Source organism: Pantoea sp. Cy-639 (assembly GCF_011752525.1).
Classification (GTDB): Bacteria; Pseudomonadota; Gammaproteobacteria; order Pseudomonadales; family Pseudomonadaceae; genus Aquipseudomonas.
This window is the reverse complement of the sequence record NZ_VWXI01000005.1, coordinates 113577-169711: the sequence shown is the minus strand read 5'-3', so window position 1 is coordinate 169711 and position 56135 is coordinate 113577. Positions and strand designations below refer to the sequence as shown.

At 63.4% G+C, this 56135-nt stretch carries 48 protein-coding genes (1 of these 48 only partly in view); 22 read left to right on the top strand and 26 right to left on the bottom strand.

Translation table 11 applies throughout. From position 1 onward, the window contains the following. Positions 1-91, top strand: partial view of a GNAT family N-acetyltransferase gene (locus F3J43_RS08525; RefSeq protein WP_166884712.1) — the 3' end only. The gene continues 500 nt to the left of window position 1, outside the view; only the last 91 of its 591 coding nucleotides appear in the window; its start codon lies off the left edge, out of view; its stop codon occupies positions 89-91. Between the two features lie 153 nt (positions 92-244). Here the strand turns inward: F3J43_RS08525 and F3J43_RS08520 are convergent, their stop codons facing one another. The 4 genes from F3J43_RS08520 to F3J43_RS08505 form a co-directional block, all read right to left on the bottom strand. Then, positions 245-2713, bottom strand: a complete 2469-nt coding sequence (locus F3J43_RS08520) for an RHS repeat domain-containing protein (RefSeq protein ID WP_166884709.1) — start codon at positions 2711-2713, stop codon at positions 245-247. Further along, positions 2710-5298: an RHS repeat domain-containing protein gene (locus F3J43_RS08515; protein WP_166884707.1), complete on the bottom strand. Its 2589-nt coding sequence runs from the start codon at positions 5296-5298 to the stop codon at positions 2710-2712. Before F3J43_RS08515 ends, F3J43_RS08520 begins: the two co-directional genes overlap by 4 nt. A 64-nt stretch (positions 5299-5362) precedes the next feature. Continuing rightward, positions 5363-6322, bottom strand: coding sequence for a hypothetical protein (locus F3J43_RS08510; protein WP_166884705.1), 960 nt, complete (start codon positions 6320-6322; stop codon positions 5363-5365). Between the two features lie 344 nt (positions 6323-6666). Beyond that, positions 6667-8190 carry a fumarate hydratase gene (locus tag F3J43_RS08505; RefSeq protein ID WP_166884703.1) on the bottom strand — a complete coding sequence of 508 codons (1524 nt, stop codon included), beginning with the start codon at positions 8188-8190 and terminating at the stop codon, positions 6667-6669. A gap of 293 nt (positions 8191-8483) precedes the next feature. Here F3J43_RS08505 and F3J43_RS08500 point away from each other — a divergent pair, with 293 nt between their 5' ends. Beyond that, on the top strand, positions 8484-9404 hold the full coding sequence (locus tag F3J43_RS08500) for an iron-sulfur-binding ferredoxin reductase (protein ID WP_166884701.1): 921 nt from the start codon (positions 8484-8486) through the stop codon (positions 9402-9404). A gap of 85 nt (positions 9405-9489) precedes the next feature. Here the strand turns inward: F3J43_RS08500 and pyk are convergent, their stop codons facing one another. After that, complete coding sequence (gene pyk / locus F3J43_RS08495) at positions 9490-10944, bottom strand: pyruvate kinase (RefSeq protein WP_166884699.1); 1455 nt, start codon at positions 10942-10944, stop codon at positions 9490-9492. Between the two features lie 181 nt (positions 10945-11125). Here pyk and F3J43_RS08490 point away from each other — a divergent pair, with 181 nt between their 5' ends. From F3J43_RS08490 to sbcB, 3 genes are all read left to right on the top strand, one after another. Continuing rightward, a complete protein-coding gene (locus F3J43_RS08490; protein WP_166884697.1) occupies positions 11126-11512 on the top strand; it encodes a tol-pal system YbgF family protein in 387 nt (128 codons plus the stop codon). 123 nt (positions 11513-11635) lie between these two features. Continuing rightward, positions 11636-11995: a PilZ domain-containing protein gene (locus F3J43_RS08485; protein ID WP_166884694.1), complete on the top strand. Its 360-nt coding sequence runs from the start codon at positions 11636-11638 to the stop codon at positions 11993-11995. Positions 11996-12057: 62 nt separating this feature from the next. Then, positions 12058-13488, top strand: coding sequence for an exodeoxyribonuclease I (gene sbcB, locus F3J43_RS08480; RefSeq protein WP_166884692.1), 1431 nt, complete (start codon positions 12058-12060; stop codon positions 13486-13488). Positions 13489-13560: 72 nt separating this feature from the next. Here sbcB and mvaT read toward each other — a convergent pair whose 3' ends face one another. After that, entirely contained in the window at positions 13561-13938 is a 378-nt protein-coding gene (gene mvaT, locus F3J43_RS08475; protein ID WP_166884690.1) for a histone-like nucleoid-structuring protein MvaT, read from the bottom strand. Between the two features lie 301 nt (positions 13939-14239). Between mvaT and purU the strand changes: the two genes are divergently transcribed. Further along, positions 14240-15091, top strand: coding sequence for a formyltetrahydrofolate deformylase (purU, locus tag F3J43_RS08470; protein ID WP_166884688.1), 852 nt, complete (start codon positions 14240-14242; stop codon positions 15089-15091). Positions 15092-15245: 154 nt separating this feature from the next. Here purU and F3J43_RS23790 read toward each other — a convergent pair whose 3' ends face one another. Both F3J43_RS23790 and F3J43_RS08460 read right to left on the bottom strand, forming a co-directional pair. Further along, a complete protein-coding gene (locus tag F3J43_RS23790; protein WP_205297719.1) occupies positions 15246-15416 on the bottom strand; it encodes a hypothetical protein in 171 nt (56 codons plus the stop codon). A 163-nt stretch (positions 15417-15579) separates the two neighbouring features. Then, positions 15580-17454 carry a methyl-accepting chemotaxis protein gene (locus F3J43_RS08460; protein WP_166884685.1) on the bottom strand — a complete coding sequence of 625 codons (1875 nt, stop codon included), beginning with the start codon at positions 17452-17454 and terminating at the stop codon, positions 15580-15582. Positions 17455-17644: 190 nt separating this feature from the next. Between F3J43_RS08460 and F3J43_RS08455 the strand changes: the two genes are divergently transcribed. Continuing rightward, complete coding sequence (locus F3J43_RS08455) at positions 17645-19102, top strand: helicase HerA-like domain-containing protein (protein WP_353618211.1); 1458 nt, start codon at positions 17645-17647, stop codon at positions 19100-19102. 62 nt (positions 19103-19164) lie between these two features. Here the strand turns inward: F3J43_RS08455 and F3J43_RS08450 are convergent, their stop codons facing one another. Then, a complete protein-coding gene (locus tag F3J43_RS08450; RefSeq protein ID WP_166884679.1) occupies positions 19165-20637 on the bottom strand; it encodes an inorganic phosphate transporter in 1473 nt (490 codons plus the stop codon). A 310-nt stretch (positions 20638-20947) separates the two neighbouring features. After that, entirely contained in the window at positions 20948-21148 is a 201-nt protein-coding gene (locus tag F3J43_RS08445) for a hypothetical protein (protein ID WP_166884676.1), read from the bottom strand. A 566-nt stretch (positions 21149-21714) separates the two neighbouring features. On the opposite strand from F3J43_RS08445, the gene pcaR reads away from it, so the two are divergent. From pcaR to F3J43_RS08420, 5 genes are all read left to right on the top strand, one after another. Then, complete coding sequence (gene pcaR, locus F3J43_RS08440; protein ID WP_166884674.1) at positions 21715-22584, top strand: pca regulon transcriptional regulator PcaR; 870 nt, start codon at positions 21715-21717, stop codon at positions 22582-22584. Positions 22585-22755: 171 nt separating this feature from the next. Beyond that, positions 22756-23616, top strand: coding sequence for a CoA transferase subunit A (locus F3J43_RS08435; protein WP_166884670.1), 861 nt, complete (start codon positions 22756-22758; stop codon positions 23614-23616). Then, on the top strand, positions 23613-24392 hold the full coding sequence (locus tag F3J43_RS08430) for a CoA-transferase subunit beta (protein ID WP_166884666.1): 780 nt from the start codon (positions 23613-23615) through the stop codon (positions 24390-24392). Before F3J43_RS08435 ends, F3J43_RS08430 begins: the two co-directional genes overlap by 4 nt. Further along, the gene (gene pcaF / locus F3J43_RS08425; RefSeq protein ID WP_166884663.1) at positions 24392-25594 is read left to right on the top strand and encodes a 3-oxoadipyl-CoA thiolase; all 1203 of its coding nucleotides are present in this window, start codon (positions 24392-24394) and stop codon (positions 25592-25594) included. Before F3J43_RS08430 ends, pcaF begins: the two co-directional genes overlap by 1 nt. Before the next feature lie 102 nt (positions 25595-25696). Next, positions 25697-26986, top strand: coding sequence for an MFS family transporter (locus F3J43_RS08420; RefSeq protein ID WP_166884661.1), 1290 nt, complete (start codon positions 25697-25699; stop codon positions 26984-26986). Between the two features lie 59 nt (positions 26987-27045). On the opposite strand, the gene F3J43_RS08415 is transcribed toward F3J43_RS08420, so the two are convergent. Continuing rightward, positions 27046-27570 (bottom strand): Mpo1 family 2-hydroxy fatty acid dioxygenase, encoded by a 525-nt coding sequence (locus F3J43_RS08415; protein WP_166884658.1) that lies wholly within the window; start codon positions 27568-27570, stop codon positions 27046-27048. A gap of 92 nt (positions 27571-27662) precedes the next feature. Here F3J43_RS08415 and F3J43_RS08410 point away from each other — a divergent pair, with 92 nt between their 5' ends. Next, a complete protein-coding gene (locus tag F3J43_RS08410; RefSeq protein WP_166884656.1) occupies positions 27663-28349 on the top strand; it encodes a Crp/Fnr family transcriptional regulator in 687 nt (228 codons plus the stop codon). Here F3J43_RS08410 and F3J43_RS08405 read toward each other — a convergent pair. The 4 genes from F3J43_RS08405 to ttgA all read right to left on the bottom strand — a co-directional run bounded on the left by F3J43_RS08405 (position 28249) and on the right by ttgA (position 35174). Next, positions 28249-29232, bottom strand: a complete 984-nt coding sequence (locus tag F3J43_RS08405) for a LysR family transcriptional regulator (RefSeq protein ID WP_166884654.1) — start codon at positions 29230-29232, stop codon at positions 28249-28251. The two genes, F3J43_RS08410 and F3J43_RS08405, sit on opposite strands and share 101 nt — an antisense overlap. A 189-nt stretch (positions 29233-29421) precedes the next feature. Further along, positions 29422-30867: an AdeC/AdeK/OprM family multidrug efflux complex outer membrane factor gene (locus tag F3J43_RS08400; RefSeq protein ID WP_166884652.1), complete on the bottom strand. Its 1446-nt coding sequence runs from the start codon at positions 30865-30867 to the stop codon at positions 29422-29424. Beyond that, positions 30864-34016, bottom strand: a complete 3153-nt coding sequence (gene ttgB, locus F3J43_RS08395) for a multidrug efflux RND transporter permease subunit TtgB (RefSeq protein ID WP_166884650.1) — start codon at positions 34014-34016, stop codon at positions 30864-30866. The genes F3J43_RS08400 and ttgB overlap by 4 nt, the downstream gene beginning before the upstream one ends. 3 nt (positions 34017-34019) lie before the next feature. After that, positions 34020-35174 (bottom strand): toluene efflux RND transporter periplasmic adaptor subunit TtgA, encoded by a 1155-nt coding sequence (gene ttgA, locus F3J43_RS08390; protein ID WP_166884648.1) that lies wholly within the window; start codon positions 35172-35174, stop codon positions 34020-34022. 258 nt (positions 35175-35432) lie between these two features. Here ttgA and F3J43_RS08385 point away from each other — a divergent pair, with 258 nt between their 5' ends. Beyond that, positions 35433-36065, top strand: coding sequence for a TetR family transcriptional regulator (locus F3J43_RS08385; RefSeq protein ID WP_166884646.1), 633 nt, complete (start codon positions 35433-35435; stop codon positions 36063-36065). Positions 36066-36116: 51 nt separating this feature from the next. Here the strand turns inward: F3J43_RS08385 and F3J43_RS08380 are convergent, their stop codons facing one another. After that, positions 36117-37577 (bottom strand): MDR family MFS transporter, encoded by a 1461-nt coding sequence (locus F3J43_RS08380; protein WP_166884644.1) that lies wholly within the window; start codon positions 37575-37577, stop codon positions 36117-36119. A 400-nt stretch (positions 37578-37977) separates the two neighbouring features. On the opposite strand from F3J43_RS08380, the gene F3J43_RS08375 reads away from it, so the two are divergent. Further along, positions 37978-38847 carry an oxaloacetate decarboxylase gene (locus F3J43_RS08375; RefSeq protein WP_166884641.1) on the top strand — a complete coding sequence of 290 codons (870 nt, stop codon included), beginning with the start codon at positions 37978-37980 and terminating at the stop codon, positions 38845-38847. Positions 38848-38853: 6 nt separating this feature from the next. On the opposite strand, the gene F3J43_RS08370 is transcribed toward F3J43_RS08375, so the two are convergent. Together F3J43_RS08370 and F3J43_RS08365 are read right to left on the bottom strand one after the other, a co-directional pair. After that, entirely contained in the window at positions 38854-39027 is a 174-nt protein-coding gene (locus F3J43_RS08370; protein ID WP_166884640.1) for a hypothetical protein, read from the bottom strand. A gap of 118 nt (positions 39028-39145) precedes the next feature. Beyond that, positions 39146-40057, bottom strand: coding sequence for a LysR family transcriptional regulator (locus tag F3J43_RS08365; RefSeq protein ID WP_166884638.1), 912 nt, complete (start codon positions 40055-40057; stop codon positions 39146-39148). Positions 40058-40160: 103 nt separating this feature from the next. On the opposite strand from F3J43_RS08365, the gene F3J43_RS08360 reads away from it, so the two are divergent. After that, on the top strand, positions 40161-41036 hold the full coding sequence (locus F3J43_RS08360) for an MBL fold metallo-hydrolase (RefSeq protein WP_166884636.1): 876 nt from the start codon (positions 40161-40163) through the stop codon (positions 41034-41036). Between the two features lie 29 nt (positions 41037-41065). Beyond that, positions 41066-41680, top strand: coding sequence for an NAD(P)-dependent oxidoreductase (locus F3J43_RS08355; RefSeq protein ID WP_166884634.1), 615 nt, complete (start codon positions 41066-41068; stop codon positions 41678-41680). Here F3J43_RS08355 and F3J43_RS08350 read toward each other — a convergent pair. Then, positions 41674-42603, bottom strand: a complete 930-nt coding sequence (locus F3J43_RS08350; RefSeq protein ID WP_166884632.1) for a LysR substrate-binding domain-containing protein — start codon at positions 42601-42603, stop codon at positions 41674-41676. The genes F3J43_RS08355 and F3J43_RS08350 overlap by 7 nt on opposite strands. Before the next feature lie 112 nt (positions 42604-42715). On the opposite strand from F3J43_RS08350, the gene F3J43_RS08345 reads away from it, so the two are divergent. Beyond that, positions 42716-44353 (top strand): 5-guanidino-2-oxopentanoate decarboxylase, encoded by a 1638-nt coding sequence (locus tag F3J43_RS08345; protein ID WP_166884629.1) that lies wholly within the window; start codon positions 42716-42718, stop codon positions 44351-44353. A 76-nt stretch (positions 44354-44429) separates the two neighbouring features. Here the strand turns inward: F3J43_RS08345 and F3J43_RS08340 are convergent, their stop codons facing one another. After that, complete coding sequence (locus F3J43_RS08340; RefSeq protein ID WP_166884627.1) at positions 44430-45350, bottom strand: AraC family transcriptional regulator; 921 nt, start codon at positions 45348-45350, stop codon at positions 44430-44432. Positions 45351-45551: 201 nt separating this feature from the next. Between F3J43_RS08340 and F3J43_RS08335 the strand changes: the two genes are divergently transcribed. Together F3J43_RS08335 and F3J43_RS08330 are read left to right on the top strand one after the other, a co-directional pair. Continuing rightward, positions 45552-45845 carry a putative quinol monooxygenase gene (locus tag F3J43_RS08335; protein WP_166884625.1) on the top strand — a complete coding sequence of 98 codons (294 nt, stop codon included), beginning with the start codon at positions 45552-45554 and terminating at the stop codon, positions 45843-45845. A 41-nt stretch (positions 45846-45886) separates the two neighbouring features. Continuing rightward, a complete protein-coding gene (locus F3J43_RS08330) occupies positions 45887-46120 on the top strand; it encodes a hypothetical protein (RefSeq protein ID WP_205297718.1) in 234 nt (77 codons plus the stop codon). Here the strand turns inward: F3J43_RS08330 and F3J43_RS08325 are convergent, their stop codons facing one another. Both F3J43_RS08325 and F3J43_RS08320 read right to left on the bottom strand, forming a co-directional pair. Then, positions 46121-46726, bottom strand: coding sequence for a flavin reductase family protein (locus tag F3J43_RS08325; protein WP_166884621.1), 606 nt, complete (start codon positions 46724-46726; stop codon positions 46121-46123). It abuts the gene before it with no gap. Between the two features lie 119 nt (positions 46727-46845). After that, complete coding sequence (locus tag F3J43_RS08320) at positions 46846-47055, bottom strand: heme utilization protein (protein ID WP_166884619.1); 210 nt, start codon at positions 47053-47055, stop codon at positions 46846-46848. 343 nt (positions 47056-47398) lie between these two features. On the opposite strand from F3J43_RS08320, the gene F3J43_RS08315 reads away from it, so the two are divergent. After that, on the top strand, positions 47399-48151 hold the full coding sequence (locus F3J43_RS08315) for a COG4705 family protein (RefSeq protein WP_166884617.1): 753 nt from the start codon (positions 47399-47401) through the stop codon (positions 48149-48151). A 98-nt stretch (positions 48152-48249) separates the two neighbouring features. Here the strand turns inward: F3J43_RS08315 and F3J43_RS08310 are convergent, their stop codons facing one another. The 4 genes from F3J43_RS08310 to bglX form a co-directional block, all read right to left on the bottom strand. Continuing rightward, entirely contained in the window at positions 48250-49569 is a 1320-nt protein-coding gene (locus F3J43_RS08310; RefSeq protein ID WP_166884615.1) for an MFS transporter, read from the bottom strand. 258 nt (positions 49570-49827) lie between these two features. Further along, entirely contained in the window at positions 49828-51162 is a 1335-nt protein-coding gene (mifR, locus tag F3J43_RS08305; RefSeq protein ID WP_166884612.1) for a two-component system response regulator MifR, read from the bottom strand. Next, complete coding sequence (locus F3J43_RS08300; RefSeq protein ID WP_166884610.1) at positions 51156-52913, bottom strand: sensor histidine kinase; 1758 nt, start codon at positions 52911-52913, stop codon at positions 51156-51158. The genes mifR and F3J43_RS08300 overlap by 7 nt, the downstream gene beginning before the upstream one ends. A gap of 74 nt (positions 52914-52987) precedes the next feature. Next, complete coding sequence (bglX, locus tag F3J43_RS08295) at positions 52988-55279, bottom strand: beta-glucosidase BglX (RefSeq protein WP_166884609.1); 2292 nt, start codon at positions 55277-55279, stop codon at positions 52988-52990. Positions 55280-55477: 198 nt separating this feature from the next. Here bglX and F3J43_RS08290 point away from each other — a divergent pair, with 198 nt between their 5' ends. Further along, a complete protein-coding gene (locus F3J43_RS08290; protein ID WP_166884606.1) occupies positions 55478-56086 on the top strand; it encodes a TPM domain-containing protein in 609 nt (202 codons plus the stop codon). Positions 56087-56135 lie beyond the last annotated feature (49 nt).

The following is a 56135-nucleotide window of genomic DNA, read 5'->3' as shown; positions in this document are numbered from 1 at the left end:
GTTGCGCACGTCTTATCGTTGGCGTGATCGGGAGGAGCAGTCACCTTCGGACAAGATCATCTCGTTCTGGGTCAAGACGCTGCAGGTATGAGACCGGTAGTGTGCTGCCAGGATGTGGTGTCGCAGATGCAGCCAATGGTGGAGGCGAGGCTTTGGCTTGGCGTGGTGACACCGGAAGGCAAGGCCCCAGGCACATGCTCATCCGGCGTCAGTGGCCGCAGCTAAAAAGGTGCTGCGCCCTTGTTCAAGTTCCTCGGGGAAAATAGAACCGTCCTGTCGCGATCTCCCGCCCTTGGTAGTTTGGGCTGGAGAACGGGCCTTGATTCCCCAGCAGGCGACGCATGAAAGGAATTCTCTGCGTGGGCGCCGTAGTGTGGCTATTGGTCAGAAAGAGGCTTTGCACATTGCGCAGGTCGCCAACGCCAATCACGTTGTCATAGCCGTAAATCGGGCGTTGCAGATGGTTGGCCAGCTGCTGCGCCGCTCCGCTCCTCCCCCCTTCGCAGGCCAGCAGGAGCAGAGGCTCTCTCGTATCGATACCCTTGAGCCTCGGGGCGATTTCCTGAATGGCGACTCGCAGTGGGTCGACCATCTTCCCTTCAGCGTTCATCAGCAGGCCATCCGAGGAGCCGTGGGTCTCGAATGCCCTGTACTGGCCGAGGAACCGTTGGTGCCAGACCACATCGTGGCTGTACTGACCCGGCCCAAGCTTTCTTTCGTGAAGTGCCTGGCTTCCCCAAAACTGGCGAGTGGGTGTACTGGTCAGCGGTGACTGGATGGCGTTGCGCCGCCCCCCCTGGGCCACGCGGCTGGCCCGGCCTGGCATGCGCAAGCGTTGGCTCATTTGCCGTAATGTCCCTGCACCCATGCCAAGCATTGCGCTGGTCACCAGGCTCCCGGCGCCTGTACCGATGGATATCCATCCGAGGATGCTAGCGGCTTTCTCATCTTTGCCGCTGACGTGCATGGCCATGTCGGCCATCCCCGTCCCGAGTGAGACCATGTTCAAGGCGGCCGTGGCGACGGCCAGCGCACCGCTGGCCGTGAGGCTGCCGCTGGCCAGGAGGGCAGGCACGGCAGTGCCCATGCTGGCGACTGTGGCGATCAACCCGACGGCAACCCCAACGCCGGCCAGGACCCAGCTCTGCCAGCTGTGGCCGTCAGGGTCGGTGCGATTGATCGGGTCTCCCCCACAATACGCGTAGGGATTGATGCCGCCACGACCGAAAGGGCTTTCACTGTCAGGGGAGAGAAAGCACATCAGCAAGGGGTCGTAGGGGCGGTAGCCGGCCGGAATTATCCAGTCGGTCAGTGGTTCGCGCCGCTCGCCGCAGTAGCCGAAAGCATGTTGACCCTCTTGCTCGGGTTCTGTGCCATGGCTGCTGTAGCGGCGGCTGCGCAGGTCTTGACTGATCTCCAGGCGGACACTTCCCTGGCTATCGCAACCGAGCAGGGTGCCCTGGCGTACGCCACGGGTAACCTGGTTGACGGCAAAAAGCGTGGAGCCATCACCGACCAGTTCCATGCGTTGCCCCTCTCGTTGCTCGTGGGTCAGCTGCGCGCCACTGTGGAAGCTGCGGATGAGCTTGTCATCGACGATACGCTCGCACAACTGGCCACTGGGGTTGTAGTGGTAGTGGCAGGTGCTGCCTTGGTAGGTGACGTTGGTCAGTCGGTCGTGGCTGTTCCAGTCCATGCGACGACCGAGGCTGTCGCTGACCACACGGCCACAGGCGTCATAGGTCAGTTCGATCCTGGCCGGCCAGCTGGCATGGGTGTGGTTGATCGAGACGACCTGAGTGGGGTCGCTTTGCGCGTAGCGGAAGGTGGCGATGTCAGCACTGCCGTCAGTGAAGAGGCTGACAACTTCGCGCAGGCCATCGAATGCGTTGAAAGCAAAGCGCTGCTCGACGATGGCATTGCCGAACGGATCCTGCGGGGCCGCGTCGGCGTTGGCGGTGTAGTGCACCAGGCGCCCGCGCAGATCGTAGGCGAAATGCTCCTGCGCTTTCTTGCCAGGTTCTTCCCAGGTACGCGAGAGCACTTGATCGAGGTTGGAGTAAGTCTGCGTCTGGACAAAGGTGTGGCGCTGGCCAGTTTCGCTGACCGTGAAGGTGCAGCGGGTCTCACGGCCGAAGCTGTCGTAGTCCAGCTGCTTGCTCAGGGCCTTGCCACTGGCCTGGTCCTGGGTGGTGATGACCGAGGGGCGTGAAAAGGCATCGTAGATGAAGGTGGTGCAAACATCGCCGGCTTGCAGACGGCATACCCGGCCAAACGCATCATGCGTGCGCTGATGTTCCACTTCGGCACTGTCGGTGAAGCCAAGGAGCCGGCCGAGCAGAGAGTGGCGCCAGCGCGTGCTGTGAGTCTGGCCGTCGACCGTCCAGCTGTCGCGCGTCAGTTGGCCGGATGGGGAGAAGTGCCATTGTTGTTCATCACGCAGGCCAATGGCCCGGATGGGCCGGCACAGTTGGCTGTGGTAGGTCAGTCGTTCGCTGGATTTGCCATCGACCTGGGTGCAGAGCAGCGCATTGCCCAGTTGGGGTTCGTAGGTATACGCCATGCGCTTGCCGTCGGGCAGGGTGTTGGCGGTTGGGGGCAACTGACCCGGTTGGTAGTGATAGTGGGTGGTGCGGCCGGTCACGCAGACCGAGCGCTGGCGCCCCAGGCCGTCGAAGGTCTGGCGGCCCATTTCGATTGGCATGGCAGTCATGGCTGGTGCTCCTGTGCTGGGGTGACGCTGAGGGACTCGACATGCGCATCGTCGCTGTGGGCAGCGAATGTCCAGGACAGACGGGTGCCATCGGCCAGGGTCTGTTGGGTGACCCGCCCGTAGTGGTCATGCTCGGTGAAGGTGAGGATGGTGGGGCTGCCCACGGCCTCGATGCGTTCCTCGATGACCCTGCCCAGGCCGTCACGCACCTGCTTGTGGGTGCGGATCAGCTCGCCATCGGCTGTCAGGTGCTGCTGTTCGATGGGGTTGCCCGAGATATCGTGCACGACCACCAGCTTTGCGCCGGTCGCTGTACCCGCCGCTTGCCACTGCTCGCTGCGCAGGGTGACGGGATCGTTGTGCAAGTGGCTACTGATGCCTTCAGGGCTGGTGCTGAGGGCGGGTTGGCCCCAGTCGTCGTACGCGCTCGTGCTGGTCAAGGTGAGCTCGCAGTTGTCGTCCGTGCCGAGCCAGTCCCGCCGGGTTTGGCTGATCGGCCGGCCAAGGGCGTCGTAGACGGTGTGCAAGATTTCGCGGAAGGTGCCCGGGACATGATCGAGGTCCTCGCGCTCCTGTCTGACGACGCGGCCATCACCGTCGAGCCATTGGCGTTGCCGGCAGCCGGTGGAATCGGTCAGTTCGACCATGACCGGGTTGTCCTGTGGCTTGGCGCGGACTTCGCGAGCCACGGTGTCGTCCAGGTGGTAGCGAGCGGTCTGCTCTGTCTGGTAAGGAGTGCCCGCTGCATTGACGGTCCGCACGATACGGCCCAGGCCGTCGTGGTAGTAACGGCTGTAGCTGCCGGCACGGTCACGCATCCAGGTGGTCTGCCCGCTCAGAAGAGATTGGGCGAAGCTGTCGCTGGCACGATGCTCTTCGTCGTTCTCGAAGCCGGTGATCGTGGTTGTGCTGATCAACTCGTCGTTGCGGACTTCGTAGCGATAGCCGGTGGTGGTGAGCTTGCCGTTGAGTTCGGTGACGCTCTTGGCTTCACGACCGTAGGCGATGCCTGGGGTCCTGACGTAAGACTGGCGGGTTTCTTCCCGGACGCGGTCACTCTGTTCGTCGAGCAAGCGTTCACTGGCAACCAGAACATGCGCAGGCGCACCTTCGATCAGCGAAGGGAGCAACTCATAGGTAAAGACTGTACTCAGGGTTGGCGCATTGCCAGGGGCCTTTGCTGGACGGGTGATTTTTTTCTTGAGCCAGCGCACCATGCCCAGCGGATCCGGTGGGCAGCCTTCGTCACCCTCGGCAGGATAGTAGAGGTTGATTTCCTCGATGCCGCTCGGGTAGCTCACGTAGGTGATATTGCCGAAGTCGTCATAGCGGTAGGTCGTGGTTTCGGTACGGCTGGCGCCGCCTCGGGCGTGGTCGGTCCATGTGGTGGTGATCTGGTGAGGCAGTTGGCAACTGGCGGGTTGCTGTTCCCAGGCCAGCTCAGGGTCGACGCCATAGCGCGTGTTCTTGCAGGTCTCGCAGTTGCCCAGACGGCTCGTTTCGCTGACCAGCAGGTGAAAGCGGTCCCATACCCGTTCGATGCTGCCCAGGCCCTGGCCGCTGGCATCGGTGAGCGTTTCGAGGCATTGGTACTGATACTCGCGCTCGACCTGGTAAAGGTTGTCCCGTCCCGTCTGCCAGGAGAGGGCCTGCTGGCTGCCAAAACCCAGGTAATTGGTCGTGCCGAGCCATTGGTAGGCATGAATCCGTTCGTTACCAGGCGTGCCGCTGCCGTGGTTCCATGACAGAACTCGCGGCAAATAAGGGAACGGTGCATCGGCAGGCAGGTGGTGCCCGTGGCGACCGGTCGCCCAGGTGATGGTGTCATGCGCACCCAGCGGGCTGCGCACATCGCAGGGCAACAACAGTCGCGTGCCATCGACCAGAGGCTCTTCGTCGTAGTCGATGCTGATGGGGGAAGCGACATTGGGCAGGTGGATCTCGACAAGCCGGTCATTGCTCAGCACCAGGCGCAGCAGCGCCGCCTTGGCGGTTTGCGGATTGACGGTGAACTCTACTTCGTCCCCCAACTGCTCCACGCTCAGCAGCTCGCGCTGTTCATCGCGGATGCGCTGGAGAATGAAATGGCCGTGATTACCGTAGGGGGCCCAGTCGATGAACAGGCGATGGCCCTCGGTGGAATGCATTTCCTCGACCAGATAGCGACCACTGGTTTCCTGCTCACGCAGGATTTCGCGTGTTCCGGATTTCTTGTCAATCCGATAGTCGCCATCGGCTTGTGGGGTGACTCGCAGTGTCGCGAGCTTCTGGTCAATGAAGGTCTGCGGGGTCTCGGGCGCGAAGGTAGAGGCCTCCTGGTCGATGACGTACTGTTCGCCGGAGGCGAGCCTGAGAGTGTCCTGGTCGAGTTCGGACAGGCCCAGGCTCCAGCCCAGCCCGTAGCCTCTGTTGACGCGCGAGGCCAGCACACTGAAGGCCAGGGTGAGCGAAAGCGCGGGGCCGCTCAGTTGATTGGCGGGAGGAAGGGGTAGGGCGACCGCCAGGGTGAACTGGCCGGTACGGTTGTCCACGCCGGTTTTCATGAAGTCCAGGAAGTTACTGGCCTGGGTATGCAGGCTTGACATGGTGAGCGTCTCAGGAAAGCGAAGGGTCGAACGGAGCCGCGTTGCGGGGCTCCGACGCATTGGATCAGCCGTTGGCCTGGGTAAGGCGGAACTGGACGTGGCGACCTGACTCGGTGGCGACAAACTCGATACCGTAGGCGTTGCCATGCTTGTCCAGCACGGTCCAGCGGCTGGCGTGTTCGGCCCGATCACTGTAGTGGCGGCGATAGAACCGCTGGTGGTAGAGGCTCAGGGTCATGTGGTTGGGGCGGTTGGTAAAGAGCGGTTGCGCGCCGCCGGTGTAGCGTTCGAACGTTTCATTCACGCCGTAGGCGGTCACGTGGCAATACTGGCTGTAGTCGTTGGTACCGGTGAATGAAATCAGGACATGGTCCCAGTTGTGGCGCCAGTAGAAGGCTTCACCTGAGGGCGTGGCATGGGCGTGACTCTCGACGATCCTGTTCCGCGGGTCGCTGAAGCCGAAGTGGCCTACCTGGTACTCGAACTCATCGTCGTGAGTACCTTCGACGTTGTAGCTTTCGCTTTTTTTCTCCAGCTCGAGACTGAACATCGATGCATGCGGCTCAGGCGTGGCGATGGACTCGATCACTACCGATGACTGGAAGGGCGCGCGGTTGGTTTCGAAGTGGGTCTGCTCGTCCTTCCAGATGCCGGCATACAGCGTGCTCAGTGTGCCGCCCGCGTGGGTGGAACTGACGTAGAAGCGCCGGCGCAGGGTACGCGGGGATGACTGCATGAGAGCGCTTGGCATCGCACCGGAGGCGGCGTGGAAGGCAAATCGGCCGTCGCGCCGGTCGGTCACCTGCAGGTCGCCTTGCAAATCACGCGGGATGCCATCGTCGTCGATGACGATGAGCTGCAGGGTGGCGAGTTGTTCGGCGCTGATCTCCTGGCCTTTGCGTGGTTCGATGCTGATGGTGACTTCGACTTGCTGGCGACCATTGGCAAAGACGCGATTGGTGTTGGAGGTGATGGCGATTTCGAAGCGGCTTAGCCACTGATTAGCCTGTTGTGTGTAGTTCATGAGCAATGCCCGCTGTGGGAGAAGAGCCTCATTAAAGTGGGCACAGAGACGATGGCAGCGGTACATAGATCTCACCCGGGCGGGATTGAAGGTGAGCCGGGGTTTTGCGTTGTTGGCGCCAGCCCTTTCAAGGTGCTGATACATGGCGCTCGGCTTGGACTTGCCGGGGTCGCTTTGCGAGCCCTTCGCGACACAAGGCCGCTCCTACAGGAGACGGTGGGCTCTATGGGGTTGAAGCCGCCATTACCCATCAATCGAAAAGACCTTGAGAGTGCTGGTTGTCAGGGTGGACAGGCAAAAAAAAACCGCTCCAGAGGAGCGGTTTTTCGCGACCAGCGGTCTTGTTACTTCACTTCCACCGCCAGGCTTTCGGCGATCTTGCTCTGCCACAGCGCAGGGCCGGTGATGTGCACCGACTCGCCCTTGCTGTCCACCGCAACGGTGACCGGCATGTCTTTCACTTCGAACTCGTAGATCGCTTCCATGCCCAGCTCGGCGAAGGCCAGGACCTTCGACTTGCGGATGGCCTGGGCCACCAGGTAGGCGGCGCCGCCGACGGCCATCAGGTACACGGCCTTGTTGTCCTTGATCGCCTCGATGGCGGTCGGACCACGCTCGGACTTGCCGATCATGCCCAGCAGGCCGGTCTGCTCGAGGATCTGGCGGGTGAACTTGTCCATGCGGGTGGCGGTGGTCGGGCCGGCAGGGCCTACCACTTCGTCACCGACCGGATCGACCGGGCCGACGTAATAGATGAAGCGGCCTTTCAGGTCGACCGGCAGTTCTTCACCGCGGTTGAGCATCTCGACCATGCGCTTGTGCGCGGCGTCACGGCCGGTGAGCATCTTGCCGTTGAGCAGGATGGTCTCGCCCGGTTTCCAGCTGGCGACTTCTTCCGGGGTGATGTCGTCCAGGTTCACGCGGCGCGCGCTCGGGCCGGCTTCCCAGACGATTTCCGGGTAGGCGTCCAGCGACGGGGCTTCCAGCTCGGCAGGACCGGAACCGTCGAGCACGAAGTGGGCGTGACGGGTGGCGGCGCAGTTGGGAATCATGCACACCGGCAGCGAGGCGGCGTGGGTCGGGTAGTCCATGATCTTGACGTCGAGCACGGTGGTCAGGCCGCCCAGGCCCTGGGCGCCGATGCCCAGTTGGTTGACCTTGTCGAACAGCTCCAGGCGGATCTCTTCGATGCGGTTCTGCGGGCCACGAGCCTTGAGCTCATGGATGTCGATGGACTCCATCAACACTTCCTTGGCCATTACCGCGGCCTTTTCGGCGGTGCCGCCGATGCCGATGCCGAGCATGCCTGGTGGGCACCAGCCGGCGCCCATGGTCGGCACGGTCTTCAGGACCCAGTCGACGATCGAGTCGGACGGGTTGAGCATGGCCATCTTCGACTTGTTCTCCGAGCCGCCGCCCTTGGCCGCGACATCCACCTCGACCTTGTCGCCGGGCACGATGGAGTAGTGGATCACTGCCGGAGTGTTGTCCTTGGTGTTCTTGCGGGCACCGGCCGGGTCGGCCAGGATCGAGGCGCGCAGGACGTTCTCGGGCAGGTTGTAGGCGCGACGCACACCTTCGTTGATCATGTCGTCGACGCTCAGGGTGGCGCCGTCCCAGCGCACGTCCATGCCGACGCGGACGAACACGGTGACGATCCCGGTGTCCTGGCAGATCGGGCGGTGGCCGGTGGCGCACATGCGCGAGTTGATCAGGATCTGGGCGATCGAGTCACGCGCGGCAGGCGACTCTTCACGCAGGTAGGCTTCGTGCATCGCCTGGATGAAGTCGACGGGGTGGTAGTACGAGATGAATTGCAGGGCGTCGGCGACGCTCTGAATCAGGTCGTCTTGCTTGATCACGGTCATGCAGCGCGCTCCTCTTAAAGACGGGAACATTCGTAAAGGCATTCCGACAGTGCACACCTGTATGTCAGGAACGCCTGGCAAGGCGCCGGCTGGTCGGGCCGGCACAAAAAGGCGCGGCAGTATACCGCGCCTCTCGGTGTGAAACACCTGCACATGGTCTGGACCATGGTCGGCACGAGGCAGGCATCGTTCTTGCTGCTGGCGTAGGATGTCATCGTGCCCGTTCCCTGCAGACGCCGGCCTTGCCGGCGAACAGCCACGACACTGCCCCCAACCTGACGAGATACCCGACGATGCCCGAACTTTGCGTGGGCGAGCGCCAATGGACCGTGCCAAGCGACAGCAACCTGCTGGATGCCCTCAACGAGGCCGGCTTGAATGTGCCCTACAGCTGCCGGGCTGGCAGTTGTCACGCCTGCCTGGTGCGCTGCCTGGATGGCCTGCCCCTTGATGCGAAACCCGAGGCGCTGGAAGCGGGCAAGCGCGAGCAGGGTTGGCGTCTGGCATGCCAGTGCGCGATTTCCGGCGACTTGCGCGTGGCGCTGTTCGACCCACGACAGGACGGCGTACCGGCGAAGGTCAGCGAACTGGACTGGTTCGCCGACGTGCTGCGCCTGCGCCTGCTGCCTGAACGGCCATTGCGCTACCAGGCCGGACAACACCTGGTGCTGTGGAACGGCGAGATCGCGCGTCCGTATTCACTGGCGAGCCTGCCGGATGAGGACGTCTTCCTGGAGTTCCACATCGACTGTCGCCGTACCGGTGCTTTCTGCGACAGGGCCAGGCAATTGAAGGTGGGCGATGAGCTGAGGTTGGGCGAGTTGCGTGGTGGCGCATTGCATTACGACCCTGACTGGCAGGCGCGGCCATTGTGGCTGCTGGCGGCGGGCACCGGGTTGGCGCCGTTGTGGGGGATCCTGCGCGAGGCGCTGCGCCAGGGCCACCAGGGGGAGATCAAGGTGCTGCATGTGGCCCATGCCCCTGTCGGGCATTACCTGGGCGAGGCGTTGCAATCGTTGCCGGGGGTGACGGTGGAACTGGTGCTGGTCGACCAGCTGGAGGATGCGCTGAGTGGATTACGCCCGTCTGCGCGGCAGACGATGGTGCTGCTGTGCGGGGCGCCGGCGACGGTCGAGCGCCTTGCCCGGCGTTTGTTCATCGCCGGGGTGCCGCGCAACCAGGTCTTGGCCGATGTGTTCAGCGAACATGCCTGAGGCCTGAAACGCATCGCGGGGCAAGCCCGCTCCCACGTCGGTTGCGTGGGAGCGGGCTTGCCCCGCGATGACGACGGACGAAGAATCAGCCGACCAGCGGATCACCCACGTGCAGGATCTTCATGCCGTTGGTGCCACCGATGGTGTGGTAGCTGTCGCCCTTGGTCAGGATCACCCAGTCGCCCTGTTCCACCAGGCCACGCTTGAGCAACTCGTCCACGGCTGCCTGGCTGACCTTGTCGGCCGGCAGCGAGGCCGGGTCGAAGGCGATCGGGTAGACGCCGCGGAACATGTTGGCACGGGCCTGGGTGGCGCGGTGCGGCGACAGCGCGAAGATCGGCACGTGCGAACGCAGGCGCGACATGATCAGCGGGGTGTAGCCGCTCTCGGTCAGGGCAATGATCGCCTTCACCCCCGGGAAGTGGTTGGCGGTGTACATCGCCGCCAGGGCGATGCTTTCGTCGCAGCGCTCGAAGGTGGTATGCAGGCGGTGGCTGGACTTCTGGCTGGTCGGGTGCTTTTCGGCGCCCGAGCAGATACGGGCCATGGCCTGGACCGCCTCGATCGGATACGCACCGGCGGCACTCTCGGCCGACAGCATCACCGCGTCGGTGTTGTCGAGCACGGCGTTGGCCACGTCGGACACTTCGGCGCGGGTCGGCATCGGGTTCTGGATCATCGACTCCATCATCTGGGTCGCCACGATCACCGCCTTGTTGTTGCGGCGGGCGTGCTGGATGATCTTCTTCTGGATGGCGATCAGCTCGGCGTCGCCGATTTCCACGCCCAGGTCGCCACGGGCGACCATGACCGCGTCGGAGGCGAGGATCAGCTGGTCGAGGGTCTCGTCGTCGGCGACGGCTTCGGCGCGCTCGATCTTGGCCACCAGCCAGGCGCTGCCGCCGGCTTCGTCACGCAGCTTGCGGGCGTATTCCATGTCGCTGGCGTCACGCGGGAACGACACGGCCAGGTAGTCCAGGTCCATTTCCGCGGCCAGCTTGATGTCGGCCTTGTCTTTTTCGGTCAGGGCCGGCGCGGTCAGGCCGCCACCTTTGCGGTTGATGCCTTTGTGGTCCGACAGTGGGCCGCCGATGATCACCACGCAGTGCAGGGCATCCGCGGTGGCGGTCTCGACGCGCATGACCACGCGGCCATCGTCGAGCAGCAGTTCGTCACCGACGCCACAGTCCTTGACCAGGTCCGGGTAGTCGATGCCGACGATATCCTGGTTGCCTTGGGTCAGCGGGTGGGCGGTGGAGAAGGTGAACTTGTCACCGACTTTCAGTTCGATGCGCTTGTTGGCGAACTTGGCGATGCGGATCTTCGGACCCTGCAGGTCGCCCAGCAGCGCGACGTGTCGGCCGTTCTTGGCGGCGATGTCGCGGATCAGGCGGGCGCGGGCCTTGTGCTCGTCCGGGGTGCCGTGGGAGAAGTTCAGGCGTGCCACGTCCAGGCCGGCGAGGATCAGTTGTTCGATCACTTCCGGCGAGTTGCTGGCGGGGCCAAGGGTGGCGACGATTTTGGTACGGCGGATGGTCATGCACAGACTCCTATAGTGAAGCGCAGCGAGAGGCTACTCCTGAATCTCGCTGTAGTCATTGTTCCGTTGCACTACCTGTGGGTAAACCAAGGTAGCGTTTGAACGGCAAGGGTATGCTTGCAAAAGGCTGTGAAGATTTGCCGTGCAAGGCCGATACACTGCCCATCAAAGGAGATTTCCCATGCGCACCCTGATCGTTTTGACCATGGCGGCCAGTGTCGTCGGTTGCACCCGCTGGTCCATGGACCACCATCTGAACAATGCCTACCGCGCCTATGATCGCGGCGATTGCGCCCGTGTGATGCTGGAGCTGTCCCAGGTCGACCGCACCAGCCGTGCCCGGCCATTCATCCACCCCGAGGCGTCGTTGTTGCGTGGCCAGTGCCTGGAGCGCGAGAAGCTCTATGTCGATGCGGCGCAGACCTACCAGTACCTGATCCAGCAGTATCCGCGCAACGAGTATGCCTACCGTGCCCAGGCGCGCCTGCAGACCCTGGAGAAGCTCGGGCACCTGCGGGGCAGCGAGCCGGCGGTGGCCAATCCGGTGTCGACCACACCTTGGCGTTAATCCCAAGGTGTCGATGATTTCATGCTATCGGACAGGTGGGCTGGGCTAATCTGTTGACTGGATGTAACGTTGATCGCCAGTACCTTGTCTTCCTGGCACCGGGTACAGGACCGTATTGCGACCATGTTTATCGAACGCCATATCGAACGCCACCAGTTGCCTTGCGTACTCAAGGTCTTCAACCGTCTCACCGACCAACCAATCGGCTACCTGGGCAACGCCTCCGAAGACGGCCTGATGCTGATCAGTCAGTTGCCGCTGCTGGTGGGGCCGGAGTTCGAGCTGCAGTTGCGCGTGCCGCTGAGCGGTGGCGGCCTGCAGTTCATCAACCTCACCGCCAGTTGCCTGTGGTGCCGCGAAGACGAGACGCCGGGACACTTCGACGCAGGCTTCATGCTGCTGCAGACACCGTCCGAGTACGATGACTTCGTCCGTTCCCTGCGTGACTACTTCAGCTTCCGTCCGGTGAATGCCTCCGCCTGAGCGCTGGCCCCAGCCCGCTATCGCCCGCTAGACTCTGGTCGACCTTGTTACAGGAAGACCCCGTGAGCTCCAGCATCTTCTGGCACGACTACGAAACCACCGGCATCAATCCGCGCTGCGACCGCCCGTTGCAAATGGCCGGTGTGCGTACCGACCTCGATCTCAATGAAATCGAGGCTCCAATCAGCCTCTATTGCCGCCCGTCGGACGATATTCTGCCCCATCCGGCAGCCTGCCTGGTGACCGGTATCACGCCACAGCAGCTGACCAGTCAGGGCCTGGGCGAGGCCGAGTTCATGACCCGGGTGCATGAGCAACTGGCTCGCCCGGGGACGTGTGGCGTCGGCTACAACACCCTGCGCTTCGACGATGAAGTCACCCGCTACAGTCTCTATCGCAACTTCTTCGACCCCTATGCCCGCGAATGGCAAGGCGGTAACAGCCGCTGGGACCTGATCGACGTGGTGCGCACAGCCTATGCGCTGCGTCCCGAGGGCATCGTCTGGCCACAGCAGGATGGGCGTACCAGTCTGCGTCTCGAACTGCTCAGCAAGGCCAACGGCATCGACCATGGTCATGCCCACGAAGCGCTTTCCGACGTGCGGGCGACCATCGCCCTGGCGCGCTTGATTCGTGATCGGCAACCCAAGTTGTACGACTGGCTGTTCCAGTTGCGCAGCAAGCACAAAGTGATGGAGCAGGTTCGTCTGTTGCAGCCGCTGATACATGTCTCAGGACGTTTCTCGGCCGAACGTAACTATATTGGCGTGGTGTTGCCGTTGGCCTGGCACCCGCGCAACCGCAATGCGCTGATTGTCTGCGACCTTGGTCAGGACACTTCGCCGTTGATCGAGGAAAGTGCGCAAGCCCTGCGTCAGCGTTTGTACACGCGGCGTGAGGATATGGCCGATGGCGAACTACCGGTACCACTGAAGTTGGTCCACATCAATCGTTGTCCGGTACTGGCACCGTTATCGGTTATGCGTCCGGTCGATCAGCAACGGTTGGGCATCGATATCGCGGCACTGCAAGCCAGGGGTGAACAACTGGCCAATCAACAGGTGCACTGGCGTGACAAGCTGGAGGTTATCTTTGCCGAGGAAGGCTTCGCTGCCAGTGAAGATCCGGAACAACAGTTGTATGACGGATTCATCGGCGATCGCGACAAGCGCTTGTGTGAACAAGTACGTCAGGTCGATCCTGCTCAATTGGGACACGGGCATTGGATGTTCGATGACCCGCGCTTGCCGGAGCTATTGTTCAGATACCGGGCGCGCAACTTTCACGAAACGCTCGATGCCCAGGAGCAAGCACGCTGGCATGCCTTCTGCCGGCAGCGCCTGAGTGATCCGAGCCTGGGCGCACCGAATACCCTTGGCGACTTCGAGCAGGCGTTGCAGAGCAGTTTGGCAGGGACCGATGAGGCGGGGCGCAGGGTGCTGGACGCCTGGCAGAAGCATGTCGCCCAACTTCGGATACAATTCCAGTTGTGACGATCCTGGACAAACAAAAACGCCGGCAAGTGCCGGCGTTTTTGTTTTTAACCAATACGTGCAGTGCACGAATCAGTCCAGCAGGGTTGCCCAGCTTTCGACGACATCGCCGCCCCACTTGGCTTTCCATTCTTTCAGGGTCTTGTGGTTGCCACCCTTGGTCTCAATAACCTCGCCGTTGTGCGGGTTCTTGTATTGCTTGACCTTGCGAGCACGTTTGGTGCTGGTGGTCTTGACCGCGCCACGTGGCGCTTTGCTCAGCTTGCTTTCCGGATCGAGCAGGGCGATCACGTCACGCAGCGACTTGGAGTACTCACCCATCAGGGTGCGCAGTTTGCCTTCGAACTCCAGTTCTTTCTTCAGCTTGTCGTCTTGCGACAGGTTGGCCAGACGAGCCTGAAGTTCCTTGATAGCTTCTTCGGTAGCGCGGTATTCGTTGATCAGGGACATGGAGTGGTCCTTAATTTCAATTGCAAGGGATACAGTGTCGGCAATAATAGACAGGCGATACTCACAAGTAAACAAATAAAAAAGGGTGGGTCTATTAAATAGTGGGGATTGAACTCCTGGCTATCGGATTAAGAAATTTTTACATATTCCAGAAGCGCGGAAATCCCCTGTAGGACGAGGGGATATTTCTGGGCTGCGATTGCGCCATTGCCCTCAGGCCGCAACACCCTCGATCAATACTGCGTTTTTCCCGCCAGGTCGTTAGAATACGTGCCTTTGCGAAGTTCTGGAGCCCCTCTCAATGCGCACCTATCGACTGGTGATTGCCTGCCCCGACCGTGTCGGCATCGTGGCGAAAGTCAGTAATTTCCTGGCCCTCTACAATGGCTGGATCACCGAAGCCAGCCACCACTCCGACGAGCAGAGCGGTTGGTTCTTCATGCGCCATGAGATTCGCGCCGAATCCCTGCCGTTCGGTATCGAAGCCTTCCGCGAGGCCTTCGCGCCAATCGCCGAAGAGTTCTCCATGACCTGGCGCATCACCGATTCGGCACAGAAGAAGCGTGTGGTGCTGATGGCCAGCCGCGAGTCGCACTGCCTGGCCGACCTGCTGCATCGCTGGCACACCAACGAGCTGGATTGCGATATCCCTTGCGTGATCTCCAACCACGATGACCTGCGCAGCATGGTCGAGTGGCACGGTATCCCGTTCCACCATGTCCCGGTCGATCCCAAGGACAAGCAGCCGGCCTTCGCCGAAGTGTCGCGTCTGGTTGCCGAGTACGGTGCCGATGCCGTGGTGCTGGCGCGCTACATGCAGATCCTGCCACCGCAGCTGTGCCAGGCGTATGCCGAAAAGGTCATCAATATCCATCACAGCTTCCTGCCATCGTTCGTGGGCGCCAAGCCATACCACCAGGCGGCGCTGCGCGGCGTGAAGCTGATCGGTGCGACTTGCCACTACGTCACCGAAGAGCTGGATGCCGGCCCGATCATCGAGCAGGACGTGGTACGCGTCAGCCACGCCGACAGCATCGAAGACATGGTGCGTTTCGGCCGTGACGTGGAGAAGATGGTCCTGGCCCGCGGCCTGCGCTATCACCTCGAAGACCGCGTGCTGGTGCACGGCAACAAGACCGTGGTGTTCAACTGAGGCGAGGAGCGGGCCATGGCCGATCCGCGTGACAAGGCCGGCGCCGTGGCGCCGCCGACCTTGGGCGAGGGTTGCCTGGCCCGCTTCGACCCCGAGGCGTTGAGCGACGAGGACGGCACCGAGTTTCCCGGTGCCGCCGCACTCTGGGAAACGCTCAACCCGCCTGTCGACGCCAGCGTTCCAGCAGAGGACGCGCCAGCAGGGGCAGGTCGGAGTGATAGAAGCCGATCACCGGCAGGTCCAGCTTGCGCCGGACCTCGAGTGCGCCCCAGGCGATGAGGTAGGGATCGCCGACCTCGATGTCGGCGATGTGCACGATCAGCATCCCTCCGGGGGCGTCCTCGGGTGTGTCATCCGGCACCGAGGTGCCGAGGATGACTCGCCAGAGGGTTGACCTTGTAGAAGGATAGTTTGTTCGATCGTGTTTCGAGGGGGCACCCTGGCAGGCGCCAGCGAGGCTGGCGTCTACAGGGAGATTGGCAGCGGGGTCAGATGCGGAAGCTGCCGACCAGCTGTTTCAGGCGGCCGGCCTGTTGCTCCAGGTCGGAGCAGGCGCGCAGGGTGGCCTGCAGGTTCTCGACGCCTTCCTGGTTGAGCATGTTGATTTCGTTGATGTCCATGTTGATCGAATCGACCACGGCGGTCTGTTCCTCGGTGGCGGTGGCCACCGACTGGTTCATGCCGTCGATCTCGCCGATGCGCAGGGTGACGCTGCCCAGGCGCTCGCCGGCCTGGTTGGCGATCTCCATGCTGTCCTGGCTGTGGCGCTGGCTCTGGCCCATGGTGTCGACCGATTCGCGGGCGCCGACCTGCAGTTCCTCGATCATGGTCTGCACCTGCTGCGCCGATTCCTGGGTGCGGTGCGCGAGGTTGCGCACCTCGTCGGCGACCACCGCGAAGCCGCGCCCGGCCTCGCCGGCCCGGGCCGCCTCGATCGCGGCGTTGAGCGCCAGCAGGTTGGTCTGCTGGGAGATGCTGGTGATCACTTCGAGGATCTGACCGATGTTGACGGTCTTGTTGTTCAGGGTCTCGATGTGTTCGCTGGAGGTGACGATCAGGTCCGACAGGCGGTTCATCGCATCGATGTTGCGCTGCACCACCTGCTGGCCTTCCTCGGCCAGCAGGCGCGCCGAAGTGGCATGCTGCGAGGCCTGGGCGGCGTTGCCGGCGATCTCCTGGGCGGCGGCGCCAAGCTGGTTGATGGCGGCGGCGACACTGTTGGTGCGGTTGGACTGTTCGTCGGAGTTGGACATCGACGAGTTCGAGGCGCTGATCACACGCAAGGCCACTTCATTGACCTGTTCGGTGGCCGAGGACACTTCGCGGATCGAGCCGTGGATGCGTTCGACGAAACGGTTGAAGGCGGTGCCGAGGATGCCGAATTCGTCGTGGCTGTGGATCTCCAGGCGACGGGTCAGGTCGCCTTCACCTTCTGCGATGTTTTCCATGGCACGGGTCATGGTGTGCAGCGGCTGCATCAGCACGCGGATCAGCAGGCCGAGCAGGGCGATGATGATCACCACCGCGACCAGGGTGGCAATCACCGCCGAAGTACGGAAGGTGCTGAGCATCGAGAAGGCCTTGTCCTTGTCCACTGACAGGCCGATATACCAGTTGGCCGAGGGCAGGCCCTTGACCGGGGTGAAGGTGAGCAGGCGAGGCTGGCCGTTGAGCTCGACCTCGGTCAGCTCGCCGGAGAGTTTCGGCGTGTGCTGCGGGAACAGGTCCGACAGCGACTTCATCACCAGGTTCTTGTCCGGGTGCACGAGGATCTTGCCCTGGTCGTTGACCAGGAAGGCATAGCCCATGCCGCCGAAATTCAGCGAGTTGATGATTTCCACCAGGCCGTCGAGTGCCAGGTCGCCACCGACCACCCCGACCGAGCGTGAGGCGGCGCTGACGATCGAGATGACCATCTTGTTGGTGGTCATGTCGATGTAGGGTTCGGTAAGAATGGTCCCCCCGGCGTTCAGACCGTCCTTGTACCAGGGGCGTACGCGTGGGTCATAGCCATCCGGCATCTTCGAATCGGGGCGTACCGTGAAACTGCCGTCGGGCTGGCCCAGGTAGATGGTCAGGAAACTCGAGGTCAGGGCGTTCTGGCCGAGCAGGGTGCCGACATTCTGTGGATACTGGGCCAGGTTCTGGGCGACGTTCTCGACCAGCTTGATACGACCATCGAACAAGTTGCGAATATTGGTCGACGTCGAGTCGCCCATTTCAGCCAGGTAGTTCTCCAGGTCCTCGCGAATGGCATTACGCTGGAGGTAGTCGTTGTAGAGGGTGAACAGGCTGAAGGCGAGAATCACGATCAGTGATGCCGCCATGAGGATCTTGTGGCTGAAACGAAGGCTTTTGTTCATGACGTGAGGCGTCCGCTAAGGTTTTTTTATCGGGTCGTTCGCACAAAGCACGGCTGGAAAACAGTGCAACAATTCCCGTGGGTCCTTTTCGGGTTGTTACTGTCTTTCTGGGGAGAATCACTCCGAACTATCGGCCGTTATGTAACAAAACTTGAGCAGGGGAATGATCAAGATGTCGGATTCTTCGCAAATGATTGTAGGTGCCGGCCCTGATGGCCAGCCTGTGTCCCAGGCCATGCGCCTGGCTAATCGCCACGGCCTGGTAGCAGGGGCCACCGGCACCGGCAAGACCGTTACCCTGCAACATCTGGCTGAGTTGTTCAGCGACGCCGGCGTGGCCGTGTTCGCCGCGGACGTCAAGGGCGACCTGTGCGGCCTGGGCGCGGCGGGCGTGCCCCGGGGCAAGGTGGCCGAGCGGATTGCCGGGATGCCCTGGCTGAAGCACACGCCTCAGGCCTATCCGGTGACCTTGTGGGATATCGCCGGGCAGTCTGGTCATCCACTGCGTACTACCTTGAGCGAAATGGGGCCGCTGTTGCTGGGCAACCTGCTCGAGTTGACCGACAGCCAGCAGGCGGCGCTGTACGCTGCGTTCAAGGTGGCCGACCGCGAGGGATTGCTGCTGCTTGACCTCAAGGACCTGAAGGCCCTGCTCGGGCACCTGAGGGACAACCCGCAACTGCTTGGCGAAGACAGCGCGCTGATGACCAGTGCGTCCACCCAGGCCCTGCTGCGTCGCCTGGCCACCCTCGAACAGCAAGGTGCCGAGGCGCTGTTCGGCGAGCCGGCCTTGCAGCTTGAGGACCTGCTGCGCCTCGATGCCGACGGGCGCGGGCGCATTCACCTGCTTGACGCCAGTCGTCTGGTGCACGAAGCGCCCAAGGTCTATGCAACCTTCCTACTCTGGCTGCTGGCTGAACTGTTCGAGCAACTGCCTGAACGGGGTGATGCCGACAAGCCGCTGTTGGCGTTGTTCTTCGACGAAGCGCACCTGCTGTTCAATGGCACGCCCAAGGCCCTGCAGGACCGCCTCGAGCAAGTGGTGCGGCTGATCCGCTCCAAGGGTGTCGGGGTGTATTTCGTCACCCAGTCGCCGGGCGATCTGCCAGATGCCGTGCTGGCGCAATTGGGGTTGCGCATCCAGCATGGCCTGCGCGCGTTCACCGCCAAGGAGCAGAAGTCGCTACGCGCCGTGGCCGATGGTTTCCGCCCCAACCCTGCCTTCGACAGCCTGGCGGTGCTGACCGAACTGGGGATTGGCGAGGCGCTGGTGGGAACGCTGGAGGACAAGGGCACGCCGGCGATGGTCCAGCGCGTGCTGGTCGCGCCGCCGCAGTCGCGCATCGGGCCGTTGAGTGCTGCCGAGCGCAGCGCATTGATCGCCAGTTCGCCTTTGGCTGGGCGCTACGACAAGCCGTTCGACCGCGAATCGGCCTATGAAATACTCACCCAGCGCAAGGGCGAGGCGCTGGAGCCGGCGCCGCAATCGAAGGCTGGCGAAGACAGTTTCGTCGACAAGGCTGGGGAATTCCTGCAGAGCGCGGCGGGGCAGGCGATCAAGTCGGCGGTACGCCAGGCGGCGAACCAGTTCGGGCGCCAATTGGTGCGTGGGCTGATGGGGTCGTTGCTCGGAGGCAAGAAGCGCTAGGGAGCGTTGGCCTCCAGAACGAAAAAGGCGCCCGAAGGCGCCTTTTTCTACTGCGGTATCACTTAGCCAATGGCCTTGGATGCCAGCCAGAACAGGCCGGCCGCCAGGCCCATCGACGCCGGCAGGGTCAGGACCCAGGCCAGCAGGATGGTTTTCACGGTGCCACCTTGCAGGCCGCTCTTGTTGGCGACCATGGTACCGGCCACGCCCGAGGAGAGCACGTGGGTGGTGGACACCGGCAGGCTGAAGATATTGGCCATGCCGATGGCGCAGGCTGCGGTGATCTGCGCCGACATGCCCTGGGCATAGGTCATGCCCTGCTTGCCGATCTTCTCGCCGACGGTCAACACCACGCGTTTCCAGCCGACCATGGTGCCCAGGCCGAGGGCCAGGGCGACGGCGACGATCACCCAGAACGGGGCGTACTCGGTGGTGGCGGTCAGGTCCTTGCGCAGCTTCTCCAGGTCGGCCTTCTCGCGGGCCTCCAGGCCTGGCAGTTTGCCGACCTTCTTCGCGGTGTCGTCCAGGCACAGCAGGTAGCGGCGTACTTCGACGCGCTTGTCGGCGCTCAGGTCGCGGTAGTCGGTCACGCCAGCAAGCGAGGACTGCAGCGCGGCGATGGTCGGCTCGGTCTGCTGCGGGTTGCAGCTGAACTGCTCCGGCAGGTCGGTCGACTGGGCCTTGCCCAGCGCCAGGAACTCGCCCAGGGTCGCGGCATTGCGCTGGTAGAACTGGCTCATGTGCAGGGTGGCGTCGCGGGTGCGCTCGATCTGGTAGGTGGTGCTGTTCAGGTCGAGGACGAACTTGGCCGGAACGATGCCGATCAGCACCAGCATGATCAGGCCGATGCCTTTCTGGCCGTCGTTGGAGCCGTGCACGAAGCTCACGCCCATGGCGGAGATCACCAGCACCAGGCGGTTCCAGAAGGGTGGGTGCTTCTTGTCGTCGAGCTTGCGGCGCTGGTCCGGGGTCTTGTGCATCTTCGACAGCGGGCGCCACCACTTCAGGCCGATCAGCACCAGCGCGGCAACGGCGAAGCCGGCCATCGGCGAGACCACCAGCGACATGGCGATGTCGATCGCCTTCTGCCAGTTCACGCCGTCGCCCAGCGGGATGCCGTTGATCATGGCGTTGGCCAGGCCGACACCGAGAATCGAGCCGATCAGGGTGTGCGAACTGGACGCGGGAATGCCGAAGTACCAGGTGCCGAGGTTCCAGGTGATGGCCGCGGCCAGCAGCGAGAAGACCATGGCCAGGCCGTGGCCGGTGTTCACATTGATCAGCAGCTCGACCGGCAGCAGGTGGACGATGGCATAGGCCACGCCGACACCACCGAGCAGAACCCCGAGGAAGTTGAACACGCCGGAGAAGAACACGGCCAGGTGCGGTGGCATGGCTTTGGTATAGATGACAGTGGCTACCGCGTTAGCGGTGTCATGAAAGCCATTGATGAACTCGAATGCGAGTACGAAGGTCAGAGCGAGCATCAGGCTCACGACGACCCAGGCATCCAGTCCGCTGAATAAATCGATCATGAAGGTTGTCTGGCGGTCTTAGGGGGGGCGGATTATGCCAGAAAACCATGGCAATCGATGCACCTGCCGCAGACCGATGGCATGGCTGCGCCGGGCGGGAAGGTGCGTAAAAACCACAGGTGGCTCTGGGAAAATCTGTGAATTTTCGGCTAAAAATCAAGAAAAACAATGATTTGTAGCTTAAATACAAGTGCTTGCATCATTCAAACGCTTGTATGAAATTTGTGTAATTCCATTTCATTGATGGCGTTTCCGCCAGGATCGCCCGCGCCAAGGCTCAGCGCCGATGGCGCGAGGGCATCACCCAGGTTCAGTCGTCGTCGCTGCGCAATTCCTTTTCGATCTTCTCGATTTCCTGGGCAAAGGCCTGGTCGAGAATACTTGCCCGTTTGCGCCAGGGTTTGCGCTCGGGTTCGGGTTGTGCGGCATAGGTGGTGACTTCACCACCGTAAACATCCTTGTAACGTTCAGCCTGGCGCTCGAGTTCTGCGCGCAGTTCTTCTTTCGTCACAGTAATACCTGAATAGGTTGAAGTGTGGCGCCGACTTCGAAGTGCACAGTAGCTGTGACATGCCGTCAGCGCGGATGACCATCGTCGTGACACTACTCGTGGAGAACTGGAGGCAATCTTCGGTTGCAGCCAGGGTCCTGTGGCGGATGATCCGTGCCATGGCAGCAGGGTCGAGCAGCGATGGAAACTGGGATGTTGGATCCATCGTGCCGCCTGGATAACCAACGTGCTCGATTATAGCAATCGGCAAGTCGAAGACCACGGTTGTTTGTCGGCAATAACAAGCAGCCTGTGAAGTTGTTCACTCTTGGCCCGTGGATTTACCCACCCGACGTTGAGAAAGTTCAAGTCTGGCAAGCGACTAAGTTGCCGGGGGGCAGAAATGAAAACGGCCCCGCTGGAGGGCGAGGCCGTTGCCTGGGACTTCTACGGTGGGTACCTGACCAGTCTCTCCAAAGAAGCCACATGTGGCAGGGGAAAGGTATAAGCAAAAGTGTCAGCGGTCAATTGCGATTATCGGCCGTTCGTTCGATAATCGCACAAATCGACGATTTTTGAGGCAAGCCATGAGCGAAGACCGCAGCGGACCGGTTGCCAGTGAAAACACCCGCGCCAGCAGCCCGGCCATGGCGCCCCCAATCGTGGCTTCGCCAGCCAAACGCATTCAGGCGTTCACTGGCGATCCTGATTTCATGACCTCCCTGGCCCGTGGGCTGGCGGTGATCCAGGCCTTCCAGGAGCGCAAGCGGCACCTGACCATCGCTCAGATCAGCCATCGTACGGAGATCCCCCGCGCGGCGGTGCGCCGTTGCCTGCACACCTTGATCAAGCTGGGTTATGCGACCACCGATGGGCGTACCTACTCGTTGCTGCCCAAGGTATTGACCCTTGGCCATGCCTACCTGTCCTCGACGCCGCTGGCTGTCTCCGCGCAGCCCTACCTTGACCGGATCAGCGAACAACTGCACGAGGCGGCCAACATGGCGACCCTCGAAGGCGACGACATCCTTTATATAGCGCGTTCGGCCACGGTGGAGCGGCTGATCTCGGTGGACCTGTCGGTCGGCGGCCGCCTGCCTGCCTACTGCACCTCGATGGGACGGATCCTGTTGGCGGCGCTGGACGACGCGAGCCTGCACGAATACCTCGAGCGCGCCGACCTCAAGGCAAGGACCAGCCGTACCCTGCACGACAGCGAATCGTTGTTCGCCTGCATCCAGCAGGTGCGTGAGCAGGGCTGGTGCGTGGTCGACCAGGAGCTGGAGCAGGGGCTGCGCTCGATCGCCGTGCCGATCTACGATGCCTCCGGCCAGGTGTTGGCGGCCTTGAATGTCAGTACTCATGTCGGGCGGGTCAGCCGCGGCGAGCTGGAGCAACGCTTCCTGCCGATCCTGCTGGCGACCAGCCGCGACCTGTGCCACCAACTGTTTGGCTGAGCTTCGCCGCTGCTGTGGAGCGTGCCTGCGGGAGATGGATAGCAAGGTCACAAGTTGTTCGATAATCGCACGCAACTGCGGTTTTCGGATTGTAGGGGAGCTGCCAGCGTCCTTACTCTGGATTCACCGCAGCGTTGCATTGGCCCGCTGCCTACTGAATCGGAGTTTCCAATGGCAGCAGTCCTCTCGCTTCGCGAGGCCGTGAAGCAGTTCGTCCAGGATGGCGACAGCGTAGCCCTGGAGGGTTTCACCCATCTCATTCCCACTGCCGCCGGCCACGAGATCATTCGCCAGGGCAAGCGTGACCTGACCCTGGTGCGCATGACCCCCGACTTGATCTACGACCAGTTGATCGGTGCCGGCTGCGCCCGCAAGCTGATTTTCTCGTGGGGCGGCAACCCGGGCGTGGGCTCGCTGCATCGCCTGCGTGACGCCGTCGAGAAACAGTGGCCGCATGCCATCGAGCTCGAAGAGCACAGCCATGCCGATCTGGCCAATGCCTATGTCGCCGGCGCCTCGGGCTTGCCGTTCGCGGTGCTGCGCGCCTACGCCGGCTCCGACCTGCCCAAGGTCAACCCGCTGATCAAGACCGTCACCTGCCCGTTCAGTGGCGAAGTCCTGGCCGCGGTGCCCTCGGTGCGCCCGGATGTCACCGTGATTCATGCGCAGAAAGCCGACCGCAAGGGCAATGTGCTGCTGTGGGGCATTCTCGGCGTGCAGAAGGAAGCTGCGCTGGCGGCCCGGCGTTGCATCGTCACCGTCGAGGAGATCGTCGATGATCTCGAAGCTCCGATGAACGCCTGCGTGCTGCCGACCTGGGCACTCAGCGCGGTGTGCCTGGTGCCCGGTGGTGCTCATCCGTCCTATGCCCATGGCTACTACGAACGCGACAACCGTTTCTACCAGGACTGGGACCCGATCGCCCGCAACCGTGGAGCGTTCATTGCCTGGATCGACACTTTCATTCGCGGCACCGCCGACTTCAGCGAGTTTCAGGCCCGCCTGGCCAGCACCACGGAGGTCGCGCAATGAGCTACTCCACCGCCGAGATGATGACCGTCGCCGCCGCCCGCCGGCTGCGCAATGGTGCCGTGTGCTTCGTCGGCATCGGCTTGCCGTCCAAGGCCGCCAACCTGGCGCGGCTGACTTGCGCGCCAGATGTGGTGCTGATCTACGAGTCAGGCCCGATTGGCGCCAAACCCAGTGCGCTACCACTGTCCATCGGTGACGGCGAACTGGCCGAGACTGCCGACACCGTGGTATCGACCGGTGAGATCTTTCGTTACTGGCTGCAGGGCGGGCGTATCGATGTGGGCTTCCTTGGCGCTGCCCAGGTCGATCGCTTCGGCAATATCAACACCACGGTAGTGGGTGATTACCACGCGCCCAGGACCCGCCTGCCAGGTGCCGGCGGCGCGCCGGAAATCGCCGGCTCGGCCAAGCAGGTGCTGATCATCCTCAAGCAGTCGCCGCGGGCTTTCGTCGACAAGCTCGACTTCATCACCTCGGTCGGTCACGGCGAGGGCGGTGATGCCCGCAAGCGTCTGGGGCTGCCCGGCGAGGGGCCGGTGGGCATCATCACCGACTTGTGCATCATGGAGCCGGAGCAGGGCAGCCAAGAGTTCGTGGTCACGTCCATGCACCCTGGGGTGAGCCGTGAGCAGATCGCTGCCGCCACAGGCTGGGCGATCCGTTTTGCCGACAATGTCCAGCAAACCGCTGCCCCGAGTGCGCTGGAGCTGTCTGTCCTGCGCGACCTCGAGGCCCGCACCGCCGCAGCCCATGGCCAGACGGCAGGAGAGGCATGATGCGCGACGTGTTCATCTGCGATGGCATCCGTACCCCCATCGGCCGCTTTGGCGGCGCCTTGGCCGGTGTCCGTGCCGACGACCTGGCGGCGGCGCCGCTCAGGGCGTTGATCGCGCGTAATCCGGGTGTGCAATGGGAGCTGCTCGATGAAGTGTTCCTTGGCTGTGCCAACCAAGCGGGTGAGGACAACCGCAACGTGGCGCGCATGGCGTTGCTGCTGGCGGGCCTGCCCGAGCAGGTTCCCGGGGTGACCCTCAATCGCCTGTGCGCCTCGGGCATGGAGGCCATCGGCAGCGCGTTCCGCGCCATTGCCAGTGGCGAGATGGCGCTGGCAATCGCCGGGGGCGTCGAGTCGATGTCCCGTGCGCCGTTCGTCATGGGCAAGGCCGAGCATGGTTTTTCGCGCAGCATGACGCTCGAGGACACCACCATTGGCTGGCGCTTCATCAACCCCTTGATGAAAGCCCGGTACGGTGTCGATTCGATGCCCGAGACGGCTGACAATGTCGCCCATGACTATCAGGTGTCGCGGGCCGATCAGGACGCCTTTGCCCTGCGCAGCCAGCAAAAGGCCGCAGCGGCCTTGGCGGTAGGTTTTTTCGCTGACGAGATCGTGCCTGTGCGTATCCCCGGCAGGCAGGGGGAGACCGTGGTCGAGCGCGACGAGCACCTGCGTCCGGACACCACCCTGGAGGCCCTGGGCCGGCTCAAACCGCTCAATGGCCCGGACGGGACGGTCACTGCCGGCAACGCCTCGGGGGTGAACGATGGGGCCGCCGCACTGATCCTGGCCTCGGCCGAGGCAGTGCAGCGCCATGGCCTGAGGCCCCGTACGCGGGTGCTGGGCATGGCCAGTGCTGGCGTTGCGCCACGGGTGATGGGCATCGGCCCGGTGCCGGCGGTACGCAAGCTGACCGAGCGCCTGGGTTTGAGCGTGAGTGACTTCGATGTCATCGAGCTCAACGAGGCGTTCGCCAGCCAAGGCCTGGCGGTGTTGCGCGAACTGGGGCTGGCGGACGATGCGCCGCAGGTCAATCCCAATGGCGGTGCGATCGCATTGGGACACCCGCTGGGGATGAGCGGGGCGCGTCTGGTGCTGACGGCCTTGCACCAGTTGGAGAGCCGCGCCGGGCGCCTGGGCCTGGCCACGATGTGCGTCGGGGTTGGCCAGGGCGTGGCGTTGGCCATCGAGCGTGTGTGATGAGACTTGCCCCGTGATCAGGTCTTGTTCTATTGGAAGCGGAACGAGTTTGTTACTAGCTGTGTCTAGACTTAGCAGTGCCCCTCCAGGAGTTAGATCACCATGACTTCAAGCTATTACACCGGCGAAGAACGCAGTAAACGTATCTTTGCCATCGTCGGTGCCTCCTCCGGCAACCTGGTTGAATGGTTCGACTTCTACGTCTATGCCTTCTGCGCCATCTACTTCGCTCCGGCGTTCTTCCCCTCGGACGACCCCACGGTGCAGTTGCTCAACACAGCTGGTGTGTTCGCCGCAGGTTTTCTGATGCGGCCCATTGGTGGCTGGATCTTCGGTCGCCTGGCCGACCGCCATGGTCGCAAGAACTCACTGATGATCTCGGTGCTGATGATGTGCGGCGGCTCGCTGATCATCGCCTGCCTGCCGACCTACGCCAGCATCGGTACCTGGGCGCCGGCGCTGCTGTTGCTGGCGCGGCTGATCCAGGGGCTTTCGGTGGGCGGCGAATACGGCACCACCGCCACCTACATGAGTGAAGTGGCGTTGCGTGGCCAGCGTGGCTTCTTCGCCTCGTTCCAGTACGTCACCCTGATCGGTGGCCAGTTGCTGGCGGTGCTGGTACTGGTGCTGCTGCAGCAACTGCTCAGCGAGGAGGAGCTGCGCGCCTATGGCTGGCGTATTCCGTTCGTGGTCGGCGCCATCGCCGCGCTGATCTCGCTGATGCTGCGCCGTTCGCTGAAGGAGACCAGCAGCGCCGAGACCCGTCAGGACAAGGAGGCCGGTACCATCAGCGGGCTGTTCCGCAATCACGCCGCGGCCTTCGTCACCGTGCTTGGCTACACCGCCGGCGGCTCGCTGATCTTCTATACCTTCACCACCTACATGCAGAAGTACCTGGTCAATACCGCAGGGATGAACGCCAAGAGCGCCAGCTACGTGATGACCGGCGCGCTGTTCCTGTTCATGGTCTTGCAGCCGCTGTTCGGCATGCTCTCCGACCGCATCGGGCGACGTAACTCGATGCTGTTGTTCGGCGCCCTGGGCACACTGTTCACGGTTCCGCTGCTGATGGCGCTGAAGACCGTGACCAGCCCGTTCCTGGCCTTCGTGCTGGTGACCCTGGCGCTGTGCATCGTCAGTTTCTACACCTCGATCAGTGGCCTGGTGAAAGCCGAGATGTTTCCGCCGCAGGTACGCGCGCTGGGGGTCGGACTCGCCTATGCCGTGGCCAACGCGGTGTTCGGTGGCTCGGCCGAATACGTCGCCCTGGGCTTGAAGACCTTGGGGATGGAGAACACGTTCTACTGGTACGTGACCGCCATGATGGCAGTGGCCTTCCTGTTCAGCCTGCGCCTGCCGAAGCAGGCGGCGTACCTGCACCATGATCACTGAGAGGGCGTGATTCGCCCGATCGCCGGCATCGTTTCGGCGGGTTCCGGAGCGTCAGCCGGTCATGCCGTCGCTTTCTTGTGGCGCATGGCAACCGGCCCGGCCTTGGCCTCCACGGCTTTCTTCAGTTCACCACGCAGCCCGAGCATGAACGCCAGCTCCGCCACCACGAACAGCGGCCCGATGATCAATCCGCTGAGGTCGTCGACGAACGCCGGCTTGCGTCCCTCGTACCAATGGCCGATGAACTGGATGGCCCAGCCCACCACGAAAGTCCCGAGTCCTGCGCCCAGCCACAGCCCGGTGGGGCGTATCGCCAGCGCCTGGCCGGCCCACAGGCACAGGCCCAGCAGCAGCCCCATCAGCAGTCCGAAGCGCAGGTCCAGGCGCAGGTAGAACCACACCGACCCGCCTGCCAGCAGCAGCGCCGGTGACAGCCAGAGCCCGGCCAGGTCCCCGCCGGGCCGCGACAGCAAGATAGCCACTGCCAGCACGATCAGCGGTATACCGACGAAGTGCGTGGCGATATTGCGTGGGTCACGGTGGTAGGTCGCGTATTGACTCAGGTGCTCGACGAGGTTTTTCATTGTTGTTCCTCCATCAGGGATGAGCGCAGCTTGCCCCTGTTCATCCACCGTCGTCTGTCGCCTGGCCGACAGAGTCCGCCTGGCGAGGCCCCATGGACGATCCGCGTACTCTGTTGCTGCATGGCCAGTGGTTCCGCCAGTTGCCCTTCTCCGTTCAGGATAGTCTGCTGGCCCTGGGCCGTTCGCGAACGCTGGCGGCGGGTCAGTGCCTGTTCCAGCGCGGGGATGCGCCGTGCGGGCTGTATGCGGTGCTCGAAGGGGCGATGCGCGTCGGTGCGGTCAGCCCCGAGGGCAAGGAGGCCTTGCTGACGCTGGTGGAGTCGCCCCACTGGTTCGGCGAGATCAGCCTGTTCGACGGCCAGCCGCGTACCCATGATGCCTATGCGGAAGGGACGACGCGGTTGTTGTGGATCCCCCAGGCGCCTTTGCTCGATTGGCTGGCGCGTGAACCGGGGCACTGGCGCGACCTGGCCTTGTTGATGAGCCACAAGCTGCGTTGGGTGTTCGTCGCCCTGGAGCAGCAGAGCCTGCTGGCGGCCGCGCCACGGCTGGCCCACCGCTTGTTGCAGATTGCCGAGGGGTATGGCGAGCGCGATGTCGCCCAGTGGCACCTGCAGATCTCCCAGGAGCAACTGGCGTTGATGCTGTCGCTGTCGCGCCAGACCATCAACCAGATTCTCAGGAACCTCGAGCAGTCCGGCGTGGTACGCCTGGGTTATGGCGAGGTGGAGATTGTCGATGCGCCTCGCCTGCGGGCACTGGCTGCTCATCCAGGCTGACCAGGATGTCGATCATCGCCCGTGCCGCCGGTGATAGCCGATAGCCGCTACGACTGATCACCCCGCAACGTACGCTCAGCACTTCCAGGCCCGGTGGCAAGTTGCGCCAGTGTAGGCGTACCAGTCGACCGCTGGCCAGGTCCTCGGCCACGGCCTCTTCGCTGGCGCTGCCAATGGCATTGCTGCCCAGCACCACGTTGCGCAACACCGCCAGGTGCTCGGTCTGCAGATGCGGTGTGAAGTCGCTCCGTCCGCTGAGGTTGGCCAGACGTTTGCGCACGCCAGGGGCGAGCAGGGCGCAGGCCAACGGGTAGGCGAACAGGTCGTTGGTCGACAGACTGTCCTTGGCCAGCAGCGGATGCCCGGGGCGGCAGAAGAACAGGCCAGGACGTGGGCTGAGCGGCTCTGTGTGGAAGTTTGGGTCGGCCTCGAACGGGCGGATGTCGTCGACGAAGAATTCGATCTGCTCGCGGCGCAGGGCCTGGCCGAGGCGTTCGGCGTTGTCCACCTGCAGTGCGGTGCGAATTCCCGGGTGGCGCTCGATGAAGTGGCGCAGGGCCTCCGGCACCAGGCGCACGGCCAGGGACGGACCACTGCCGAAGTGCAGTTCGCCGGCGTCGAGCTTGGTCATCTGCAGTACGTCGTTGTTCAGTTGGGCGGCGCCTTGGACCAGGCGCCGGGCGTGTTGCAGCACCACCTGGCCTTCGGGGGTGGGGAGCAGGGCCTTGTGGCCGCGGTCGACGAGGATGCAGCCGAGGGTCTGTTCGAGGTTCTGGATGGCGCGACTGAACGCGGGTTGGGTGATGCCCATGGCCTCGGCAGCACGGACGAAACTGCGGTATTCGGTGAGGGCAATGAAATAGCGCAGTTGGCGAAGGTCCATGCTCGGTCTCGTGGGCGGTGGAGGCAGGACTCGTTTTTAGCCTTTGCCCTATATGTCGTCAATTATGGTTATTTCATTTGTTTAGTTCATTTGGTTATTTGAGTGATGCGATCCGTAGCGGGCAGCTTGTGGACACAGGGCAAAAAAAAGCCCACCGCGAGGGTGGGCTTGATGCCGTGGCTTCTATGATCAACCTTTCGGTTTTTCGATCGAAGCCTGCTGGTTGGTCTGCTCGTACCAGCCACCACCGAGGGCCTTGTACAGGTTCACCTCGCTGACCAACTGCGACAGGCGATCGCTGATCAGGGCCTGTTGGGCACTGAACAGGTTGCGCTGGGCGTCGAGGAAGGTCAGGTTGCTGTCGATACCGATGCGATAGCGGCGTTCGGCCAGGCGGTAGTAGTCCTGGTTGGCAGCCACCAGGTCGCGCTGTGCCTGCAACTGTTCTTCGAAGGTCTTGCGTGCGGCCAGGCCATCGGCGACTTCCTGGAAGGCTGTCTGGATGGTCTTTTCGTACTTGGCGACGTTGATGTCCTTCTGGATCTTCGAGTAGTCCAGGCTCGCCTTCAGGCTGCCGGCGTTGAAGATCGGCAGGTTGATCTGCGGCTGGAACAACCAGGTGCCCGAACCACCCTTGAACAGACCGCCCATGGTCGGGCTCAGGGTACCGGCATTGGCGGTCAGGCTGATGCTTGGGAAGAACGCCGCGCGGGCCGCGCCAATGTTGGCGTTGGCAGCCTTGAGCAGGTGCTCGGCTTCCTGGATGTCCGGGCGACGTTGCAGCAAGTCGGACGGCAAGCCGGCCGGTACATCGGCCAGTTGGTCGGCATTGAGCTCCAGCGGCTTGGGCAGGGTGCCCGGCACGCCAGCGCCGACCAGCACGGTCAGGCTGTTGAGGTCCTGGGCGACCAGGCGCTGATACTGCGACAGCTTGACCCGCGCGCCTTCGACGGCGGTGCGTGCCTGGCTCAGGTCCAGGGCCGAAGCCACGCCAACTTCATTGCTGCGGCGGGTCAGGTTGTAGCTCTCTTCGTACGTCTTGAGCGTTTCTTCGGTCAGCTTCAGCAGCGCCTGGTCGGCCTGCCAGGTGTAGTAGGCGTTGGCCACGCTGGCGACCAGGCTGATCTGCGTGGAGCGACGCGCCTGCTCGCTGGACAGGTAGGTTTCCAGGGCCTGCTCGGTCAGGCTGCGCACGCGGCCGAACAGGTCCAGCTCGTACGAGCTGACGCCCAGGGTCGCCGAGTACTGGCTGGTGATGTTCGCCTCGCCGGTCTGCGACAACTTGGCCGGCACCCGCTGGCGGCTGCCGCTGCCGTTGGCCGAAACCGCCGGGAACAGGTCGGCGCGCTGGATGCGGTACTGGGCGCGGTAGGCGTCGATGTTCAGCGCCGCGACACGCAGGTCACGGTTGTTCTCCAGGGCGACCTGCAGCAGTTGCTGCAGGGCCGGGTCGTGGAAGAACTGGCGCCAGCCTTGTTCGGCGGCGGCCACGTTGGCGGACTCGGTCGGCGAGTACGCAGGGCCTTGCGGCCACTGCGCGGCCACCGGCGCTTCCGGTTGCTGGTAGTCGGGGATCAGCGAGCAGCCGCCGAGAATGAAAGCGGTTACCGCCAGGGACAACAAAGACTTGGTCATTGCCCAGCCTCATAACGTGGAGTTTCAGGGGTGGCGTCTTTTTTCGGTTCTTTGCTGCCGAACAGCGACGACACTGCGACGAAGAATAGCGGTACCCAGAAGATCGCGAGCACGGTCGCACTGATCATGCCGCCGATCACCCCGGTGCCGATGGCGTGCTGGCTGCCGGCGCCGGCGCCGCTGGCGATGGTCAACGGTACCACGCCGAGGATGAACGCCAGGGAGGTCATGATGATCGGGCGCAGACGCATGCGGCACGCCTCGATGGCCGAGTCGTACAGGCTGCGGCCTTGCTCGTGCAGTTCCTTGGCGAACTCGACGATCAGGATCGCGTTCTTCGCCGCCAGGCCGATGGTGGTCAGCAGGCCGACCAGGAAGTACACGTCGTTGGACAGTCCGCGCAGGCTGGTGGCGATCAGCGCACCGATGATACCCAGGGGCACCACCAGGACCACGGCGATCGGGATCGACCAGCTTTCGTACAGCGCTGCCAGGCAGAGGAACACGAACAGTACCGAGAGGGCGAACAGCGCCGGCATCTGCGAGCCGGAGAGCTTTTCCTCGTAGGACATGCCGGTCCAGGAGTAGCCGATACCCGTCGGCAGCTCGCCGGCGATGCGCTCGACTTCGGCCATGGCTTCACCGGTACTGTAGCCCGGTGCCGGGGTACCGAGGATCTCGATCGCCTCCACACCGTTGTAGCGCGACAGCTTCGGCGAGCCATAGCTCCACTCGCCTTTGGCGAACGAGGAGAACGGCACCATTTCGCCGGCGCCATTGCGCACGTACCACTTCTGCAGGTCTTCCGGGCTCATCCGGGCGTTGGAGGCACCCTGGATGTACACCTTCTTGACCCGGCCACGGTCGATGAAGTCGTTGACGTAGCTGCCACCGAGCGCGATCGACAGGGTGTTGTTGATGTCGGCGATGGTCACGCCCAGGGCGCTGGCCCGCTCGTCATCGATGGTCAACTGGTACTGCGGCTCGTCGTTCAGGCCGTTCGGACGCACGGCGCTGAGGATCTTGCTCTGCGCGGCCTTGGCCAGGAACTGGTTGCGTGCCTCCATCAGTTTCTCGTGGCCGACACCGGCGCGGTCCTGCAGGAACACGTCGAAGCCGGTGGCGTTACCCAGTTCGAGCACCGCCGGCGGGGCGAAGGCGAACACCATCGCATCGCGGAAGCTGAAGAAGTGCATCTGCGCGCGCTGGGCGAGGGCGAACACGCTGTTCTCCTTCGAGCGCTCGCCCCACGGCTTGAGCATGATGAACGCCATGCCCGAGCTCTGGCCGCGACCGGCGAAGTTGAAGCCGTTGACGGTGAACACCGAGGACACGGTGTCGGCCTCGTCCTTGAGCAGGTACTCGCGCATCTGGTCGACCACCACCTGGGTGCGCTCGGCACTGGAGCCGGCCGGAGTCTGCACCTGGGCGAACAGCACGCCCTGGTCTTCTTCCGGAAGGAACGCGGTGGGAATACGGGCGAACAGCCAGATCATGCCGACCACGATCAGCGCGTAGGCCAGCAGGAACGGGATCTTGTTGCGCAGGATCGCGCCCACGCTACGCTCGTAGCCCACCACGCTGCGGTCGAAGTTGCGGTTGAACCAGCCGAAGAAACCACGCTTGGCCACATGGTGCTCGCCCTTTTTCAGCGGCTTGAGCATGGTGGCGCACAGGGCCGGGGTGAAGATCAGCGCGACCAGCACCGACAGGCCCATGGCCGAGACGATGGTGATCGAGAACTGACGATAGATCACACCGGTGGAGCCGCCGAAGAAGGCCATTGGAAGCAGTACCGCCGACAGCACCAGGGCGATACCCACAAGGGCGCCCTGGATCTGCTCCATGGAGCGCTTGGTCGCCTCCTTGGGCGGCAATCCTTCCTCGGACATCACCCGCTCGACGTTCTCCACCACGACGATGGCGTCGTCCACCAGCAAGCCGATGGCCAGGACCATGGCGAACATGGTCAGGGTGTTGATGCTGAAGCCCGCGGCGGCAAGGATGCCGAAGGTACCCAGCAACACCACCGGTACGGTCATGGTGGTGATGATGGTGGCGCGGAAGTTCTGCAGGAACAGATACATCACCAGGAACACCAGGACCACGGCCTCGACCAAGGTGTGGATCACACCGCTGATCGACTCGGTGACCACCGGGGTGGTGTCATACGGGAATACCGCCTTGACCCCTGGCGGGAAGAACGGTTCGAGCTCGGCGATGGTCTGGCGCAGCGCCTTGGCAGTGTCCAGGGCGTTGGCGCCGGTGGCCAGCTTGACCGCCAGGCCCGAGGCCGGGAAACCGTTGTATTGTGCGCTGATCGCGTAGTTCTCGCCGCCCAGGCCAACCTCGGCGACATCGCCCAGGCGTACCTGGGAGCCGTCGGCGTTGACCTTGAGCAGGATCTTCTGGAACTGCTCGGCGGTCTGCAGGCGGGTCTTGCCGATGATGGTGGCGTTGAGCTGGGTGCCAGGCGTGGCCGGCAGGCCACCGAGCTGACCGGAGGATACCTGCACGTTCTGTGCGGCAACCGCGGTACGCACGTCCACCGGCGTCAGCTGGAACTTGTTCAGCTTGGCCGGATCGAGCCAGATACGCATGGCGTACTGGGCGCCGAACACCTGGAAGTCACCTACACCGGCAGTACGCGAGATCGGGTCCTGCATGTTCGAGACGATGTAGTTGGACAGGTCGTCCTTGGTCATGCTGCCGTCTTCGGACACCAGGCCGATCACCAGCAGGAAGTTCTTCACTGCCTTGGTGACGCGGATACCTTGCTGCTGCACTTCCTGCGGCAACAGCGGCGTGGCCAGGTTCAGCTTGTTCTGGACCTGGACCTGCGCCGTGTCGGCGTTGGTGCCCTGCTCGAAGGTGGCGGTGATGGTCATGCTGCCGTCGGAGTTACTTTCCGACGACACATAGCGCAGGTTGTCGATACCGTTGAGCTGCTGCTCGATCACCTGCACCACGGTGTCCTGCACCGTCTGCGCCGAGGCGCCTGGATAGGTCACGGCGATGGCGATGGCCGGCGGGGCGATGCTCGGGTACTGGTTGATCGGCAGCTTCAGGATCGACAAGGCGCCGACCAGCATGATCACCAGGGCGATCACCCAGGCGAAGATCGGGCGATCGATAAAGAACTTCGACATGGTTTACTCCGCTTTGGCGTCTGCTTTCGTCGCGCTGGCCTGATCGGGGCTGCCCGGTTTCTTGACGTTGGTGGCTTCGCTGACCTTGACCTCGACACCAGGGCGAACGAACTGCAACCCTTCGGTGATCACCCGGTCTCCCGGATTGAGGCCTTCCTCGATCAGCCAGTCGCTGCCCAGGGTTCGGCTGGCCTTGAGCTGGCGCAGTTCGACCTTGTTCTCCTGGTTGACCACCAGCGCGGTCGGCGTGCCCTTCAGATCGCGGGTCACGCCCTGCTGCGGTGCCAGGATGGCGTTGGCGTTGACCCCGGCCTTGAGCCGCGCATGCACGAACATGCCCGGCAGCAGGGTGTGGTCGGGGTTGGGGAAGATCGCGCGCAGGGTCACGGAGCCGGTGGTCTCGTCGACCGCGACTTCGGAGAACTCCAGGCGGCCCTGCTGCTTGAACAGGCTGCCATCTTCCAGAACCAGCTGCACCTGGGCGGCATTGTCGCCGGCCTTCTGCAACTGGCCGCTTTCCAGGTCACGGCGCAGCTTGAGCAGTTCGGCAGTGGACTGGGTAACGTCGACGTAGATCGGGTCGAGCTGCTGGATAGTGGCCATGGCGTTGCTTTGGCCATTGCTCACCAATGCGCCTTCGGTCACCGAGGAGCGGCCGATGCGCCCGCTGATCGGGGACAGGACCTTGGTGTAGCGCAGGTCGATCTGGGCACTCTTGAGCGATGCTTCGGCCTGCAATCGTTTGGCGTTGGCATCGTCGTACTCCTGCTTGGAGACGGCCTGCTCGTCGATCAGTTGCCTGTAGCGCTCGGCCAGGGAGCGGGTAGCCTGCAGGTTGGCCTGGGCATTGGCCAGGGTGGCTTCGTAGACAGACGGGTCGATCTGGTAGAGCTGTTGCCCTTCCTTGACGTCGCTGCCTTCCTTGAACAGGCGCTTGAGAATGATGCCGTTGACCTGTGGCCGAACCTCGGCGACTCGATAGGCGCTGGTGCGCCCCGGCAGTTCCGAGGTGAGGGTGAAGGCTTGTGGCTGCACAGTGACGACACCGACCTGAGGAGCCTGCGGCGCTGGCGCTGCTTCCTCTTTCTTACAGCCACTGAGCAGGGTTGCCAGGGCCACGGCGGACACCAGGGCGGATAAGGCTGGCTTGAATTGCATGAGGATCCTCGGGTCGCAGGAGCAGGGAAGCTCAAGAATATAGTGGAAGATTCTTGTCAGAAAAATGCTATCTGGTGGATAAATAGCTTGCTAAGGAATATACTTACATTCATGGTTGTTTGTAAATAGCGCATATCCGCAGTGGATTACCACCGCGGATTGTTCACATTCATCCGGGAGTGCCCCTGAAACAGGCGGCTCCCGGCCTGATTCCCGAGCGCCCTCGGAGCGCGTGGGGCCCGATGAGGTTGTACTGCCATGGTCCGTCGAACCAAAGAAGAAGCCCAGGAAACCCGCGCCCAGATCATCGAGGCGGCGGAAAAGGCCTTCTACAAGCGCGGGGTTGCGCGTACCACCCTGGCCGACATCGCCGAGCTCGCGGGGGTGACCCGTGGCGCTATCTACTGGCATTTCAGCAACAAGGGCGAGCTGGTGCAGGCGTTGCTCGACAGCCTTCATGAAACCCATGATCACCTGGCCCGGGCCAGTGAAAGCGAGGATGAACTCGACCCGCTTGGCTGCATGCGCAAGTTGCTGCTGCAGGTGTTCAACGAGCTGGTGCTCGATGCGCGCACCCGGCGTATCAATGAAATTCTGCATCACAAGTGCGAGTTCACCGACGACATGTGTGAGATTCGCCAGCAGCGCCAGGGCGCCGTGCTGGATTGCCACGAGAGTGTTGCCCTGACCCTGGGCAACGCCGTGCGCCGTGGCCAGTTGCCGGCCGATCTCGATATCGAGCGGGCCGCCGTTGCGATGTTCGCCTATGTGGATGGCCTGATCGGGCGCTGGCTGCTGCTGCCGGACAGCTTCGACCTGCTGGGGGATGTCGAAAAATGGGTCGACACCGGGCTGGATATGCTGCGCTTGAGCCCTGGCCTGCGCAAATAACTCTTTGTGAAGGATTGTTAGGGAGTGTTTCTCCCGATGATTAAGGCGGGATTAATCGTGGGCGCGACCGCGCAGTTGCCTGTCCGGTAGCGCCAGCGCCGCCAGCAAGCCGATCAGCGAGGCACCGGCACTGACCAGCAGCAGATGCTGGAACGTTTCCAGCAGGCGGGCCTGGATCGATGGATCTGCCTCTCCCGCCTTGAGGCTGCCCAGCAAAGGGTTGCCCAGCATCTCGAAACCACCCTGGTGCAGCAGCGCCAGCAGCAGGCTGGACATGCACGCCACCCCCATCGCCCCGCCCAGCGAGCGGAACAGGTTGGTGGTGCTGGTCGCCACGCCAATATCCTTCATCTCCACGGCACTTTGCGTGCCCACCAGCGAAGTGGGGAACTGCAGGCCGCAGGCGATGCCCGTCAACAGCATGAACAAGGCGCTCAGCCAGCCGGCCTGCGGCGGTGTGAAGGCCATGGCAGCGATGGCCAGCGGCATCAGCAGGGCGCCGGCAAGAATCTGCGGTTTGTAGCGTCCGGTGCGGCTGGTCATGCGCCCGCCGGTGAAGGCGCCGATGGGCAGCCCCATCGCCAGTGGCAGCAAGTGCAGCGCGGCACTGTCGGCGCCAGCGCCGGTGATGCCCTGGTAGCGCAGGGGCATGAGCATGGTCAGTGAGATCGACTGGAAGCTGGCGAAGAAGATCACGCCCCAGCACAGCACTGCGACCCGGTTGCCGAACAGTGCCAGCGGCAGCAGTGGTTCGGCGCAACGGCGCTCATGCGCGACGAACACCAGCAGCCCGAGCAGTGCGCAGCCGAACAGCGCCAGTACCTGCGACGACAGCCAGGCGTGTCCCTGGCCGACCAGAGTGATGCCCAGCAGCAGGCTGCCCAGGCCGACGATCATCAGCAGCGCGCCAGGATAGTCCACCTGGGCCTCGCGCCGTTTCACCGAAAGACCGTCCAGCGCGCGGTGGATCGCCCACAGGGCGACCAGCCCCAGCGGCAGGTTGACCCAGAACACCCAGCGCCATGACAGGTATTCGGTCAGCCAACCGCCGAGCACCGGGCCGGCGACGCTGGCCAGGGCATACATGCCGCTGAAGTAGCCCTGGTAGCGGCCGCGTTCGCGCGGCGGCACGAAGTCGCCGATGATCGCCTGGCTCACCGAGACCATGCCACCGGCGCCGATGCCCTGGAGCACCCGCGCCATGACCAGTTGCGGCATGTCCTGGGCCAGGGCGCAGACGATCGAAGCCAAGGTGAACAAGGCAGTGCCGGTGAGGATCATGCGCCGGCGCCCGTACAGGTCGCCAAGCTTGCCGTAGATCGGTACGGCAACGGTCATCGCCACCATGTAGCCGGAAATCACCCAGGCCAGCAGGCCGACATCGTCGAACTGGGCGGAGATCGCCGGCATCGACACGGCAACGATGGTCTGGTCGAGGGCACCGAGAAAAATCGCCAGCATCAGGGCGGTCAAGACGGTGCGCAGGGTGGTCGGGGGCAGGGCGGCGGTCACGGAGGTACCTTGTGGTCATTTCGGGTGCCGAAGCAATGGACTTCAAGGGCGCGTCCACGCCATGGCCCCAGAATCTGGAAAGGGAAAGTGTAACCTGAGTTAGGTAGCTTCCTATGTACTACATGCATCCCCTATGCACGATCGGCATTGGCGCATTCATCCAGAGCTGCATGGCTGCATGCTATCGTGCCCGGAGCGCAGAGGCTGAAATCCGCGGCTTGCACCAGCGTGGTGCAACCATTTGCCGCAGGGTTTCGCGTCGCTGTTTTTCACACCTTCTATTCCTCTGCCTGCATGTCGAGCATGACCGCCCTGATGGCGACGGTTGGAACAGTCAGGTAGACCCGATACGGGGTCGGTTGTCAGCCGTTCACAATTTCTCATTACAAGCGGAGTGATCATGCCCAAGGCTTCCCACCACGATCTGCGTTTTGCTTTCCGCGAACTGCTCGCTTCGGGTTCGTGCTATCACACCGCATCGGTGTTCGACCCGATGTCCGCGCGTATTGCCGCCGACCTGGGCTTTGAAGTCGGTATTCTCGGCGGTTCGGTCGCCTCGTTGCAGGTCCTGGCCGCGCCGGACTTCGCCCTGATCACCCTCAGCGAGTTCGTCGAGCAGGCCACCCGCATCGGGCGTGTGGCCCAGTTGCCGGTGCTCGCCGATGCCGACCATGGCTATGGCAACGCTCTCAATGTGATGCGCACGGTGACCGAGCTCGAGCGCGCGGGTGTCGCCGCGCTGACCATCGAGGACACCCTGTTGCCGGCCCAGTTCGGTCGCAAGTCCACCGACCTGATTTCGGTGGACGAAGGCGTCGGCAAGATCCGCGCGGCGCTCGAGGCGCGAGTCGACTCGGCGCTGTCGATCATTGCCCGGACCAACGCCGGCGTACTGAGCACCGAGGAAATCATTTTCCGCACCCAGAGCTACCAAAGGGCGGGTGCCGATGGCATCTGCATGGTGGGGGTGAAGGACTTCGAGCAGTTGGAGCAAATCAGCGAGCACCTGAGTGTACCGCTGATGCTGGTCACCTACGGCAACCCGAATCTGCGCGACGATGAGCGTCTGGCACGTCTGGGCGTGCGTATCGTGGTCGATGGCCATGCCGCCTATTTCGCCGCGATCAAGGCCACCTACGACTGCCTGCGCCTGCAACGCGGGCAGCAGAACAAGTCGGAAAACCTCAACGCCACCGAGCTCTCGCACACCTACACCCAGCCCGAGGACTATATCCGTTGGGCCAAGGAGTACATGAGCGTCGAGGAGTGATGTCCGCTACCTGACAGCGCTCAACGATGCGGTGTGTGGAACGCAGTGCTGCTCGGGGCAGCTGCTGCTGGCGGTGGGCTGGTTGCGCAGCAGCTCGACCCGCCAGCAGGCCGAACCATAGACGCCCACCACCGCGAGCAGAGCGAACATGAGGGCGCAACGCCTGGACTTGATGTGCATGGTACCGACCTCCTGTTGCAGCAGCAGGTGACACCTTCAAGCATAGGCCACTTGTCAGCGTTGTAGGGGTGGTCTGCCGTGGCAGGTGCGCTATTTCGGCCACGACGAAGTCATGCGTTCATACCCCCAGGCCCTGGTCCCATGCCGGCTCGTCGGCAAACCGTTCGGCGAGAAAGTCCAGCATGCTGCGCAAGGTCGCCGGCATGTGCTTGCGCGAGGTATACACCGCATTGAGCGTCAGCTCCCGCGGCCTGGCCTCGGGCAGCAGGCGTACCAGCTCGCCGCTGCGCAAGGCTGGGGCGGCCTGGTAGGTCGGCAGCATGGCGATACCTGCTCCGGCCAGTGCCGCCTTCTGCAACGTCATCGCCTCGTTGGCGCTGATGTTTCCCGCCACCGGCACGCTGACCTGCTGCCCGGCAACCTTGAAGTGCCACAGGCTATGGCCAAAGTAGGCGTGGGTCAGGCAGTTGTGCTGGCTCAGGTCTTCGACCTGCTGTGGCATGCCGTGCTCGCGAAGATAGGCCGGTGACGCGCAGACCACCGAGCGGCATACGCTCAGACGTCGGGCGATCAGGTTGGGGTCGACATCGTTGCTGGTGCGAATTGCCAGGTCGATACGCTCGTCCACCAGGTTGACGGTGCGGTCGAGCATCTGCAGCTCCACTTTCACCCCGGGGTAGCGCTTGACGTAGGCGGCCAGCGCGTCCACCAGCTGGGCCTGGCCGAACGAGGTACTGACACTGATGCGCAGCTCGCCGCGTGGCGCGTCGTCTGGCTGGCGCACGGCATTCTGCAGATCGCCGGCCAGCTCCAGCATCTGGCGGCAACGCGGCAGGGTTTCCTGCCCGGCGGCCGTCAGGCTGAGCTTGCGCGTGGTGCGCTGCATCAGCCGGGCCCCGACCCAGTCCTCGAGTTCCGCCAGGTACCTCGAGACCACGGGCCTGGACAGCTCCAGGTGATCCGCCGCGGCTGACTGGCTGCCCAGGTCGACGACGGTGACGAAGACGCGCATGGCGTTGAGACGGTCCATGATTTGCCCGGTTTCAGAAACAAACTATGTCCTAGCATCGCATTTTTTGTATTGGATCGGGCAACTAAGCTTGCACCCATCAACCCGCTCACAGGATCTGCCGATGTCACTTTTCACTCCCCTGCGTGGCCTGCTGCTGGCCTGCGTCACCCTGGCCGGCCAGGCCATGGCTGGCGAACCACTCAAACTCGATGTCTACAACCCTGGCCATGACGCCATCTTCCCGGTCAGTTCGGTGATCGTCAGTGGCGCCCACGACGCCATCCTGGTCGATGCCCAGTTCGGCAAGGCCCAGGCCGAGCAGGTGGTCGAACGCCTGCGCGCCAGCGGCAAGCAACTGACCACCATCTATGTCAGCCATGGCGACCCGGACTACTACTTCGGCCTGGATACCATCACCCAGGCATTCCCCAAGGCACGGGTGGTCGCCTCGGCCGCCACCGTCGAGCACATCCGCAAGACCATGGACGCCAAGCTGGCCTACTGGGGACCGCAGATGGGCGCCGACAAGCCGGCCAAGCTGGTGGTCCCGCAGGTGCTTGCCGGCAATCACCTGGAACTGGAAGGCCAGGCCCTGGAAGTCGTTGGCCTGGATGGCCCGCAACCGGATCGCAGCTTCGTCTGGATTCCCTCGATCAAGGCAGTGGTCGGTGGCGTGGTGGTTTCCGAGCACATCCACGTGTGGATGGCCGATACCCAGACGGCCAAGTCCCATGCCGACTGGCTGAGCACGCTGGACAAGATCGAGCGTCTGGCGCCGCGCACGGTGGTGCCGGGTCACTATCTGGGCGACAGCAGCCGTTCGCTGGAGGCGGTGCGTTTCACTGCCCGGTACATTCTCGATTTCGACGCCGAAGCGGCCAAGGCGGTCAATGCCGACGCGCTGATCGCGGCGATGAAGAAGCGCTATCCAAACCTTGCCGAAGAAAGCTCCCTGGAACTGGGTGCCAAGGTCGCCAAGGGTGAAATGAAGTGGTAACCCCCTCTCAACCTGTTGGAGTGTTTTCCATGAGCAAGATCGCAATCATCGGCGCCACTGGGCGTGCAGGCAGTCAGTTGCTGGAAGAGGCCCTGCGCCGTGGCCATCAGGTCGTCGCCATCGCCCGGGATCCGGCCAAGCTGCAAGGGCGTGAAGGGGTCACGGTCAAGGCCCTCGACGCCAAGGACAGTGCGGCGTTGCAGGCTGCTGTGAACGGCTGCGACGCGGTGCTGAGCGCGGCGCATTTCGCTACCCTCGAGGCCGCAGAGGTCATCGAACCGGTCAAGCGTGCCGGGGTCAAGCGCCTGTTGGTGGTGGGTGGTGCCGGTAGCCTGCTGTTGCCTTCCGGGCAGCGGGTGATCGACAGCCCGGACTTTCCCGAGGCCTACAAGGCCGAGGCCAGTGCCGGGGCGCGTTTCCTCGAGGTGCTGCGCCAGGAACCAACCCTGGACTGGACCTTCCTGTCGCCATCGGCGGAGTTCGTCGAAGGTGAGCGCAAGGGGCACTACATCCTGGGCAAGGACCACCTGCTGATCGGTGCCGATGGCCGTAGCTGGATCAGCTTTGCCGACTACGCCATCGCCATGCTCGACGAGTTGGAACAACCGGCGCATTCACGCACACGCTTCACCGTCGGCTACTGACGTACCCGGCAGGTGCCAGCCGCGTTCGGCAACAAGGCTGGCGCCTGCGGATTGTCCGCCTGCAGGGCCAGCCAGTCGATCAATTCGGCCAGCCCTGCCGGCATCGTCTTCGCCGGGCTTACCAGGTAATAGCTTTTCCCGGTCATCACCTTCAGCTTGAACGGCATGCACAGACGGCCACTGCGCAAGTCGTCGCCAATCAAGGCCCAGTCGCCAATGGCGACTCCTGTCCCTTGCGATGCCATCGCCATCGCCATGTCCAATGTCTCGAAATGCTGTCTGGGGCCATGCGGCTCGAAATCGGCGGCGGCGGCCTGCAACCACAGCTGCCAGTCGTGCTCATCCCGCGAAGGATGTAGCAGCATGTGTCGAGACAGATCCTGCAACCGCTGCAGCGGTGTTGGCCCATCCAGCAGCGAGGGTGCGCAGACGGGGGTCAGTTGCTCGTCGAACAGCTTGCGCACCTGCAGGCCTTGGTTCGGCGCAGCACCGTAGATCACCGCAGCATCGAACGCTTCACGGCGAAAGTCGACGCCATGTTGCACCGTGGTGGTCAGCTCCACGGGGATATCGGGACGCAGCGCCTGCCATTCCATCAGCCGAGGCAGCAGCCAGCGCATGACGCAGGTCGGCGCCTTGAGCTGCAAGGTACTGCTGTGGCTGCCCACTTCGCGCACGCCCTGTTCGATCAGGGCGAAGACCTGCTGCACCCTGGGCAGCCAGTCCTGGCCTTCACGGGTCAGCGCCAGGCCTCTTGCCTGACGCTGGAACAATGCATAGCCCAGGTGTTCTTCCAACCCGGCGATCTGACGGCTGACGGCGCCCTGGGTGATATGCAGCTGCAGCGCCGCACGGGTGAAGTTGCAGTGCTGGGCGGTGACCAGGAAGGTGTGCAGGGCGGGGAGGGGCGGTAGGCGTTTCATTGCTGCAAGCCATGACATGAGAACATGGCAAGTATGTGTTTTTTTGCATTGTGGCGATAGCCAGCGCTTGCTTCCATGAACACCGATTTCAACAAGAATCAGGTATTCGAAGATGGCAACCTGTGGCGAAGTGCTGGTCAAACTCCTCGAAGGCTATGGCGTGGACCATGTCTTCGGTATTCCTGGCGTGCATACCGTGGAGCTCTACCGTGGTCTGGCGCGCTCCGCCATCCGCCATGTCACCCCGCGCCACGAGCAGGGCGCAGGTTTCATGGCCGACGGCTACGCCCGTACACGTGGCAAGCCAGGGGTGTGTTTCATCATCACAGGTCCAGGCATGACCAACATCACTACCGCCATGGGCCAGGCCTACGCCGATTCGATCCCGATGCTGGTGATTTCCAGCGTGCAGTCGCGCGATCAGCTCGGTGGTGGACGCGGCAAGTTGCACGAATTGCCCAACCAGGGGGCACTGGTGGCCGGCGTGGCGGCGTTCTCGCAGACACTGATGAGCGCCGACGACCTGCCGCAGGTGCTGGCGCGCGCCTTTGCCGTGTTCGACGGCGCGCGGCCGCGGCCGGTGCATATCGAGATCCCGCTGGATGTACTGGTGGAGCCGGCCGATCACCTGCTGCCAGGCCGACCGGTACGCAGCAGCCGTGCTGGCGCAGCCCCGCAGGCGGTGGCGGCGATGGCCGAGCGTCTGGCCAAGGCCCGCCGGCCGCTGATCCTGGCCGGTGGTGGCGCTTTGGCTGCCGGTGCGCCGTTGGCGCGACTGGCTGAGCATCTGCATGCGCCAGTGGCACTGACCATCAATGCCAAGGGCCTGCTGCCGGCCAGTCATCCACTGCAGATCGGCTCGACCCAGTCGCTGGTCGCTACCCGCGCCCTGGTGGCGGAGGCCGATGTGGTACTGGCGATCGGCACGGAACTGGCCGAGACCGATTACGACGTGACCTTCAAGGGTGGTTTCGAAATCCCGGGCAGCCTGCTGCGCATCGATATCGATCCGGACCAGACCGTGCGCAACTACCTGCCGGAGCTGGCACTGGTGGCCGATGCCGAGCTGGCGACCCTGGCGTTGCTCCAGGCCATGGACGCGTTGCCTGCGCCGTCGAGTGATGTCAGTTGGGGCGAGGCTCGCGTACAGCGTCTGCGTGACACCCTGGCGGCGGGCTGGGATCAACCGACCTTGAGCCAGACCCGCCTGCTGACCAGCATCTTGCAGTGCCTGCCCAATGCCGTGCTGGTGGGCGACTCGACCCAACCGGTATACACCGGCAACCTGACCCTCGACATGCATCAACCACGCCGCTGGTTCAACGCTTCGACCGGTTACGGAACCCTGGGGTATGCGCTACCGGCGGCGGTGGGCGCCTGGCTGGGCAGCGCCGAGCGCCCGGCCGAGCGTGTACCGGCAGTGTGCCTGATTGGCGATGGCGGGTTGCAGTTCACCCTGCCGGAGTTGGCCAGCGCGGTGGAGGCGCAGGTGCCAGTGATCGTGCTGCTGTGGAATAACCAGGGGTACGAGGAGATCAAGAAGTACATGGTCAATCGGGCCATCGAGCCGGTAGGCGTGGATATCCATACCCCGGACTTCATTGGCGTGGCGCGGGCCTTGGGGGCCGAGGCCGAGCAGGTTGGCGATGTGGCGCAGTTGCAGGCGGCGCTGGGGCGGGCCGTGGAGCGCAACGGCCCGACGTTGATCCAGGTGGATCAACAGCAATGGCAGGCCGCCGTGGCTGGATAGCGCGTCATTTACCTTCGCCGGGCAAGCCCGTTCCCACAAGGCCGCGTGGGGCGGGCCTGCCCGGCGCTGTCGTCACTCAGCCTGCGCAGGCGCGCAAGCGTGCCACATCGCGAATCGGCGGGGCGCCGTACAGACGACTGTATTCCCGGCTGAACTGCGACGGGCTTTCATAGCCAACCCGATACCCCGCCACCGCCGCCTCCAGCCCATCGTTGAGCATCAGTCGCCGTGCTTCCTGCAGACGCAACTGCTTCTGGTACTGCAAGGGGCTCATCGAGGTGACCGCCTTGAAACGGTGGTGCAGTGTAGAGGTGCTGAGGTTGACCTCGCGGGCCAGGTCCTCGATACGCAGTGGCTGCTGATAATGCTGGTTGAGCCAGGTGATGGCCTGGGACACCCGGTGGGTCTGGCTGTTGGCCAAGGCGATCTCGTACAGCCGATGCCCCTGGGGGCCGCGCAAGAGACGGTAGAAGATCTCGCGGCGGATAAGCGGTGCGAGGATCGGAATGTCGCGTGGTGCATCGAGTAACTGCACCAGCCGGATCAAGGCATCGAGCAATTGCGGATCGCTCTTTTCCACATACAGGCCGCGCCCCGAGGGACGGTTGGGCACCATCATCGGGCTGCTTTCGGCGATCAGCTGGCTCAACTGCGCCGGGTCGATATCCAGGCGCAGGGCGAGTGCCGGATGCTCCGGGCTGGCTTTGAGCAACGCGCCGCTGATCGGCAAGGTGACCGAGACCACCATGTAGTGCAAGGGATCATAGGCGTAATGTTCGTCGCCCAGGATCAGTGTCTTGCTGCCCTGGGCCAGGATGCACAATGCCGGTTGGGCAAGGGCGGGCATCCCGCGGATCTCTTCTTCGTAGCGCGCGAGATACAGGTCGTCGATGGCAGAGCCTGGGCCGTGAGGGCCGCTGGCATGGCGCTGGATCAGCGCCGCCAGCGCCTGGCGCTGCGGTTCGAGGGTCGGATCGAGTGGCAAAGACAGGGGCATGACGGGTTTCCTCTTGACCTGCGCAGCATAGGTTTGGGCAATGCCGGGCGCTAGTCGAAAGCTGCACGACGATTGCCTGATCCTGCCGCGTCGCAGGATCAGGCAATCGCGCGACAGTAATGGCCTAACGTCGCACGCGAGGCGGCCTCTAACCTTGGCAGCCTGGTTTGTCCCGTCCGAAGCGCTTCAAGGAGATCGTTCATGACCCAGCAAAAACCGGTCACACACCTGGCTTTCATCCGTGCCAGCAACGGTCGTTCGGTGGAACTCGGCATGCGCCTGCGCGACTTGCTAGAGCCTTCGCTGCGCACGCCAGGCTGCCTGAGCTTCAGCGTGCAGCGCTCGCAGGTCGACAGCGACCTGTGGCTGCTCAGTGGCAGCTGGAGCGACCAGCAGGCGATGAGTGGGTATTTCGCCTCGCCGACGCTGGAGGTGTTTGGCGAACTGGTGCAGGAGCAGGTGGTGAGCAGTCTGGACCTGCACACGTTCGCTTAATGTGTAGAATGCCGCCCCTCGATCAACAGGCGGAGTGCAGCATGGCACGTAGAGAATTCCCCCACTTCGAAGCGGTCTCGGCGATGGTCCCGGCGCAAGGCGGCGGCTATCACGCGGCGATCGCGGTCAAGGCGTTGAATCTGGGCGGCGCACCGCGTTTCCACAAGGTGCTCGACGGTCAGCTGTTCAAGAGCGCATTGGCGGCCGACGAGGCCGCCTGTGCCGAACTCGGGCGCCTGCAGGGCGTGTCCGAGGCCGGCGAGTTGCTGTTCTGATCAGACCTGTGGGCGGCTCATCTTGAACAGGTTGCCCAGCTCGAAATAGTCCGCCGGGCCTCCGCCGCGCAGGATCGGCTCGGCGGCAGCGGTGTCGTAGATGCCGTCCTTGAGCAGGTGTTCGGCGATGTGCACGGCCACCACTTCACCAAGGATCAACCAGCTGGGCACCAGTGCCTGGTCGGCACGCTTGAGCTGGACGATCTGGCTCACCTTGCACTCGAAACTCACCGGGCTCTCTCCGACCCGCGGTACCCCGACCACGCGCGAGGCGCTGGGGGTCAGACCGCTGAGCGCGAACTCGTCGATCTGCGCAGCCACGGCGGCGCAGCTCTGGTTCATCTGCTCGGCCAAGGGGCGGGTGGCCAGGTTCCAGACGAACTCGCCGGTCTGTTCGATGTTGTTCAGGCTGTCTTTGCGTCCGACGCTGCAGAAACCGATGATCGGCGGGATGTAGTTGAAAGCGTTGAAGAAACTGTAGGGCGCCAGGTTCAGGTGGCCTTCGCGGTCGTGGCTGGAAATCCAGCCGATGGGGCGGGGGCCGACGATGGCGTTGAATGGGTCGTGGGGCAGGCCGTGGCCTTTGTCGGGTTCGTAGTAGTACATCTGCGCAAGGCCGCTAGGCCCTTCCTGTTATTGGACTGGGCGCCTAGTGTGCCAAGGCTTTGGCTGGCTGCAAATCAATAGAGCCCGGCCTGGGCCGGGCTGGTGGCGCGCATCAGCAGTTAGCTGAGGCGCTGGGCGTTGGTGCGGTCGAAGCCGTCTTCGGCAAAACGCTGGGCGCCGGTACGGTCGAAACCGTCTTCTGCATAGTTGGCCGACTGGGTCTGTTCGGCTGCGAAGTTGTGGGCGTTGGTACGATCGAATCCATCTTCGGCGAAAGCACCCGTGGCGAGGGCCGAAAGGGCAAGGGCGAGGATCAGTTTGTTCTTCATGGTGATTGCTCCGTGAGGTTTGCAGGTTTCTGCTGCTGTGAAATGAATGCTACTCCGATAAAAATGATTAAAAAGCGCAAAATTAAGCGTTTATTAATCGTATTTATCGATTCGTTTGGGTGTAAATATCCCTTGCCGCAAGGTTTGCCTCGGTAATCACCAGCGGATGGGAATAACGCTTCGTGAGCGCCTTCGCGGCCAGTGAAGGATGTGTCCGACGGATTAATCAACCATTAAGAAGATCCGTTCAGGCTTGATGAACGGATTTTTCATACATCGCCAACTGATTTTTCAGACAAGCTCAATCAACATCCGCCGCACTCAATTCCGGAGCGGCACAACAATGAACAAACTTCCGCAAATCACCCTGGCCTTCTGGGTCATGAAGATCTGCGCCACCACCCTGGGCGAGACGGCGGGCGACTTGTTGTCGATGACCCTCGACATCGGCTACGCCATGAGCTCGTTGCTGCTGATCAGCGTGTTCCTGGTGACATTGGTCACCCAGCTGTATTCGCGACGTTATCATCCGGTGCTGTACTGGCTGGTGATTCTCTCCACCAGTACCGCTGGCACCACCATGTCCGATTTCATGGACCGTACCCTGGGCCTGGGCTATGCCACCGGCTCCGCGTTGCTGATCGGTATCCTGCTGCTGACCTTCGCCCTGTGGCGCCTGAGCGGCAATCCACTCGACGTCAATCGCATCAAGAGCCGTGGCGGCGAGTTGTTCTATTGGGTGGCGATCCTGTTCTCCAACACCTTGGGCACAGCCTTGGGCGATTACCTGGCCGACGACTCCGGGCTGGGCTTCGCGGGCGGCGCGCTGCTGATCGGTTCGGCGATCGCCGTGGTGGCGGCGGCGCGCTACTGGACGAAGATCTCGGGTGTGGTGCTGTTCTGGATCGCCTTCGTGCTGACCCGTCCGTTCGGCGCGACCCTCGGGGACGTGCTGACCAAGTCTCACGAGAAGGGCGGGCTGGACTTCGGCACCGTGGGTTCGTCGATGGTGCTGGGCGGGGTGTTGCTGGTGCTGGTGATGATGGCGAGCTATTACCAGCGCCGTGAGCCGCAACAGGTGGCGCAGACATCATGAGGGCGAGTGCGCGATAGGCGAGTGCCTGGCGCCGTCTTCAGCACATGAAAAAGGGGCGCTCCGTGTGGAGCGCCCCTTTTTCGTTCAGCGCGAAACCATCACTCGGTGGTGATGCGCGAATGCTGCTTGGTGTCCTTCATGGTCGCGTACACCAGCAGCGAACAGGCGATGCACGCGGTGACGTACCAGTAGAAACCGGTCTCCATGCCGATGCTCTTGAACCACAGGGCCACGTACTCGGCGGTGCCGCCGAAGATCGACACGGTCAGTGCGTAGGGCAGGCCCACGCCCAGGGCGCGGATTTCGGTGGGGAACAGTTCGGCCTTGACCACGGCGTTGATCGAGGTGTAGCCGCTGACGATGATCAGCGCCGCCATGATCAGGAAGAACGCGCCCCACCACGTCTGGATGGTGTGCAGGGTGCTGAGGATCGGCACGGTGAACAGGGTGCCCAGCACGCCGAAGGCGATCAGGATCGGACGCCGGCCGATCTTGTCGGACAGACCGCCGATCACCGGCTGCAGGCACATGAACAGGAACAGCGTGGCCGCCGAGATGGTGGTCGAATCGCTGATGCTCATGCCCACGGTGTTGACCAGGTACTTCTGCATGTAGGTGGTGTAGGTGTAGAAGGCCAGGGTACCGCCCATGGTCAGGCCGACCACGGTCATCAGTTCCTTGGGATGGCGCATCAGGGTGCGCATCAGGCTTTCCTTGGACTTTTCCTTCTTGGTGAAGGAGGCGGTCTCTTCCATGCCGCGACGCAGGTACAGCGCGACTACCGCGCACAGCGCGCCGATCACGAACGGTACGCGCCAGCCCCAGGCATACAGCTGCTCGGTGGTCAGGGTCTGCTGCAGGATGATCAGTACCGCCAGGGCGATGAGCTGGCCGGAGATCAGGGTCACGTACTGGAAGCTGGAGAAGAAGCCACGACGCTCCTTGCTCGCCATCTCGCTGAGGTAGGTGGCCGAGGTGCCGTATTCGCCGCCCACCGACAGGCCTTGCATCAGCCGGGCGATGACCAGCAGGACCGGCGCGGCGACGCCGATGGTCTCGTAGCCTGGCGTCAGGGCGATGACCAGGGAGCCGGCGCACATCAGCAGCACCGAGGCCATCAGCGCGGCCTTGCGGCCCTTGCGGTCGGCGTACAGGCCCATCAGCCAGCCACCGATCGGGCGCATCAAAAAGCCCACGGCGAAGATCGCGGCGGTGTTGAGCAGTTGTGCGGTGGTGTCGCCGGCAGGGAAGAAGGCCTTGGCGAAGTACAGCGAGAATGCGGCGTAGACGTACCAGTCGTACCATTCGACCATGTTGCCGATGGAACCACTGAAGATCGATTTGAGGCGGCTGGCGGTGGTTTTTTCCGCGGCGGGCGCAACGGCCGCCCCGGTGGGCAGAGTGCTGGCGTTATCCATCAGGGGATACCTTCTCGTTGTTTTTGTGGAGCGCGCTGGAGCGCAGCTTGAGAAGGGTTTTGCAGAAGCTGTGCCAAATGAGGGCGGAGCGATCCGTCTGAAGGTATGGCGGGGCGCGCCGGCTCCCGCGCAACCCCTATTCTGCCTGGGTTACAGGGGGGCGCGTGGGGGCATGGTTGTCCGGCGATAGGCCAGCAGGAGCATCACATGGTAGGCGGTTTTCCGCTTACTGCTCCTTGGCGATAGGCAAAAATCCGCTTATTCGCGCTCGAGAAAGTCCTCGCGTACCAGTCCATGGCGCTGCATTTTTTCGTTCAGCGTGCGCCGCGGCAGTTGCAGCGTTTCCATCACACCCTTGATCTCGCCCTTGTGCTGGCGCAGAGCGGCACGCAGGCACAAGGCCTCGAAGGCCTCCATCTGGCCGGCCAGCGACTGGGCATCGGACTCGGTGGCCAGGGTCGGCGAGTCCAGCCCCAGGGCATGGCGTTCGGCGGCGTTGGCCAGTTCCCGTACATTGCCGGGCCAGTCATGGGCCAGCAGCTGCGCCAGCTGTGCGCCGCTTACCAGCGGTGCCTTGCGCCCCAGGCGTTCGGCGCTGGCACGGGCGAAATGCTCGAACAGCAGGGGGATGTCCTCGCGCCGTTCGCGCAGCGGCGCCAGGCGCAGTTCGGCGACGTTCAGGCGATAGGCCAGGTCCTCGCGGAACCGTCCGGCGCGGGCCTCCTCGAGCAGATCGGGCTTGGTCGCGGCGACGATCCGCAAGTCGACACCGATGCTCTGGTTGGCCCCCAGGCGTTCCAGCTTGTGCTCCTGGATCACCCGCAGTAGCTTGGCCTGCTGGGCCAGCGGCATGCTTTCGATCTCATCGAGGAACAGGGTGCCACCGTTGGCATACTCCAGCTTGCCGATGCGCTTGCCCTGGGCACCGGTGAAGGCGCCGCTTTCATGGCCGAACAGCTCGGCCTCGAACAGGGCTTCGGGGATGGCGGCACAGTTGAGCGCGACGAACGGTTTGTCGGCACGCGGCCCAACGTCGTGCAGGCAGCGGGCGACGCGTTCCTTGCCACTGCCGGTCTCGCCGCGGATCAGCACGTTGACGGGCAAACCGGCGAGTTCCAGCACCTGCCGGCGCAGTTGCTGCAGGCCTTGGGACATGCCCAGCAGGGTGCTTTCCAGTTGTGCCTTGAGGTCGGCCTGCTCGTGCAGGCGGCGGTTCTCCAGGACCAACCGGCGTTTTTCCAGGGCCCGGCCAAGGCTGCCCATCAGGTGCTGGGGGGTGAATGGTTTTTCCAGGAAGTCGTAGGCGCCATTGCGCATCGCTTCCACTGCCATCGGCACGTCGCCGTGGCCGGTCAGCAGGATCACCGGCAGGTCGGGGTCTTCCTGTTGCAGGCGTTCGAGCAGTTGCATGCCCGACAGGCCAGGCATGCGTACGTCGCTGAGGATCACGCCGGGAAAGTCGCGGGGAAGCTGGGCCAGGCAATCCTCGCCGCGGGCGAACAGTTGCACGTTGAAACCCGACAGGCTCAACCACTGCTCCACCGCAGTGCGGATGCTGGCTTCGTCGTCGACGACGATCACTGAATTCAACATACAGGCTCCAGGTCGCGAGGCAGGGTCAGGCTGAAGCGCGCGCCACCGGGCAGGTTCTCGACCTGCAGGCGGCCGCCGGCATCGACGACGATTCCGTAGGAGATCGCCAGGCCCAGGCCCAGCCCTTCGCCCACCGGCTTGGTGGTGAAGAATGGATCGAACACCTTGGCCAGGTCGCTGTCGAGGATGCCGCCACCGGAGTCGAGCACGCTCAGGCGCCACTGGCTGTCGTCCGCTTCGATACGGATCTCCAGGCGTTTGTAACGCTTGCCGGCCATGGCGTCGAGGGCGTTGCGCAACAGGTTGATCAGCACCTGTTCCAGGCGGATCGCATCACCGCGTACCCAAGCCGGACGTGCCAGGTACAGGGCAATATCGACGTCTTCGTTGCGAATGCGGGTTTCGAGCAGGTGCAGGGCCTGGTCGACCACGGTGGCCAGGTCGAGGCGTTCGCGCAGGCCGCCAGGGCTGTTGCGGGCAAAGGACTTGAGGTGACCGGTCAGCGCGGCCATGCGTGTGAGCATCTGCTCCAGCGGCTCGAGTGCCTGGCGCGCCTGGTCGTGACGGCCATGGTCGAGCAGCAGGCGCAGGGTCTCCAGTTGCATGCGCTGGGTGGTCAGCGGCTGGTTGATCTCATGGGCCAGGGCCGCCGACATCTGCCCCAGTGCCGCCAGCTTGGCTGACTGCACCAGGCCTTCCTGGGCAGTGCGCAGTTCACGGGTCCGTTCCTCCACCTGGCGTTTGAGTTCTTCGCGGCTGCGCCTACGCAGGCGGGCCAGGCGCAGGCGCTGGCTGACGAAGAGCGAGGCGAACACCAGGCTCAGCCAGATCGCCGCCGCCGCCAAGGCGGCATTGCGACCATCCTCGGCGACCTGCGGCTTGCGCAGCAGGTGCAGGGTCCAGCCTTCGGCTTCCAGTGGCAGGCTTTCCCAGAGGTACTCGGCGCTGCCGTCCGGCCCTTGCACGCGAGCCAGGCGGCTGTTGGCGGTGAAGCGGGTCAGGGTCTGGTGCTGCAAGGGCACCAGGGGCTGCTTGTCGTATTGCCGGGTTTCGGCCAGCTCGGCGCGATCCGCACCGTCCAGCGGCTGCAGCTCGCGGTAGCGCCAGCCGTCCTGATTGGCGATGAAGGTGATGCCGCGGGCGTCGCTGACCAACAGGATGTCGCTGCCCTGGCGCCATTCGCGTTCGAGTTCGGGAAACTCCAGCTTGACCACCATGGCACCGAGGAAACGGCCATGCTCGTCGTTCACCGCGCTGGACAGGAAATAGCCGGGTACACCGCTGGTCACGCCCACCGCATAGAAGCGGCCACTGCCTTGGCTGCGGGTCTGCTTGAAATAGGGGCGGAAGCCGTAGTTGGAACCGACGTAGGTGGTCGGCAGACGCCAGTTGCTGGCGGCGATGGCCAGGCCGGTGCGGTCGAGCAGCTCCAGGGTCGAGGAATTGGCGGCACCGTTGATGCGTTCGAGCTTGTGGTTCAGGGCGTCCTGCAGGGCAGGTGTGACCGGGCCGCGCAGGGCACCGATCAACTCAGGGTCCAGCGCCAGCACCGCGGGCAGGGCACGGTAGCGCTCGATCAAGGTGTGCAGGGCATTGGCATACAGGCTCAGTTGCTCACTGGCCCGTCGCGCGTCGGTTTCCATTGCCTGGCGCTTGGCCTGGTGCATGGCCCAGCCGGCGCTGAGGGTGGTGCCGACCAGGACCAGCAGGATGATCAGGCCCAGGCGCAGGGCACGGAGGGATGAAGGCATGGGGCGGATCCGAGGACTCGATTGTCTGTGCCGGCCTTCTCGCGGAGCAGGCCCGCGAGAAGGCCGGATGTGGCTTACAGCAGCTCGAAGCTCTGTTGTTGCACCGCCTCGGAATCCAGGCCGATCTGGACATTGAACTGGCCGGGCTCGGCAACGTGCTGCAGCTGGCCATTGTAGAACTTCAGGTCGGCCTCGCTGATGTCGAAGGTCAAGGTTCGCGATTCGCCGGCCTTGAGCATCAGTTTCTGGAAGTTCTTCAGCTCCTTCACCGGACGGCTCATCGAGGCGCTCTGGTCCTGGATGTACAACTGGACCACGGTCTCGCCATCACGCTTGCCGGTGTTCTTCACCGTCACCTTGGCCTGCAGCTTGCCGCCAGGCTTGAGCTGGGAGGCGGAGAGCGACAGCCCGGACAGGGCGAAGTCGGTGTAGCTCAGGCCGTAGCCGAACGGGTACAGCGGGCCGTTCGGCTCCTCGAAGTACTGCGAGGTGTAGTTGCCCGGCTTGCCTGGGGTGAACGGGCGGCCGATGCGCAGGTGGTTGTAGTACATCGGGATCTGCCCGACCGAGCGCGGGAAAGTGATCGCCAGACGGCCGGACGGATTGTAGTCGCCGAACAGTACGTCGGCGATGGCGTTACCGCCTTCGGTACCGCTGAACCAGGTTTCCAGGAGAGCATCGGCCTGCTCGCGCTCCCAGGCGAGCGACAGTGGGCGGCCGTTCATCAACACCAGCACCAGAGGCTTGCCGGTGGCCTTGAGCGCCTTGATCAGGTCGCGCTGCACGGCCGGGATCTCCAGGGTGGTACGGCTCGATGACTCGTGGGACATGCCGCGGGACTCGCCGACCACGGCGACCACCACATCCGATTGCTTCGCGGCCTTGACGGCCTCGTCGATCAAGACTGCGGCCGGACGCGGGTCGTCGACGATTTCCGGGGCGTCGAAGTTGAGGAAGTTCAGGTAGTCGAGGATCGCCTTGTCACCGGTGACATTCGATCCCTTGGCGTAGACCACCTTGGCTTTGCCTTCGAGGGCGCGGCGCAGGCCTTCGCGCACGGTGACCGAATGCTGCGGTTTGCCGTCGGCGGCCCAGCTGCCCATCATGTCGATCGGCGCGTCGGCCAGTGGGCCGACCAGGGCGATGGTGCCGGCCTTCTTCAGGGGCAGGGTCTGTTCGCGGTTCTCCAGCAGCACCAGGCTGCGGCGCGCCACGTCGCGGGCGGCGTCGCGGTGCAGGCGGTCATCGGCGTAGTAGTCCTTCAGGTCGGTCTCGGGCTTGGGAATCCGTACGTACGGATCCTTGAACAGACCCATGTCGTACTTAGCGCCGAGCACCTCGCGCACCGCCTGGTCCAGCTCGGCCTGGGAGACTTCGCCGGACTTGAGCAGCCCCGGCAGCTCCTGGCCGTACAGGGTGTCGTTCATGCTCATGTCGATACCGGCCTTGATCGCCAGCTTGGCGGCTTCGCGGCCGTCGCGGGCGACGCCGTGGCGAATCAGCTCCTGGATCGCGCCGTGGTCGCTGATGGTCACGCCCTTGAAGCCCCACTCCTTGCGCAGCAGGTCGTTCATCAACCAGGTGTTGGAGGTGGCCGGCACGCCGTTGATCGAGTTCAGCGCGACCATCACTCCGCCGGCACCGGCGTCGAGCGCGGCTCGGTAGGGCGGCAGGTAGTCGTTGTACATCTTCGGCAGGCTCATATCGACCGTGTTGTAGTCGCGCCCCCCTTCCACCGCGCCGTACAGGGCGAAGTGCTTGACGATGGCCATCACGCTGTCGGCGTTGGCCGGGCTCGAGCCCTGGAATGAACGGACCATCACCTGGCCGATCCTGGCGGTCAGGTAGGTGTCCTCGCCGAAGCCTTCGCTGGTACGCCCCCAGCGTGGGTCGCGGGCAATGTCGACCATTGGCGCGAAGGTCATGTCCAGCGAGTCGGCGGCGGCTTCGATGGCGGCAGTACGGCCTACCTTGGCGATGGCCTCCATGTCCCAGCTCGCGGCCAGGCCCAGGCCAATCGGGAAGATGGTGCGCTCGCCATGGATGGTGTCGTAGGCGAAGAACATCGGGATCTTCAGGCGGCTGCGCATGGCCGCGTCCTGCATCGGCCGGTTCTCGGGGGCCGTGCGCGAGTTGAAGGTACCGCCGATACGACCTGCGGCGATTTCCTCGCGGATTTTGTCACGGGGCATTTCCGGACCGATGCTGATCAGGCGCAGTTGGCCGATTTTCTCGGCTTCGGTCATCTGGCTGACCAGATGTTCGATGAACGCCTGCTTGTCTTGCAGGGGCGGGGCGGTAGGGGCAGCAAGCGCCGCCTGGGTGGCAAGGCCCATGGCCAGGCCCAGCAAAGACAGTTTCATCATCAATTCCATTGTCGAGTGAGCAGCGGCCGAGGACTTTTCGCAAGCCTGTTGTTGTAACGTCCGCTGGTGGTGGCGCCGATCGTTCGGCAGGATCCGTGGCAGTCGCGGATTATGCCTTATATGAGGCGTCTGTTGAGATACACTCCTGCCCACCCGATGCCGGGATAACAACGATAAGAACGCTCGAGAGACGATGGCATGACCGAATACGAACAGCGCCAGATCGCCGAGGCGATCGCCCGCGCCGAGCAGCGTACCGACGCCGAGTTGGTGACCGTGCTGGCCCGACGCGCGGATGACTTTCCCTACCTGCCATTGCTCTGGGCCGCGTTGCTGGCATTGCTGGTGCCTGGGGCATTGCACCTGTGGTTGGGCTGGATCGGGGTGAATGGCCTGTTGCTGGTGCAGATGCTCACATTCATCGGCCTGTGCCTGCTGTTGCGCCATCCGCGCCTGTCGAGCTGGGTGGTGCCCACGAAATGGCGTCGCTGGCGAGCCTCCGGGCTGGCCCGGCAGCAGTTCCTCGAACTCAACCTGCAGCGTACGGCGGGCGCTACTGGTGTACTGATCTTCGTCAGCGAGGCCGAGCGGCATGTCGAGATCCTGGTCGACGAGGGCATTGCCCGGCACTTGCCGCCACAAGCGCGCGAGGCCATCGTCAGCCGTTTTGTCGAACAGGTGGGCGAAGGCGAAACCCTGCAGGGGTTCATCGAGTGCATCGAGGCTTGCGGCGAGCTGCTCAGCATGCATGTGCCGCCAACCCAGGCGCGCAACGAACTGCCCAATCGCCTGGTCATCCTCGACTGACGGCAGTTCGCACGGGACAGGTGGTCGGCAACCCTTCGCGACAGGCCGT

What these genes read in the sequence shown, in the direction of transcription:
- F3J43_RS08375 (WP_166884641.1), top strand. Translation starts at nt 37,978, where the DNA reads ATGCCCAAGGCTTCCCACCACGATCTGCGTTTTGCTTTCCGCGAACTG.
- F3J43_RS08340 (WP_166884627.1), bottom strand. Translation starts at nt 45,350, where the DNA reads ATGCCCCTGTCTTTGCCACTCGATCCGACCCTCGAACCGCAGCGCCAG.
- F3J43_RS08490 (WP_166884697.1), top strand. Translation starts at nt 11,126, where the DNA reads ATGCGCACCCTGATCGTTTTGACCATGGCGGCCAGTGTCGTCGGTTGC.
- purU (WP_166884688.1), top strand. Translation starts at nt 14,240, where the DNA reads ATGCGCACCTATCGACTGGTGATTGCCTGCCCCGACCGTGTCGGCATC.
- F3J43_RS08420 (WP_166884661.1), top strand. Translation starts at nt 25,697, where the DNA reads ATGACTTCAAGCTATTACACCGGCGAAGAACGCAGTAAACGTATCTTT.
- F3J43_RS08325 (WP_166884621.1), bottom strand. Translation starts at nt 46,726, where the DNA reads ATGTACTACTACGAACCCGACAAAGGCCACGGCCTGCCCCACGACCCA.
- F3J43_RS08515 (WP_166884707.1), bottom strand. Translation starts at nt 5,298, where the DNA reads ATGTCAAGCCTGCATACCCAGGCCAGTAACTTCCTGGACTTCATGAAA.
- F3J43_RS08505 (WP_166884703.1), bottom strand. Translation starts at nt 8,190, where the DNA reads ATGACCGTGATCAAGCAAGACGACCTGATTCAGAGCGTCGCCGACGCC.
- F3J43_RS08335 (WP_166884625.1), top strand. Translation starts at nt 45,552, where the DNA reads ATGACCCAGCAAAAACCGGTCACACACCTGGCTTTCATCCGTGCCAGC.
- F3J43_RS08500 (WP_166884701.1), top strand. Translation starts at nt 8,484, where the DNA reads ATGCCCGAACTTTGCGTGGGCGAGCGCCAATGGACCGTGCCAAGCGAC.
- F3J43_RS08435 (WP_166884670.1), top strand. Translation starts at nt 22,756, where the DNA reads ATGGCAGCAGTCCTCTCGCTTCGCGAGGCCGTGAAGCAGTTCGTCCAG.
- mvaT (WP_166884690.1), bottom strand. Translation starts at nt 13,938, where the DNA reads ATGTCCCTGATCAACGAATACCGCGCTACCGAAGAAGCTATCAAGGAA.
- ttgA (WP_166884648.1), bottom strand. Translation starts at nt 35,174, where the DNA reads ATGCAATTCAAGCCAGCCTTATCCGCCCTGGTGTCCGCCGTGGCCCTG.
- F3J43_RS08300 (WP_166884610.1), bottom strand. Translation starts at nt 52,913, where the DNA reads ATGCCTTCATCCCTCCGTGCCCTGCGCCTGGGCCTGATCATCCTGCTG.
- F3J43_RS08330 (WP_205297718.1), top strand. Translation starts at nt 45,887, where the DNA reads ATGGCACGTAGAGAATTCCCCCACTTCGAAGCGGTCTCGGCGATGGTC.
- F3J43_RS08405 (WP_166884654.1), bottom strand. Translation starts at nt 29,232, where the DNA reads ATGGACCTTCGCCAACTGCGCTATTTCATTGCCCTCACCGAATACCGC.
- F3J43_RS08400 (WP_166884652.1), bottom strand. Translation starts at nt 30,867, where the DNA reads ATGACCAAGTCTTTGTTGTCCCTGGCGGTAACCGCTTTCATTCTCGGC.
- F3J43_RS08430 (WP_166884666.1), top strand. Translation starts at nt 23,613, where the DNA reads ATGAGCTACTCCACCGCCGAGATGATGACCGTCGCCGCCGCCCGCCGG.
- pyk (WP_166884699.1), bottom strand. Translation starts at nt 10,944, where the DNA reads ATGACCATCCGCCGTACCAAAATCGTCGCCACCCTTGGCCCCGCCAGC.
- F3J43_RS08410 (WP_166884656.1), top strand. Translation starts at nt 27,663, where the DNA reads ATGGACGATCCGCGTACTCTGTTGCTGCATGGCCAGTGGTTCCGCCAG.
- F3J43_RS08355 (WP_166884634.1), top strand. Translation starts at nt 41,066, where the DNA reads ATGAGCAAGATCGCAATCATCGGCGCCACTGGGCGTGCAGGCAGTCAG.
- F3J43_RS08385 (WP_166884646.1), top strand. Translation starts at nt 35,433, where the DNA reads ATGGTCCGTCGAACCAAAGAAGAAGCCCAGGAAACCCGCGCCCAGATC.
- F3J43_RS08365 (WP_166884638.1), bottom strand. Translation starts at nt 40,057, where the DNA reads ATGGACCGTCTCAACGCCATGCGCGTCTTCGTCACCGTCGTCGACCTG.
- pcaF (WP_166884663.1), top strand. Translation starts at nt 24,392, where the DNA reads ATGCGCGACGTGTTCATCTGCGATGGCATCCGTACCCCCATCGGCCGC.
- F3J43_RS08290 (WP_166884606.1), top strand. Translation starts at nt 55,478, where the DNA reads ATGACCGAATACGAACAGCGCCAGATCGCCGAGGCGATCGCCCGCGCC.
- F3J43_RS08510 (WP_166884705.1), bottom strand. Translation starts at nt 6,322, where the DNA reads ATGAACTACACACAACAGGCTAATCAGTGGCTAAGCCGCTTCGAAATC.
- F3J43_RS08370 (WP_166884640.1), bottom strand. Translation starts at nt 39,027, where the DNA reads ATGCACATCAAGTCCAGGCGTTGCGCCCTCATGTTCGCTCTGCTCGCG.
- pcaR (WP_166884674.1), top strand. Translation starts at nt 21,715, where the DNA reads ATGAGCGAAGACCGCAGCGGACCGGTTGCCAGTGAAAACACCCGCGCC.
- F3J43_RS08310 (WP_166884615.1), bottom strand. Translation starts at nt 49,569, where the DNA reads ATGGATAACGCCAGCACTCTGCCCACCGGGGCGGCCGTTGCGCCCGCC.
- F3J43_RS23790 (WP_205297719.1), bottom strand. Translation starts at nt 15,416, where the DNA reads ATGCTGATCGTGCACATCGCCGACATCGAGGTCGGCGATCCCTACCTC.
- F3J43_RS08485 (WP_166884694.1), top strand. Translation starts at nt 11,636, where the DNA reads ATGTTTATCGAACGCCATATCGAACGCCACCAGTTGCCTTGCGTACTC.
- F3J43_RS08460 (WP_166884685.1), bottom strand. Translation starts at nt 17,454, where the DNA reads ATGAACAAAAGCCTTCGTTTCAGCCACAAGATCCTCATGGCGGCATCA.
- F3J43_RS08415 (WP_166884658.1), bottom strand. Translation starts at nt 27,570, where the DNA reads ATGAAAAACCTCGTCGAGCACCTGAGTCAATACGCGACCTACCACCGT.
- F3J43_RS08350 (WP_166884632.1), bottom strand. Translation starts at nt 42,603, where the DNA reads ATGAAACGCCTACCGCCCCTCCCCGCCCTGCACACCTTCCTGGTCACC.
- F3J43_RS08345 (WP_166884629.1), top strand. Translation starts at nt 42,716, where the DNA reads ATGGCAACCTGTGGCGAAGTGCTGGTCAAACTCCTCGAAGGCTATGGC.
- F3J43_RS08455 (WP_353618211.1), top strand. Translation starts at nt 17,645, where the DNA reads ATGATTGTAGGTGCCGGCCCTGATGGCCAGCCTGTGTCCCAGGCCATG.
- ttgB (WP_166884650.1), bottom strand. Translation starts at nt 34,016, where the DNA reads ATGTCGAAGTTCTTTATCGATCGCCCGATCTTCGCCTGGGTGATCGCC.
- F3J43_RS08450 (WP_166884679.1), bottom strand. Translation starts at nt 20,637, where the DNA reads ATGATCGATTTATTCAGCGGACTGGATGCCTGGGTCGTCGTGAGCCTG.
- mifR (WP_166884612.1), bottom strand. Translation starts at nt 51,162, where the DNA reads ATGTTGAATTCAGTGATCGTCGTCGACGACGAAGCCAGCATCCGCACT.
- bglX (WP_166884609.1), bottom strand. Translation starts at nt 55,279, where the DNA reads ATGATGAAACTGTCTTTGCTGGGCCTGGCCATGGGCCTTGCCACCCAG.
- F3J43_RS08520 (WP_166884709.1), bottom strand. Translation starts at nt 2,713, where the DNA reads ATGACTGCCATGCCAATCGAAATGGGCCGCCAGACCTTCGACGGCCTG.
- F3J43_RS08360 (WP_166884636.1), top strand. Translation starts at nt 40,161, where the DNA reads ATGTCACTTTTCACTCCCCTGCGTGGCCTGCTGCTGGCCTGCGTCACC.
- F3J43_RS08315 (WP_166884617.1), top strand. Translation starts at nt 47,399, where the DNA reads ATGAACAAACTTCCGCAAATCACCCTGGCCTTCTGGGTCATGAAGATC.
- F3J43_RS08320 (WP_166884619.1), bottom strand. Translation starts at nt 47,055, where the DNA reads ATGAAGAACAAACTGATCCTCGCCCTTGCCCTTTCGGCCCTCGCCACG.